58 protein-coding genes (1 of these 58 cut by a window edge) are annotated in these 54,548 nt (G+C 70.3%); 24 read left to right on the top strand and 34 right to left on the bottom strand.

Annotation, left to right across the window (positions count from 1 at the left end; all coding sequences use genetic code 11):
• Positions 1 to 383: 383 nt before the first annotated feature.
• Positions 384 to 1,025: a DNA-3-methyladenine glycosylase gene (locus tag IE226_RS24010; RefSeq protein ID WP_190083388.1), complete on the bottom strand. Its 642-nt coding sequence runs from the start codon at positions 1,023 to 1,025 to the stop codon at positions 384 to 386.
• 161 nt (positions 1,026 to 1,186) lie between these two features.
• Here IE226_RS24010 and IE226_RS24005 point away from each other — a divergent pair, with 161 nt between their 5' ends.
• From IE226_RS24005 to IE226_RS23995, 3 genes are all read left to right on the top strand, one after another.
• Positions 1,187 to 1,969 (top strand): sporulation protein, encoded by a 783-nt coding sequence (locus IE226_RS24005; protein ID WP_190083387.1) that lies wholly within the window; start codon positions 1,187 to 1,189, stop codon positions 1,967 to 1,969.
• Positions 1,970 to 2,029: 60 nt separating this feature from the next.
• Positions 2,030 to 2,569, top strand: a complete 540-nt coding sequence (locus IE226_RS24000; RefSeq protein WP_190083386.1) for a YbhB/YbcL family Raf kinase inhibitor-like protein — start codon at positions 2,030 to 2,032, stop codon at positions 2,567 to 2,569.
• A 147-nt stretch (positions 2,570 to 2,716) separates the two neighbouring features.
• Complete coding sequence (locus tag IE226_RS23995; protein WP_190083385.1) at positions 2,717 to 3,223, top strand: HNH endonuclease; 507 nt, start codon at positions 2,717 to 2,719, stop codon at positions 3,221 to 3,223.
• A gap of 61 nt (positions 3,224 to 3,284) precedes the next feature.
• Here the strand turns inward: IE226_RS23995 and IE226_RS23990 are convergent, their stop codons facing one another.
• The 3 genes from IE226_RS23990 to IE226_RS23980 form a co-directional block, all read right to left on the bottom strand.
• The gene (locus tag IE226_RS23990; protein WP_190083384.1) at positions 3,285 to 4,226 is read right to left on the bottom strand and encodes an SPFH domain-containing protein; all 942 of its coding nucleotides are present in this window, start codon (positions 4,224 to 4,226) and stop codon (positions 3,285 to 3,287) included.
• Between the two features lie 115 nt (positions 4,227 to 4,341).
• Complete coding sequence (locus IE226_RS23985; protein WP_190083383.1) at positions 4,342 to 4,770, bottom strand: NfeD family protein; 429 nt, start codon at positions 4,768 to 4,770, stop codon at positions 4,342 to 4,344.
• Positions 4,771 to 4,855: 85 nt separating this feature from the next.
• Positions 4,856 to 5,653 carry an ABC transporter ATP-binding protein gene (locus tag IE226_RS23980; protein ID WP_190083382.1) on the bottom strand — a complete coding sequence of 266 codons (798 nt, stop codon included), beginning with the start codon at positions 5,651 to 5,653 and terminating at the stop codon, positions 4,856 to 4,858.
• A gap of 123 nt (positions 5,654 to 5,776) precedes the next feature.
• On the opposite strand from IE226_RS23980, the gene IE226_RS23975 reads away from it, so the two are divergent.
• Positions 5,777 to 6,556 carry an Rv1486c family protein gene (locus IE226_RS23975; protein ID WP_190083381.1) on the top strand — a complete coding sequence of 260 codons (780 nt, stop codon included), beginning with the start codon at positions 5,777 to 5,779 and terminating at the stop codon, positions 6,554 to 6,556.
• A gap of 220 nt (positions 6,557 to 6,776) precedes the next feature.
• Here the strand turns inward: IE226_RS23975 and IE226_RS23970 are convergent, their stop codons facing one another.
• From IE226_RS23970 to IE226_RS23960, 3 genes are all read right to left on the bottom strand, one after another.
• Complete coding sequence (locus IE226_RS23970; protein ID WP_190083380.1) at positions 6,777 to 7,022, bottom strand: chaplin; 246 nt, start codon at positions 7,020 to 7,022, stop codon at positions 6,777 to 6,779.
• Positions 7,023 to 7,193: 171 nt separating this feature from the next.
• Positions 7,194 to 7,856 (bottom strand): response regulator, encoded by a 663-nt coding sequence (locus tag IE226_RS23965; protein ID WP_308429521.1) that lies wholly within the window; start codon positions 7,854 to 7,856, stop codon positions 7,194 to 7,196.
• Positions 7,849 to 8,994: a GAF domain-containing sensor histidine kinase gene (locus IE226_RS23960; protein WP_190083379.1), complete on the bottom strand. Its 1,146-nt coding sequence runs from the start codon at positions 8,992 to 8,994 to the stop codon at positions 7,849 to 7,851. Before IE226_RS23960 ends, IE226_RS23965 begins: the two co-directional genes overlap by 8 nt.
• Before the next feature lie 222 nt (positions 8,995 to 9,216).
• Here IE226_RS23960 and IE226_RS23955 point away from each other — a divergent pair, with 222 nt between their 5' ends.
• The 3 genes from IE226_RS23955 to IE226_RS23945 all read left to right on the top strand — a co-directional run bounded on the left by IE226_RS23955 (position 9,217) and on the right by IE226_RS23945 (position 12,025).
• Positions 9,217 to 9,939 carry an SDR family NAD(P)-dependent oxidoreductase gene (locus IE226_RS23955; protein WP_190083378.1) on the top strand — a complete coding sequence of 241 codons (723 nt, stop codon included), beginning with the start codon at positions 9,217 to 9,219 and terminating at the stop codon, positions 9,937 to 9,939.
• Positions 9,936 to 11,018, top strand: coding sequence for an S-adenosylmethionine:tRNA ribosyltransferase-isomerase (locus IE226_RS23950; RefSeq protein WP_190083377.1), 1,083 nt, complete (start codon positions 9,936 to 9,938; stop codon positions 11,016 to 11,018). The genes IE226_RS23955 and IE226_RS23950 overlap by 4 nt, the downstream gene beginning before the upstream one ends.
• Before the next feature lie 293 nt (positions 11,019 to 11,311).
• A complete protein-coding gene (locus tag IE226_RS23945) occupies positions 11,312 to 12,025 on the top strand; it encodes a transglycosylase SLT domain-containing protein (RefSeq protein ID WP_190083376.1) in 714 nt (237 codons plus the stop codon).
• A 115-nt stretch (positions 12,026 to 12,140) separates the two neighbouring features.
• Here IE226_RS23945 and IE226_RS23940 read toward each other — a convergent pair whose 3' ends face one another.
• Complete coding sequence (locus tag IE226_RS23940; protein ID WP_190083375.1) at positions 12,141 to 14,756, bottom strand: ABC transporter ATP-binding protein/permease; 2,616 nt, start codon at positions 14,754 to 14,756, stop codon at positions 12,141 to 12,143.
• Between the two features lie 264 nt (positions 14,757 to 15,020).
• On the opposite strand from IE226_RS23940, the gene IE226_RS23935 reads away from it, so the two are divergent.
• Positions 15,021 to 16,838, top strand: coding sequence for a streptophobe family protein (locus IE226_RS23935; RefSeq protein ID WP_190083374.1), 1,818 nt, complete (start codon positions 15,021 to 15,023; stop codon positions 16,836 to 16,838).
• 429 nt (positions 16,839 to 17,267) lie between these two features.
• Positions 17,268 to 18,482, top strand: a complete 1,215-nt coding sequence (gene serB / locus IE226_RS23930; protein ID WP_190083373.1) for a phosphoserine phosphatase SerB — start codon at positions 17,268 to 17,270, stop codon at positions 18,480 to 18,482.
• Between the two features lie 103 nt (positions 18,483 to 18,585).
• On the opposite strand, the gene IE226_RS23925 is transcribed toward serB, so the two are convergent.
• The 4 genes from IE226_RS23925 to IE226_RS23915 form a co-directional block, all read right to left on the bottom strand.
• Positions 18,586 to 19,104, bottom strand: a complete 519-nt coding sequence (locus IE226_RS23925; RefSeq protein WP_190083372.1) for a SixA phosphatase family protein — start codon at positions 19,102 to 19,104, stop codon at positions 18,586 to 18,588.
• 134 nt (positions 19,105 to 19,238) lie between these two features.
• Positions 19,239 to 19,463: a hypothetical protein gene (locus IE226_RS23920; RefSeq protein ID WP_190083371.1), complete on the bottom strand. Its 225-nt coding sequence runs from the start codon at positions 19,461 to 19,463 to the stop codon at positions 19,239 to 19,241.
• A gap of 179 nt (positions 19,464 to 19,642) precedes the next feature.
• The gene (locus IE226_RS44900; RefSeq protein ID WP_150166275.1) at positions 19,643 to 19,759 is read right to left on the bottom strand and encodes an SGM_5486 family transporter-associated protein; all 117 of its coding nucleotides are present in this window, start codon (positions 19,757 to 19,759) and stop codon (positions 19,643 to 19,645) included.
• 133 nt (positions 19,760 to 19,892) lie between these two features.
• A complete protein-coding gene (locus tag IE226_RS23915; RefSeq protein WP_190083370.1) occupies positions 19,893 to 21,200 on the bottom strand; it encodes a CynX/NimT family MFS transporter in 1,308 nt (435 codons plus the stop codon).
• Between the two features lie 90 nt (positions 21,201 to 21,290).
• Here IE226_RS23915 and IE226_RS23910 point away from each other — a divergent pair, with 90 nt between their 5' ends.
• On the top strand, positions 21,291 to 21,977 hold the full coding sequence (locus IE226_RS23910; RefSeq protein WP_190083369.1) for a FadR/GntR family transcriptional regulator: 687 nt from the start codon (positions 21,291 to 21,293) through the stop codon (positions 21,975 to 21,977).
• Between the two features lie 50 nt (positions 21,978 to 22,027).
• Here IE226_RS23910 and IE226_RS23905 read toward each other — a convergent pair whose 3' ends face one another.
• From IE226_RS23905 to fabG, 3 genes are all read right to left on the bottom strand, one after another.
• Positions 22,028 to 22,384, bottom strand: a complete 357-nt coding sequence (locus tag IE226_RS23905) for a hypothetical protein (RefSeq protein WP_229871498.1) — start codon at positions 22,382 to 22,384, stop codon at positions 22,028 to 22,030.
• Between the two features lie 115 nt (positions 22,385 to 22,499).
• Positions 22,500 to 23,261, bottom strand: coding sequence for an enoyl-ACP reductase FabI (fabI, locus tag IE226_RS23900; protein ID WP_190083368.1), 762 nt, complete (start codon positions 23,259 to 23,261; stop codon positions 22,500 to 22,502).
• A gap of 5 nt (positions 23,262 to 23,266) precedes the next feature.
• Positions 23,267 to 23,986 (bottom strand): 3-oxoacyl-[acyl-carrier-protein] reductase, encoded by a 720-nt coding sequence (gene fabG, locus IE226_RS23895; RefSeq protein WP_190083367.1) that lies wholly within the window; start codon positions 23,984 to 23,986, stop codon positions 23,267 to 23,269.
• A 185-nt stretch (positions 23,987 to 24,171) separates the two neighbouring features.
• Here fabG and IE226_RS23890 point away from each other — a divergent pair, with 185 nt between their 5' ends.
• The 3 genes from IE226_RS23890 (at position 24,172) to tyrS (ending at position 28,435) form a co-directional block, all read left to right on the top strand.
• The gene (locus IE226_RS23890) at positions 24,172 to 25,695 is read left to right on the top strand and encodes a TldD/PmbA family protein (protein WP_190083366.1); all 1,524 of its coding nucleotides are present in this window, start codon (positions 24,172 to 24,174) and stop codon (positions 25,693 to 25,695) included.
• Positions 25,692 to 27,083, top strand: coding sequence for a metallopeptidase TldD-related protein (locus IE226_RS23885; protein WP_190083365.1), 1,392 nt, complete (start codon positions 25,692 to 25,694; stop codon positions 27,081 to 27,083). Before IE226_RS23890 ends, IE226_RS23885 begins: the two co-directional genes overlap by 4 nt.
• 83 nt (positions 27,084 to 27,166) lie before the next feature.
• Positions 27,167 to 28,435: a tyrosine--tRNA ligase gene (gene tyrS / locus IE226_RS23880; protein WP_190083364.1), complete on the top strand. Its 1,269-nt coding sequence runs from the start codon at positions 27,167 to 27,169 to the stop codon at positions 28,433 to 28,435.
• A gap of 66 nt (positions 28,436 to 28,501) precedes the next feature.
• Here tyrS and IE226_RS23875 read toward each other — a convergent pair whose 3' ends face one another.
• Positions 28,502 to 28,777, bottom strand: coding sequence for a GlsB/YeaQ/YmgE family stress response membrane protein (locus tag IE226_RS23875; RefSeq protein WP_190083363.1), 276 nt, complete (start codon positions 28,775 to 28,777; stop codon positions 28,502 to 28,504).
• Between the two features lie 213 nt (positions 28,778 to 28,990).
• On the opposite strand from IE226_RS23875, the gene IE226_RS23870 reads away from it, so the two are divergent.
• Both IE226_RS23870 and IE226_RS23865 read left to right on the top strand, forming a co-directional pair.
• Positions 28,991 to 29,380, top strand: coding sequence for a DUF3099 domain-containing protein (locus IE226_RS23870; protein WP_190083362.1), 390 nt, complete (start codon positions 28,991 to 28,993; stop codon positions 29,378 to 29,380).
• 190 nt (positions 29,381 to 29,570) lie between these two features.
• A complete protein-coding gene (locus IE226_RS23865; protein WP_190083361.1) occupies positions 29,571 to 29,789 on the top strand; it encodes a hypothetical protein in 219 nt (72 codons plus the stop codon).
• Between the two features lie 6 nt (positions 29,790 to 29,795).
• Here IE226_RS23865 and moaA read toward each other — a convergent pair whose 3' ends face one another.
• The 3 genes from moaA to IE226_RS23850 form a co-directional block, all read right to left on the bottom strand.
• Positions 29,796 to 30,803 (bottom strand): GTP 3',8-cyclase MoaA, encoded by a 1,008-nt coding sequence (gene moaA, locus IE226_RS23860; protein ID WP_190083360.1) that lies wholly within the window; start codon positions 30,801 to 30,803, stop codon positions 29,796 to 29,798.
• A gap of 196 nt (positions 30,804 to 30,999) precedes the next feature.
• Positions 31,000 to 32,634, bottom strand: coding sequence for a monocarboxylic acid transporter (locus IE226_RS23855; protein ID WP_190083359.1), 1,635 nt, complete (start codon positions 32,632 to 32,634; stop codon positions 31,000 to 31,002).
• On the bottom strand, positions 32,631 to 32,999 hold the full coding sequence (locus tag IE226_RS23850; protein ID WP_229871497.1) for a DUF485 domain-containing protein: 369 nt from the start codon (positions 32,997 to 32,999) through the stop codon (positions 32,631 to 32,633). The genes IE226_RS23855 and IE226_RS23850 overlap by 4 nt, the downstream gene beginning before the upstream one ends.
• Before the next feature lie 342 nt (positions 33,000 to 33,341).
• Between IE226_RS23850 and IE226_RS23845 the strand changes: the two genes are divergently transcribed.
• From IE226_RS23845 to IE226_RS23835, 3 genes are all read left to right on the top strand, one after another.
• Entirely contained in the window at positions 33,342 to 34,883 is a 1,542-nt protein-coding gene (locus IE226_RS23845; protein ID WP_190083358.1) for a S8 family peptidase, read from the top strand.
• A gap of 14 nt (positions 34,884 to 34,897) precedes the next feature.
• Positions 34,898 to 36,484, top strand: coding sequence for a S8 family peptidase (locus tag IE226_RS23840; RefSeq protein WP_190083357.1), 1,587 nt, complete (start codon positions 34,898 to 34,900; stop codon positions 36,482 to 36,484).
• Positions 36,485 to 36,683: 199 nt separating this feature from the next.
• Positions 36,684 to 37,739, top strand: a complete 1,056-nt coding sequence (locus tag IE226_RS23835) for a CopD family protein (protein ID WP_229871496.1) — start codon at positions 36,684 to 36,686, stop codon at positions 37,737 to 37,739.
• Here the strand turns inward: IE226_RS23835 and IE226_RS23830 are convergent.
• The 6 genes from IE226_RS23830 to IE226_RS23805 all read right to left on the bottom strand — a co-directional run bounded on the left by IE226_RS23830 (position 37,708) and on the right by IE226_RS23805 (position 43,771).
• Positions 37,708 to 38,412, bottom strand: coding sequence for a lysoplasmalogenase (locus IE226_RS23830; protein WP_190083355.1), 705 nt, complete (start codon positions 38,410 to 38,412; stop codon positions 37,708 to 37,710). The two genes, IE226_RS23835 and IE226_RS23830, sit on opposite strands and share 32 nt — an antisense overlap.
• Positions 38,409 to 39,347: a sterol desaturase family protein gene (locus IE226_RS23825; protein ID WP_190083354.1), complete on the bottom strand. Its 939-nt coding sequence runs from the start codon at positions 39,345 to 39,347 to the stop codon at positions 38,409 to 38,411. The genes IE226_RS23830 and IE226_RS23825 overlap by 4 nt, the downstream gene beginning before the upstream one ends.
• A gap of 136 nt (positions 39,348 to 39,483) precedes the next feature.
• On the bottom strand, positions 39,484 to 40,776 hold the full coding sequence (locus IE226_RS23820) for an amidohydrolase family protein (protein ID WP_190083420.1): 1,293 nt from the start codon (positions 40,774 to 40,776) through the stop codon (positions 39,484 to 39,486).
• Between the two features lie 8 nt (positions 40,777 to 40,784).
• Positions 40,785 to 42,077 carry an amidohydrolase family protein gene (locus IE226_RS23815; RefSeq protein WP_190083353.1) on the bottom strand — a complete coding sequence of 431 codons (1,293 nt, stop codon included), beginning with the start codon at positions 42,075 to 42,077 and terminating at the stop codon, positions 40,785 to 40,787.
• A gap of 10 nt (positions 42,078 to 42,087) precedes the next feature.
• Positions 42,088 to 42,972 (bottom strand): SDR family NAD(P)-dependent oxidoreductase, encoded by an 885-nt coding sequence (locus tag IE226_RS23810; protein WP_190083352.1) that lies wholly within the window; start codon positions 42,970 to 42,972, stop codon positions 42,088 to 42,090.
• 1 nt (position 42,973) lies between these two features.
• Positions 42,974 to 43,771, bottom strand: coding sequence for an acetoacetate decarboxylase family protein (locus IE226_RS23805; protein ID WP_190083351.1), 798 nt, complete (start codon positions 43,769 to 43,771; stop codon positions 42,974 to 42,976).
• Between the two features lie 82 nt (positions 43,772 to 43,853).
• Here IE226_RS23805 and IE226_RS23800 point away from each other — a divergent pair, with 82 nt between their 5' ends.
• The 5 genes from IE226_RS23800 (at position 43,854) to IE226_RS23780 (ending at position 47,631) form a co-directional block, all read left to right on the top strand.
• A complete protein-coding gene (locus IE226_RS23800; RefSeq protein ID WP_229871494.1) occupies positions 43,854 to 44,537 on the top strand; it encodes a TetR/AcrR family transcriptional regulator in 684 nt (227 codons plus the stop codon).
• Between the two features lie 60 nt (positions 44,538 to 44,597).
• Complete coding sequence (locus IE226_RS23795; RefSeq protein WP_190083349.1) at positions 44,598 to 45,602, top strand: DEDDh family exonuclease; 1,005 nt, start codon at positions 44,598 to 44,600, stop codon at positions 45,600 to 45,602.
• A 90-nt stretch (positions 45,603 to 45,692) separates the two neighbouring features.
• Entirely contained in the window at positions 45,693 to 45,926 is a 234-nt protein-coding gene (locus IE226_RS23790) for a metallothionein (protein ID WP_190083348.1), read from the top strand.
• Between the two features lie 84 nt (positions 45,927 to 46,010).
• Complete coding sequence (locus IE226_RS23785) at positions 46,011 to 46,802, top strand: SURF1 family cytochrome oxidase biogenesis protein (protein WP_190083419.1); 792 nt, start codon at positions 46,011 to 46,013, stop codon at positions 46,800 to 46,802.
• Positions 46,803 to 46,875: 73 nt separating this feature from the next.
• Positions 46,876 to 47,631: an SDR family oxidoreductase gene (locus IE226_RS23780; protein WP_190083347.1), complete on the top strand. Its 756-nt coding sequence runs from the start codon at positions 46,876 to 46,878 to the stop codon at positions 47,629 to 47,631.
• 220 nt (positions 47,632 to 47,851) lie between these two features.
• Here the strand turns inward: IE226_RS23780 and amaP are convergent, their stop codons facing one another.
• The 5 genes from amaP to IE226_RS23755 all read right to left on the bottom strand — a co-directional run bounded on the left by amaP (position 47,852) and on the right by IE226_RS23755 (position 50,261).
• Positions 47,852 to 48,430: an alkaline shock response membrane anchor protein AmaP gene (gene amaP, locus IE226_RS23775; RefSeq protein WP_190083346.1), complete on the bottom strand. Its 579-nt coding sequence runs from the start codon at positions 48,428 to 48,430 to the stop codon at positions 47,852 to 47,854.
• A gap of 5 nt (positions 48,431 to 48,435) precedes the next feature.
• Positions 48,436 to 49,158, bottom strand: a complete 723-nt coding sequence (locus tag IE226_RS23770; protein WP_373307019.1) for a DUF6286 domain-containing protein — start codon at positions 49,156 to 49,158, stop codon at positions 48,436 to 48,438.
• Complete coding sequence (locus tag IE226_RS23765) at positions 49,155 to 49,499, bottom strand: Asp23/Gls24 family envelope stress response protein (protein WP_190083345.1); 345 nt, start codon at positions 49,497 to 49,499, stop codon at positions 49,155 to 49,157. Before IE226_RS23765 ends, IE226_RS23770 begins: the two co-directional genes overlap by 4 nt.
• A 3-nt stretch (positions 49,500 to 49,502) precedes the next feature.
• Positions 49,503 to 49,691 (bottom strand): hypothetical protein, encoded by a 189-nt coding sequence (locus tag IE226_RS23760; RefSeq protein WP_190083344.1) that lies wholly within the window; start codon positions 49,689 to 49,691, stop codon positions 49,503 to 49,505.
• A 72-nt stretch (positions 49,692 to 49,763) separates the two neighbouring features.
• The gene (locus tag IE226_RS23755) at positions 49,764 to 50,261 is read right to left on the bottom strand and encodes an Asp23/Gls24 family envelope stress response protein (RefSeq protein ID WP_190083343.1); all 498 of its coding nucleotides are present in this window, start codon (positions 50,259 to 50,261) and stop codon (positions 49,764 to 49,766) included.
• 93 nt (positions 50,262 to 50,354) lie between these two features.
• Between IE226_RS23755 and IE226_RS23750 the strand changes: the two genes are divergently transcribed.
• On the top strand, positions 50,355 to 51,101 hold the full coding sequence (locus tag IE226_RS23750) for a nucleopolyhedrovirus P10 family protein (RefSeq protein ID WP_190083342.1): 747 nt from the start codon (positions 50,355 to 50,357) through the stop codon (positions 51,099 to 51,101).
• Positions 51,102 to 51,181: 80 nt separating this feature from the next.
• Here IE226_RS23750 and IE226_RS23745 read toward each other — a convergent pair whose 3' ends face one another.
• The 4 genes from IE226_RS23745 to IE226_RS23730 form a co-directional block, all read right to left on the bottom strand.
• On the bottom strand, positions 51,182 to 51,994 hold the full coding sequence (locus tag IE226_RS23745) for an enoyl-CoA hydratase/isomerase family protein (protein WP_190083341.1): 813 nt from the start codon (positions 51,992 to 51,994) through the stop codon (positions 51,182 to 51,184).
• 166 nt (positions 51,995 to 52,160) lie between these two features.
• On the bottom strand, positions 52,161 to 52,382 hold the full coding sequence (locus tag IE226_RS23740; protein WP_055550175.1) for a helix-turn-helix domain-containing protein: 222 nt from the start codon (positions 52,380 to 52,382) through the stop codon (positions 52,161 to 52,163).
• 394 nt (positions 52,383 to 52,776) lie between these two features.
• Complete coding sequence (locus IE226_RS23735) at positions 52,777 to 54,375, bottom strand: ABC-F family ATP-binding cassette domain-containing protein (protein WP_190083340.1); 1,599 nt, start codon at positions 54,373 to 54,375, stop codon at positions 52,777 to 52,779.
• Positions 54,376 to 54,466: 91 nt separating this feature from the next.
• A protein-coding gene (locus IE226_RS23730) for a PQQ-binding-like beta-propeller repeat protein (RefSeq protein ID WP_190083417.1) crosses the window boundary here: on the bottom strand, positions 54,467 to 54,548 show its end. It continues 695 nt past the right edge of the window; 82 of the gene's 777 nt are visible here — the last part of the coding sequence; the start codon falls outside the window, past its right edge; it ends in the stop codon at positions 54,467 to 54,469.

The following is a 54,548-nucleotide window of genomic DNA, read 5'->3' as shown; positions in this document are numbered from 1 at the left end:
TCAAGGAACGGACGCTTCCTTTGTACTCACCCTCTCGGGCTTTCCTCCGGGCGCTTCCCTTCGGTGTTTCATTTTGTCTTGCTGTTCTTGCTGTCTTGCGTTTCCAACTCTACCAGATCCGTTTTCCGTTCCGTTCCCGGTTCGGATTTCATTTCCGGTGGCCGTTGGAGGGCCTTTGCCTTTCGGCGTGTTCACTACGTTAGCGGATTCCCTCTGCAACTCATAATCGAGTTCCGCGAGTTCGAATTCCAGCATGCGAGCATGCGAAATGCGCCCCCGCTGAGGGGAAGTCGTAGGTAGTGGTTGGCCGCTTCCAGCTGCTGGCAGAACGCCGTCACCGGGTCAAGCGGCTCGGGCTACATTACGGTCCGCCCAAGGCCGCGTCAAGTTCGGCGGCGCCGCGGCGCATGGGCCCGATAGGGGCTGACCGTCGGGTCGTTGGGGATCCAGAAGCGCCAGGGGTGGACGGCGCCTTCACCGCCGACTCCCGTACGCGGGCCGCTGCTGAGCTGCTCGGGGTCGACGGGGGTCCCCGTAAGCAGGCTGAGGGGGGCGTCTTCTCCCGTACAGAGGTCTACGCCGTTCTGGCTGCGGTCCACGTCAAGGGCCGTGGCCAGGCGTGCGGGGCCTTTGGCCAGTTCCCTGTCGTTGCGGGCCGAGAGTCGGCGCTTGCGGGCGATCTCCGCGCCGGTCGTGATCTCCCCCGCCCTGAGCAGGACACCGCTCGCCTGGCCCTCAGGACCGCACACCACGTTGAGGCAGTGCCACATGCCGTAGGTGAAGTAGACGTACGCGTGGCCGGGCGGACCGAACATCACGCTGTTGCGGGCGGTCGGGCCGCGATAGGCGTGCGACCCCGGGTCGGCCTCGCCCGCGTAGGCCTCCACCTCTGTGAGGCGCAGCTCGATCGGACCCTCCGGTGAGCTGCGTACGAGGATGCGGCCCAGAAGATCCGGGGCGACTTCGAGGACGGGGCGAGCGAAGAAGTCGTGCGTGAGGGGCGTACGGTCAGGGGCCTTGATCATGCTGTCCGAGACTACTGGAGACGGTCCGGCCGGGCGGGTGGCCACAGGCCGGACGGGTTGCCAGGGTGAGGGCTCGGAACCGGACGCGGGTTGCTCGCGTTTGTATGGATCAAGGATTTAAGTCGAGTCGAACCACAGGCGGGGCCTGGGGGAGGAGAGTCATGGGGTTCAAGAAGCTGCTTGCGAGCCTGGGTGCCGGCGGTGCCTCGGTGGAGACGGTGCTGACCGAGGTCAACGTCGTACCCGGTGGTGTCGTCCAGGGTGAGGTGCGGATCCAGGGCGGTTCCGTCGACCAGGAGATCGAGGGTCTGTCCGTCGGTCTGCAGGCGCGGGTCGAGGTCGAGGGCCAGGACCAGGAGACGAAGCAGGACATCGAGTTCACCAAGCTGCGCCTCGGTGGGGCCTTCACGCTCCAGGCGGGCCAGGTGCACGCGGTGCCGTTCGGCCTGGAGATCCCCTGGGAGACGCCGATCACCTCCATCGACGGGCAGCAGCTGCGCGGGATGAACATCGGTGTGACCACCGAGTTGGAGATCGCGCGTGCGGTGGACTCCGGTGACCTCGACCCGATCAACGTGCACCCGCTGCCGGCGCAGCAGGCCATCCTGGACGCCTTCATTCAGCTGGGCTTCCGCTTCAAGAGCGCCGACATGGAGCGCGGTCACATCCGCGGTACGCGGCAGAAGCTGCCGTTCTACCAGGAGATCGAGTTCTTCCCGCCGCAGCAGTACCGCGGTCTGAACCAGGTCGAGCTGAGCTTCATCGCCGACGACCGCGAGATGGACGTCGTCCTGGAGATGGACAAGAAGCCGGGTCTCTTCAGCGAGAGCAGCGACTCGTTCCGCTCGTTCAAGGTCGGTCTGAACGACTTCCAGGGCACGGACTGGGCGGGGTACCTGAACGAGTGGCTGTCCCAGGTCGGCAGCAAGCGCAACTGGTTCTAGGCTCGGTACGGAAGAGCTGTAGAGCTGCCGCAGAGCAGGAATCAATCAGGAGGTGCCGACGTGACCGAGCTCAAGAGGCCGCCGCTTCCCCATGACTTCCATCCGCCCGTGCCGTCGTTCACGGTCGTGAGCGATGACGTCGAGCCGGGGGCGGTCCTTAAGGACGCTCAGGTTCATGCGGCCGGGAACACCTCGCCGCACCTGCGGTGGGAAGGCTTCCCGCCGGAGACCAAGAGTTTCGCCGTGACGTGCTTCGACCCGGACGCGCCCACGGGCAGCGGGTTCTGGCACTGGTCGGTCATCGACATCCCGGTGTCGGTGACGGAACTGCCCACCGGCGCGGGCAGCGGCAAGTTCGAGGGGCTGCCCGAGGGCGCGGTGCAGGTGCGCAACGACTACGGGACGAAGGAGTTCGGTGGCGCAGCGCCGCCGCCCGGCGACCCGGCGCACCGCTATGTGTTCACCGTGTACGCGGTGGACCAGGAGAAGCTCGGTCCCGATTCCGACACTCCGCCCGCCGCCGTCGGGTTCAACCTCCGGTTCCACACGATCGGGCGGGCGCAGTTGCTCGCCGAGTATGCGGCTCCCGCCGGTAGCTGAGCGTTCACTGAACGTTTGCCCGCCCCTGGTCATGGAAGTGATCAGGGGCGGGCATTTTTTATTGCGTTGTCCATCTCGGCGTGCCCGGCCAGAGTTGATCCCAGCCCGCCGGGGGGTGGGTCGGTGTGCATACGGGAGGTGGGCGAAATGCGGGACACGCTGGTGCTGAACGCGAGCTTCGAGCCGCTGTCGACGGTGACGCTGAACCGTGCCGTCGTACTGGTCCTCAGTGACAAGGCAGTCGTCGAGCAGGCCCACCCCGGACTCCGTGTGCGCGCGGCGGCGGTCGAGATACCGGTGCCGCGGGTGATCAGGCTCTGCAGGTATGTACGGGTGCCTTTCCGAAGACGGGCTCCGTGGTCGCGGCGCGGTGTTCTCGTACGGGACCAGCACAGGTGCGCGTACTGCGGGCGGCGGGCGACGACCGTGGACCACGTGGTGCCGCGGGCGCAGGGCGGCGGGGACACCTGGCTGAACACGGTTGCTTCGTGCGCCCTCGACAATCACCGCAAAGCGGACCGTACGCCGGAGGAGGCGGGGATGCCGTTGTTGCGGCAGCCCTTTGAGCCGACTCCCGCGGACGCCATGCTGCTGGCGCTTGGCCGGGACGAGTTGGCGGCGCTGCCGGAGTGGCTGGCAGCGCCTGCCGCGTAGCCGCCCGGCCTTGGCCGAGCGCGCAGTTCCCCGCGCCCCCTCGGGGCGCGGGTTTCTTGCGTCAGTCGATCGGCGGCTGTTCGCGGCGCTCCTTGCCCTGTGCGGGCACCGAACCGCCGCCGCCCCCCATGGGGCCGAAGTTGCCGAGTGCGCCGCCGAGGCCCTTGAGGGCGTCGCCGATCTCGCTGGGCACGATCCAGAGCTTGTTCGCGTCGCCCTCGGCGATCTTCGGGAGCATCTGGAGGTACTGGTACGAGAGGAGCTTCTGGTCCGCGTCTCCGGCGTGGATGGACTCGAAGACCGTACGGATGGCCTGGGCCTCGCCCTCTGCACGCAGCGCCGCGGCCTTGGCCTCACCCTCGGCGCGCAGGATCGCGGACTGCTTCTCGCCTTCGGCGCGCAGGATCTCCGACTGCCGTACACCTTCGGCCTGGAGGATCGCGGCGCGCTTGTCGCGGTCGGCGCGCATCTGCTTCTCCATCGAGTCCTGGATGGAGGTCGGCGGCTCGATCGCCTTGAGCTCGACGCGGTTGACGCGGATGCCCCACTTGCCGGTGGCCTCGTCGAGGACGCCTCGCAGCGCGGCGTTGATCTCCTCGCGGGAGGTCAGGGTCCGCTCCAGGTCCATGCCACCGATGATGTTGCGCAGCGTCGTGACGGTGAGCTGCTCGATCGCCTGGATGTAGCTGGCGACCTCGTACGTCGCGGCGCGGGCGTCGGTCACCTGGTAGTAGATGACGGTGTCGATGTTCACCACGAGGTTGTCCTGGGTGATCACCGGCTGGGGCGGGAACGGGACGACCTGTTCACGCAGGTCGATGCGGTTGCGGATCGAGTCGATGAACGGGACGACGATGTTCAGGCCCGCGTTCAGCGTTCGTGTGTAGCGGCCGAAGCGCTCGACGATCGCCGCACTGGCCTGCGGGATGACCTGGATCGTCTTGATCAGGGCGATGAATACCAGCACCACCAGAATGATCAGGACGATGATGATTGGTTGCATCGTTGCTCCCCGTACCCCTCTTGCCTCGGTGTTCCCGGAAGATCCGCAGAGCCACGATGCCCGCGAAGATCTTGCTGGTCGAGTCTGTCAGACCGCCGCTCACCCCGTGGTGCATTCACATGACGATGGCCGTCGCTCCGTCGATCTCCACGACATCCACCTCGTGTCCCGCCTCGTAGCTCTGGGCGGTGTCGAGTGCGCGTGCCGACCAGATCTCGCCGGCGAGCTTGATCCGGCCGCCGGAGCCGTCGACGCGCTCCACGACGACGGCTGTTCTGCCCTTCAGTGCCTCTACTCCCGTGGCCAGTCTGGGGCCTTGGGCGCGTTGTCGGGCCGCGACCGGGCGCACGACCGCGATGAGCGCGACCGACACCGCGGCGAATACGACGACTTGGAGCACCGTGTCGCCGCCGAGGCCGGCGGTCACGGCGCCCGCGACGGCGCCCACGGAGAGCATGCCGAGCTCCGGCATCGCGGTCAGTACGAGCGGGATTCCGAGCGCGACGGCGCCGATCAGCCACCACACCCATGCGTCGATGTCCACGTGTTCATGGTAGGACCGCGGGACCGTCCCGCACAGGGCACGTGATCTACCGGCCGGAGCGGGCACGGTAGTTCGCGCCGGAGTGTCAGCCGAGCGGGAGGCCCTGCGCGCTCCAGCGCTCGCCGCGCTCCTCGACCACCAGGGGCAGTCCGAAGCACATGGAGAGGTTGCGCGAGGTCAGTTCGAGTTCCAGCGGGCCCGCGGCCATGATCTTGCCCTGGCGGATCATGAGGACGTGGGTGAAGCCGGGGGCGATCTCCTCGACGTGGTGCGTGACCATGATCATCGAGGGGGCGATCGGGTCGCGGGCGAGGCGGCCGAGGCGTCGTACGAGGTCTTCGCGGCCGCCGAGGTCGAGGCCCGCGGCGGGCTCGTCGAGCAGGAGCAGCTCGGGGTCGGTCATCAGGGCGCGCGCGATCAGGGTGCGCTTGCGCTCTCCCTCGGAGAGGGTGCCGAACCTGCGGTCCAGGTACTCGGTCATGCCGAGGCGGTCGAGGAAGGCACGGGCGCGCTGCTCGTCGACGTCTTCGTAGTCCTCGTGCCAGCCGGCGGTCATGCCGTACGCGGCGGTGAGCACCGTCTGGAGCACGGTCTGGTTCTTGGGCAGCTTCTCGGCCATCGCGATGCCGGCCACGCCGATGCGCGGGCGGAGCTCGAAGACGTCCGTGCCGGGCTTGCCGAGGGTCTCGCCGAGGATGGTCGCGGTGCCGGTGCTCGGGTGGAGGTAGCTGGACGCGACGTTCAGGAGGGTGGTCTTGCCCGCGCCGTTCGGTCCGAGGATGACCCAGCGCTCACCCTCCTTGACCGACCACGAGACCTGGTCCACCAGAGCCCGGCCCTCGCGGACAACGGATACGTCCTCCAGCTCCAGTACATCGCTCATGAGCGCGTTGTCTCCCATTGCAGTCTCGGCTGTCGCTTGCGTCTGTGGACGCAGTCCCCTGGGAGAAAACCTACGCCACCGGTCGAGCGCTCCCGCCCTTAGCCCGGTCCTTAGGCTGTACGCATGCTCTCGGAACCACGCTCAGGACGCCTGGCCGCATGGGGAAATGCCCTTCTTGCCGGACTTGTCTCACCGGATGACGCGGTGCTCGCCATGGTCGGCGACGACGCCGTGCACCGGGTCGAAGGTCTCCCCGGCGAGTCGGGGCCCGTCGGTCTCTCCCTCGCCGTCGGAAGGCTGCGCACGCTCGGGGTGACCGGCCTGCGGGTCGCTCTGCCCGCGCCGGGGCATCCGCTGGGCCTGAGCGGGCCGCCCGCCTTCAACGCGCGGGCTCTGGACGCCGAGGAGGCGGTCGTCGCCTACGGCGCTCCGTACGGCCTGGTGCCCGAGGTGTCCGAGGCGGGGCCCGCCGGTGACGTGCACGTGGAGGTCCTCTGGCACTGCCTGCCCGTACGGGAGGCGCCGCCCGCCGACGTGCCCTCGCTCGGCGAGGCGGAGCGGGAGCTGGCGGAGGCGCTGCGGGACGCGACGGAGGTGCTCTCGCGGCTCGACGTCGCGGGGTCGGGGCCGGTGGCCGAGGCGGCGGTGGACGCCTACCGGGCGCGGGCCGAGCGGGGGCGTGAGGTGCTCGCGCCGGGATATCCGCCTCGTGCGGTACGGGTGTTGGAGCTGGCCCAGCGGGTCGGCCTGCTGATCTCACTGGCGTACGAGAACGGCCACGGCGGGGCCGTGAGCGCCTCGGAGATGGCCGCGCGGGGTGAGGCGCTGCGGCCGGTGGAGCGGACGGCTCGGCGGGCCCAGGTGGCCGCGTACAACGCCTATGTGGAGGAGCGGGAGAGGTAGCCCGGGGGACGCCTTGGGGGGCTGGTCTCGGGGTGCCCGGTGGCTGCCGCTGCGCGGTGGGCTTCGGTCGGGGGGCGGGGTGCTTCTTCTCTGACCGCGGGCCGTTCGTAGCTTGGCGCGCAGTTCCCCGCGCCCCTTCGGGGCGCCCCCTCGGGGCACAGCAGACCGGCCTCCCGGGGAGGGCCCGGGAGGCCGGTGGTCACTGCGGGGCCGCGTGACGTCAGACGTTCACGCCGTCGTTCCCGAAGGCCGGGTTGAGGGCGCCGATGACGGAGACGGTGTTGCCCACGGCGTTCACGGGGACGTGCACCGGCGCCTGGACGAGGTTCCCGGAGCCGACGCCCGGCGAGTTCACGGCCTTGCCGCCCGCGTGCGCGCCGTCCGTGGCGGAGGCGAGACCGGCACCGGCGACGACGAGGCCACCCGCCACCATCGTGACAGCGGCGGCCTTCTTCAGGTTCTTCACTTCTGGATCCTCCTAAGCGATCGCCGCGGCCAGCCGCCGCAGCACGCACTGGAGAACGGCCGGGCGGCCCGCAGGTTGCGCCGATCGGGGGACATCCACACGACGGTATGAATCTCAGACCGCGACGCATCCATCGGCACCGCCGGTTGACGGCGTGTGCAGAAACGCTAATCAGCCGGTCACACCATGTCGTACGGCCCACAGGGCGGCCTGGGTGCGGTCGGCGAGGTCCAGTTTCATCAGGATGTTCGAGACGTGGGTCTTGACGGTCTTCTCGGAGAGGACGAGCGCCCGCGCGATCTCGCGGTTCGAGCGGCCGTCGGCGATGAGCCCGAGGACCTCCCGCTCCCGCTCGGTGAGCGACCCGCCCCTCCCCTGCCCGGCGTTGCTCTCCTCCTGGGACAGCAGCGCCCCCGCCACTTCGGGCTGGAGGAGGACATGGCCCGCGTGCACCGATCGGATGGCGCCCGCCAGTGCCTCCGGGTCCACGTCCTTGTAGACATACCCGGCGGCGCCGGCGCGCAGGGCCGGGACGACCGTGCGTTTCTCGGTGAAGCTGGTGACGATGAGCACGCGCGCGGGGTTGGCCAGTTCGCGGAGCTTGCGCAGCGCCTCGACGCCGTCCATGCCCGGCATCTTGACGTCCATGAGGACGACGTCCGGTTTCAACTTCTCGGCCTGCTCGATCCCTTCGGCGCCGTCCGACGCCTCCCCCACGACCTCGATGTCGTCCTGGACCTCGAGGAACGTACGCAGACCGCGGCGGACCACCTGGTGGTCGTCGACCAGCAGCACCCGGATCCCTGTCCGCGGATGAAGCACAGCGTCAGCCACCGGGAACCTCCATCTCGATCGTCGTGCCCTTGCCGGGCTCCGATTCCACGGTCAGCCGTCCGCCGACCCCGCCGGCCCTGTCCCGCATGGAGACCAGGCCCAAGTGCCGCCCCTCGCGGCGGATCCGCCGCGGGTCGAAGCCGCCGCCGTCGTCCGTGACGCGCAGCACGGCTCCCGCGCCGCGCCGCACCAGGGTCACGCCGACGCGTTCGGCCCCCGAGTGGCGCAAGGCGTTGTGCAGCGCCTCCTGGGCGACGCGCAGCATCGCTTCCTCCTGGGCCGCGGGAAGGGCGCGAACCGCGCAGCTCTCGAAGGTGACTTCGGCGGAGTGGGCGCGGTCGAGGACCTGCGTGTGCGTGCGCAAGGTGGCCACCAGGCCGTCCTCGTCCAGGGCCGCGGGGCGCAACTCCACCACGGCGGAGCGCAGTTCGTCCGCGGCCTCGGCCGCGAGGACCGCCACCTGCTGGAGTTCGCCCTTGGCCCGCGAGGGATCGCGGTCCACCAGGGCGGCCGCGGCCTGGGCCGTCAGGCGCAGGGAGAACAGCTTCTGGCTGACGGCGTCGTGCAGTTCGTGGGCGAGGCGCGAGCGCTCCTCGGCGATGGTCAGCTCGCGGCTGCGCTCGTAGAGCCGGGCGTTCGTGAGGGCGATCGCGGCGTGCTGGGCGAGGATCGTCAGGAGTTCTTCGTCCTCGGCGGTGAAGCCGCAACCGCCCTGCGGCTTGGGACACTTCTTGTTCGCGAGGAAGAGCGCGCCGAGCGTTTCGTCGCCGGACCGGATCGGCAGGCCCAGGAAATCGGACATGTCCGGGTGGGCGGACGGCCAGCCCTCGAAACGCGGGTCCTCGCGGACGTCGGCGAGACGCTCGGGCTCGGCCCTGTGCAGCATCGAGGCGAGGATGCCGTGCTGGCGGGGCAGCGGGCCGATGGCGCGCCACTGCTCCTCGCTGACGCCGTCGACGACGAACTGGGCGAATCCGCCGTGGTCGTCCGGGACGCCGAGCGCCGCATACTCCGCGTCGAGCAGCTCGCGGGCGGAGGCGACGATCGTCTTGAGGACGTCGCGCACCTCGAGCTGCCTGCTCATGGCGAGAAGCGCGGAGCTCACCGCGTTCAGGCCGGACCGGTGTCCTTGACTCATGGCCTCACGGTACCGGCGGGGTGTGACAGTGCGTATCGGACCTGTGGCGGCCCATGCCTAGGCCGGGGGGCGTAGGCCCAAAGGCCCCGGGCCGCCGGGCGTAGACCCAAGGTCCCCGGGCCGTTGCGGCCCGCGCACGAGGCGTCGGCGGCGGGCCCGTTCCTAGCGTGGGGTCATCCGCCGCGGAAGCGGCTGTCAGGGCGACCCGAGGGGACGGATGTCATGCCGGTAGCGATCATCACGGGGGCTTCTAAAGGGCTGGGGCGCGCGCTGGCGGCCGCGCTCGCGGAGCGCGGCTGGGATCTGGTGCTCGACGCCAGAACGGCGTCCGCGCTGGAGGAGGCAGCGCGCGAGCCGGCGGCGCACGGCACGCGCGTAGAGGCCCTCGCGGGGGACGTCACGGATGCCGGGCACCGCGCGGATCTGGTGGCGGCGGCGCGCGGCCTAGGCGGTCTTGATCTCCTGGTGAACAACGCGAGCGCGCTGGGTGCGGAGCCTCTCGTACGCCTCGAAGAGCTCACGTCCGAGGGACTGCGGCAGGCGCTGGAGACCAATGTCGTGGCGGCGCTCGGGCTGGTCCAGGGGGCGCTGCCCCTGTTGCGGGCCTCGGGGGCGGGGGCGGTGGTGGACGTCAGTTCCGACGCGGCCGTCGAGGCGTACGAGACGTGGGGCGGGTACGGGGCGTCCAAGGCCGCCCTCGATCATCTGTCGGCGGTGCTCGCCGTGGAGGAGCCGGGGATCCGGGTGTGGGCGGTCGACCCCGGTGACATGCGGACCGACCTCTACGAAGCGGCCGTTCCGGGCGATGACGCCTCGGGGCGGCCGTCGCCGGGGACGGTGGTGCCGGCCTTCCTGCGGCTGCTCGACGAGCGTCCGCCGAGCGGGCGGTACTCCGCTCCTTCTCTGCTGGGCGTGGCCGGCTCTGTCTCCGTGGACGCCCGATGACGCTGGCCGTGCGGGTGCCGGAGGAGTTGTCGGCGCGGGTTCCCGTCGAGCAGCGGGGTCAGGGGCTCGGCAGGGACGCGGTGCGGCTGCTCGTGTCGCACGGGACGGAGGTCTCGCATCGGGCGTTCGCCGACCTGCCCTCGCTGCTGCGGGCCGGGGACCTGCTGATCGTGAACACCTCGCAGACGCTGCCCGCCGCGGTCGACGGCACCGCCGGGCACGCGCGCGTGGTGGTGCACTTCTCGACGCGGGGCGACGACGGACGGTGGGCCGTCGAGCTGCGCGATCCGGACGGGCGGGGCACCACGCGTGCACGTGCGGGCGGGCCCGCGGGTTGTGTCGTGCGGCTCCCCGGAGACGTACGACTCGTCCTGGAGGAACCGCTTGCGCCGGGGAGCGAGCGGCTGTGGTGGGCCGGAGTGCCGGCCGATGTGCCGTCACTGCTGCGGCGGCACGGGCGCCCCATCCGTTACTCCTATACAGAGAGGGACCAGCCGCTCGCCGCCCACCAGACGGTGTTCGCGCTCCCCTCGGCCGACGGGACGGGCAGTGCGGAGATGCCGAGCGCGGCCCGGCCGTTCACCGCGGACCTGGTGGCACGCCTGGTGAGCCGGGGTGTGCAGTTCGCGCCGGTCGTCCTGCATACGGGCGTGGCATCGCCGGAGGCGCACGAGCCGCCGTACCCGGAGCTCTTCGCGGTGCCGCAGACGTCGGCGCGCCTCGTCAATGCCGCGCGGGCGGGCGGAGGACGCGTCATCGCGGTCGGCACGACGGCCGTGCGCGCGGTCGAGTCCGCCGCGGGGCCCGACGGGGTGGTCCGGGCGGCGGCGGGACGCACGGAGCTCGTGGTGACACCCGAACGGGGCGTACGCGTGGTGGACGGGCTGCTCACGGGGCTGCACGAGCCGCAGGCCTCGCATCTGCTGATGTTGGAGGCGGTCGCGGGCCGGGCCGCCGTCGACCGGGGTTACGCGGAGGCGGTACGCCGTCTCTACCTCTGGCACGAGTTCGGCGACGTACACCTCCTCCTTCCGGAGGAGTTTGCTCACCCAGAGAGTTGCTGTGGCAACTCAAGGTGAGTTTGTTACGCGTCCGATGTGAGCCCGCGCATAGGGTGCATGTCACGTACGAAGTCCCCTAGTGGATGAGATATCCCTTTATGCGCATGGCGAGGAATGCAGTCAAAAGGTACGACGTACCCCCTGATCCACTACCCGGCTTCGTACGTCACTGCTTTGCCACAGAATTTTGCGGCCGCTAACAATTGCTCCCGTCGCTCGGCGCCGCGGTCTCGCACCGCGGCGTTTGTGCCGGAAGAAGCAATGTCCCCGCCGGCCGGAGCGACCTCCGCTATTCGAAGAGGTCCATCAGCATGTCCCAGCACACCACCCCTGGTCATAGTCGCCCCGAGCTGACCAAGACCCAGAAGTTCTCGATCGCCGGTGTCGCCACGCTCGGCGCCGCTGCCCTCGCGTTCTCCCTCGTGCCGGGCAGCGCCGATGCCGGAACCGGCGACGTCTCCGCCGCCCCCGTGGCCTTCACGCAGAACGCCGACGCCCAGCAGTCGGTGCACGCCGGCGTCGCCAAGCAGCAGACCAACGCCGACAAGCAGGCCAAGGACGCCGCTGCCGCGAAGGCGAAGGCCGAGGCCGACGCCGCCGCGAAGAAGCGGGCCGACGAGCAGGCCGCGGCCAAGAAGAAGGCCGAGGACGAGCGCAAGGCCAAGGAAGCCGCGAGCCGTGCCGCCGCGCGCAAGCCGGTCTACGCCAACAACCTCGACGGCTGGATCCGCCAGTCCCTGGACATCATGAAGGCCAAGGGCATCCCCGGTTCCTACGAGGGCCTGCACCGCAACATCATCCGCGAGTCCGCCGGTGACCCGAACGCCAAGAACGGCTGGGACATCAACGCCATCAACGGCACCCCGTCCGTCGGCCTGCTCCAGGTCATCCAGCCGACCTTCGACGCCTACCACGTCGAGGGCACGTCCACGAACATCTACGACCCGGTCGCCAACATCACGGCCGCGGCCAACTACGCCGCCGACCGCTACGGCTCGATGGACAACGTGAACAGCGCCTACTGAGCCTGGTCTCCCGGTACACGGGCGATCGACGGACCTCTTCACCGAGGCTCGACAGACGCCGAAGGGCGGCACCCCACGGGGGTGCCGCCCTTCTCGTCTGCTCGCGGACAGCCGCTTACTTGCGCATGACCTCCGGCTCGTGCCGGCGCAGCAGCCGTGCGACCGCGAAGCCGCAGGCGATGCCGATCAGGAGCAGGATGGTGATGTTGATGCCCCACTGGCTTGCCGAGTGCTCCCACAGCGGGTCGAGGTCGCCCGGCTTCTTCGGGTCCCACGGCGGCATGAGGTGCGCGAGGTCCAGCGTGGCGCCCGCACCCGCGATGGCCCAGCGCGACGGCATCAGCCAGGCGAACTGCTCCAGGCCGGGCGAGCCGTAGACCTGGAAGAGGACGCCGGTGAAGACGACCTGGACGATCGCGAACATCACCAGGAGCGGCATGGTCTTCTCGGAGGTCTTCACCAGCGAGGAGATGACCAGGCCGAACATCATCGAGGTGAAGCCCAGGGCGATGATGACCAGGCAGATCTCGACGGCCGGGGGCATGATCAGGCCCTCTTCCGGCATGTCGCGCGTGGCGAAGCCGATGCCGCAGATGATGACGCCCTGGAGGGCCGTGATCACGCCGAGGACGATGACCTTGGACATCAGGTACGCCGAGCGGGAGAGGCCGGTGGCCCGCTCCCGTTCGTAGATGACCCGTTCCTTGATCAGCTCACGTACGGAGTTGGCCGCGCCGGAGAAGCACATGCCGACCGCGAGGATCAGCATGATCGTGCCCGCGTCGCCGTTGAACTTGACCGGCGGCTTGGGCGGGGCGAGCCCGAAGTCGGCCGGGATGACGACGCTGACGATGCCCAGAACCGCGGGCAGGATCACCATCAGGCCCATGAAGCCCTTGTCGGAGGCGATCACCGAGGTGTAGCGGCGGATCAGTGTCCACAGCTGCGAGCCCCAGCCCTGTGGCTTGGGCGGCCTGATCGCCTGCGGTGGTGGCATGTGCACCGACTGTGCGGCCACGGCGTCGATGTCGGCGGCGTACATCTGGTAGTGCTGCGAGCCCTTCCAGCGGCCCGCCCAGTCGTAGTCGCGGTAGTTCTCGAACGCCGAGAAGACGTCGGCCCACGTCTGGTAGCCGAAGAAGTTGAGCGCTTCCTCCGGCGGACCGAAGTACGCGACCGAACCGCCGGGCGCCATCACCAGGAGCTTGTCGCAGATCGCGAGCTCGGCGACCGAGTGCGTGACGACCAGGACCGTACGGCCGTCGTCCGCGAGGCCGCGCAGGAGCTGCATGACGTCGCGGTCCATGCCCGGGTCGAGGCCGGAGGTCGGCTCGTCCAGGAAGATAAGGGACGGCTTGGTGAGGAGCTCCAGGGCCACCGACACGCGCTTGCGCTGGCCACCGGAGAGGGAGGTGACCTTCTTCTCCTTGTGGATGTCCAGCTTGAGCTCGCGCAGGACCTCGTCGATGCGCTGCTCGCGCTCCTGCTCGCTGGTGTCCGAGGGGAAGCGCAGCTTGGCGGCGTACTTGAGGGCCTTCTTGACGGTCAGTTCCTTGTGCAGGATGTCGTCCTGCGGGACCAGACCGATGCGCTGGCGCAGCTCGGCGAACTGCTTGTAGAGGTTCCGGTTGTCGTAGAGGACGTCACCCTTGTTGGCGGGCCGGTAGCCGGTGAGCGCCTTGAGCAGGGTGGACTTTCCGGAGCCCGAGGGGCCGATGACCGCGATGAGCGACTTCTCCGGAACGCCGAAGGAGACGTCCTTGAGGATGTCCTTGCCGCCGTCGACCGTCACCGTGAGGTGGCGGGCGGAGAAGGAGATCTCACCGGTGTCGACGAACTCCTCGAGCCGGTCGCCGACGAGCCGGAACGTCGAGTGGCCGACGCTGACGATGTCGTTCGGGCCGATGAGGGCCGTGCCCGACTTCGCGACCGGCTGACCGTTGATGTACGTGCCGTTGTGCGAGCCGAGGTCGTGGATCTCGAAACGGCCGTCCGGAGTGGCCGTGAACTCGGCGTGGTGCCGCGAGACCTGGAGGTCGGAGACGACCAGTTCGTTCTCCAGGGCGCGGCCGATGCGCATCTTGCGGCCGAGCGCGAGCTGGTGGAACGTCGTCGGGCTGCGGTCGCCGTAGACCGGCGGGGCCCCCGCGGCACCGCCGGAACCCGCGCCGGGACCCTGCTGCTGCGGGACCTGGGGCTGCTGGGGCTGCTGAGGCTGCTGGTGTTGAGCCTGCTGCTGGGGCTGCGGCCAGCCCTGCTGCTGGGGCATCTGCTGCTGCGCCTGGTACTGCGGCGCCTGCTGCTCAGGCGTCTGGGCGGCCCAGCCGGGACCGCCCTGCTGCTGCGCGTGGTGCTGCGGTGCCTGGTGTTGCGGCGCCTGATGGGCCGGTGCCTGCTGAGCGGCCTGCTGCGGTGCGGACACGGCGGCGGCGCCCGAGGCGCTGCCGGACACATTCAGCCGCGGACCGTCGGTCGCGTTGCCGAGGTTCACGGCCGAGCCGGGACCGATTTCCATCTGGTGGATCCGCTGGCCCTGCACAAAGGTGCCGTTGGTGCTGCCGTGGTCCTCGATGACCCAAGTGCGGCCGCTCCAGCTGATCGTGGCGTGACGCCAGGACACCCTGGCGTCGTCAAGCGCGAGATCTCCCTGCGGATCACGTCCGAGGGTGTACGACCTGGATGGATCGAGCGTCCAGGTCCTTCCATTCAATTCCAGTACGAGTTCCGGCACTCCAGCCCCACTGAGTTGTCCCCCGAGCTAGCCCCCGTCATGGGGAGTCTAGGGATGTCGAACATCGGGAGGAACTATTTCAGGCGGAGGCCTCTGACCGAAAGTCGGGCCTTGTGAAGACTGCGTACGAGCCCGGGCGACCGCCCCGTTGACGGGGCAGAAACCGCCCCGGAGAGTAGTAACCGCCCACGAGTGCATACGGATCATGCGCATTGCGCACATCTCGCATGAATAGGGCGCGGCGCTGCGAGTCGGGGGGTCCTGATGGAGACCGGCGGGAAAAGGGTCGAGAGCCGGCGTATGCGGTGGGGCGATGTGCTGCTGTCCGCGATTGCCGCCGTGAGCTGGGCTCTTGTCGGCATGGCGGGCACTGCGGCGCTCGGCCTGCATCTGCTCGGCGCGGACGCGGTGGCGTCACTGGGGCCGATGACGGCTGCCGTGGTGGCGCTCGGCGCGGGCGGCTCGGTGACCCCGTCCGGTGACGTGTCGGCCTTCGGCCTCGAAGGGGCGGAGGCGACCACCGCGATCGATGTCGCGCCGCTGGGCGTCGGGCTCGCGGGCGCGCTGTTCCTTGCGTATTTTTTCCTGCGTTCCCTGCGCGGGGCGGGAGTTGTGATCTCCGCCGGCGAACTGGCCGCGCGAGCCGGGGCGGTGGTCGTCCTCTTTCTGGCGATGCTCGGAGGGCTCGTCTGGGCGGGTCACGACATCATCACGATCAAGGGTGACCAGCTCGGGATCGACCAGGGCATCGACAAGGGCGTCGACCAGCTGCCGGACGACATCACGGACAAACTGCCGGACGGCCTCGGCGACATCGGGGGCGTGCTGCCCGACCGACTCGGCGATCTCGCGCAGGCGAAGGCGTCGGTCGGCTTCACCGTGGAGACGGGTCCGACGCTGCTCGGGGGCGCGGTGTGGGTGCTCGTCGTGCTGCTGATCGCGCTGCTCGCGTCGCGCCGTACGCCGCTGCCGCGAGGGTGGGACGTCGTGCACCGCGTGGTGCGGCCCGCGACGTCCGCGCTGGTCACGGTCATGCTCGTGGCGGTACTCGCCGGGCTCGCGGCGGCGCTGTACGCGATGATCGGCGACGACCATCCCAAGCGGATCGCGGGCGCCGCGCTGCTCGGGGCGCCGAACGGGGTGTGGCTCGGGGTGCCGATCGGGCTCTTCGTGCCGTGGGACGGCGAGGCGACGGGGCAGCTGGCGAAGCTCCTGCCGGATCCGGTGGACGACCTCCTGTCCGGGTCCGGCTCCTCGGCGAGCGAGGCGGTGACGCTGGGGCGGCTCGCGGAACTGGACAGCCGGGTGTGGCTCCTCGGCGTCGCGGCGGCCCTGATGATCCTGTTCGCGGGTGTGCTCACCGCCGTCCGTTCTCCTTACTCACGCGGCGAGACCGGCGCCCTGAGGTTCGCGGCGCAGTGTGCGGTGCGGCTCGGCGCGGTGACGGCGCTCGGGCTGCCGTTGCTGGTGTGGCTCACGGGTGTCTCCGCGGACGCCTCGCTCTCGGTACTGGGCTTCGACGCGTTCGGCGCGGGCATCGAACTGCACGGCCGGCTGGGAATGGCGTTCCTTTTGGGGGCGGCGTGGGGTGCGGGGGCGGGAGCTGTGGGGGCGTTGCTCGCTGTGGCCAGTGGGGCTGCGGGGGGCCGGGTTTCGTGGTTTGCCGGTGCGGGGGGCGAGGCGGGGGCGGGGGTGGCGCCGGGGGCGGGGGTTGCCGCGGGGGTGGGCGCTGCGGGGGCTGCTGGGTCCGCCGGGGGGTCTGGGGGTGCGGGGGCGTCCGGGGGCTCCGGGGTCTCCGGGACGGCTGGGGAGCCCGGGGCGGCGCGGCCTGCGGGGTCTGCCGGGCCGTACAGTCCCAGCGCGCCCTTCCGGCCCTCGAACCCTGACACCAACCCGTACCTTCGGCCGCCGCCGCGTGATGTCTCCGGGGCGCCGACGGTGGTGGGGCCGGTCACTCCGCCTCCCCCGCCGAAGCCGCGCCCCCGCTCCTCGGACGAGGGCGATTGGCCTCCACCTCCACCACCGCCTCCACCTCCACCGCCGGGACCGGGGTCGGGGCCTCGTGGAGGTCGGGGGCGGTAGTGCAGGTTCCCTGACGTCTGCATGCCGCAGAGTGACTATGCGGGGCGGTACGTCCCTGCTCTCGGGCGTCTTTGCCGGGTGCGGCGTCCCTGCCCCTGGGGCGACGGCGCCCTTGCCCTTGGGCGGCTCTGCCGGGTGCAGCGCCCCTCCCCCGCGCAACACCGCCAGGCGCAGCGCCCCTCCCCCGCCCCTTTGCGCCGGATGGTCACGCCCATCCACCCGATCACCGGCGCTAGGCAGGGGATGCCGATACCGCGGGGTAAACGGGTGGGCGGGTGGGTGGGTGGGAGAGATCTTCAGCGCGGGAGGCGGTGAGAGCGAGGCACCCCGGCCCGCGAGCGCGGGCGTTTCGCCGGCGGCAGCCGCAGGTGTCCGGCACGCGGACCACCCCGGCGGGGCGGAGACGCCGCCGGATACGGTGGGCTCACCATGAGCGCTCCTCATCTCCCGCAGCCCGCCGATGTCCCCACGCTCCTCGTCAAGATCTTCGGCAAGGACCGCCCCGGAATCACCGCAGGCCTCTTCGACACCCTCGCCGCCTACTCCGTCGACGTCGTCGACATCGAGCAGGTCGTTACCCGTGGCCGCATAGTGCTGTGCGCGCTCGTGACCGAGCCGCCGGCCGGTCTGGAGGGCGACCTGCGGTCCACCGTGCACAGCTGGGCCGAGTCCCTGAAGATGCAGGCCGAGATCATCTCGGGCATCGGCGACAACCGCCCGCGCGGCCTCGGCCGCTCCCACATCACCGTGCTCGGCCACCCCCTGACCGCCGAGTCGACGGCGTCCATCGCCGCCAGCATCACCGCGACCGGCGGCAACATCGACCGTATCTTCCGGCTCGCCAAGTACCCGGTCACCGCAGTGGAGTTCGCCGTCTCCGGCACCGAGACCGAGCCGCTGCGGACCGCCCTCGCCCTGGAGGCGGCGAAGCTCGGCGTGGACGTCGCCGTCGTCGCGGCGGGCCTGCACCGCCGTGCCCAGCGGCTCGTCGTGATGGACGTCGACTCGACCCTCATCCAGGACGAGGTGATCGAGCTCTTCGCCGCGCACGCCGGCTGCGAGGACAAGGTCGCCGAGGTGACCGCGGCCGCCATGCGCGGTGACCTGGACTTCGAGCAGTCGCTGCACGCCCGTGTGGAACTCCTCGCCGGGCTCGACGCCTCAGTCGTCGACAAGGTCCGCTCCGAGGTCCGTCTCACCCCCGGCGCCCGCACCCTCATCCGCACGCTCAAGCGCCTCGGCTACCAAGTGGGCGTCGTCTCGGGCGGGTTCACCCAGGTGACCGACGATCTGCAGGAACGTCTCGGCCTCGACTTCGCCCAGGCCAACACCCTGGAGATCATCGACGGCAAGCTCACCGGCAAGGTGACCGGCGAGATCGTGGACCGCGCGGGCAAGGCCCGTCTGCTGCGCCGCTTCGCCGCGGAGGCCGGGGTCCCGCTGGAGCAGACCGTCGCCATCGGCGACGGCGCCAACGACCTGGACATGCTGAACGCGGCCGGTCTCGGTGTCGCCTTCAACGCCAAGCCCGTCGTCCGCCAGGCCGCGCACACCGCGGTGAACGTCCCCTTCCTCGACACCGTCCTCTATCTTCTCGGCATCACCCGTGAAGAGGTCGAGGCCGCGGACACGCACACCGACTGACGCAAGCGCTGGCGCACGTACGGCGATGGGCCCCGGAACCGCTGCGGTTCCGGGGCCCATCGCCGTACGTGCGTCGGGTCTGCTCGGGATCTACTCGGAAGATCTACTCGGAAGGCGCCCAGTAGTCGACCAGGGTGCCGACCCCGGGTTCCAGGGCCTTCCACGAGCCGGAGTAGGTCAGGACGGCGAAGGCGGCCGTGGGGAAACCGCGGCGTTCCATCCGCGTACGGGCGTCGCCCTCGGCGGCTCCGGAGAGAATGTCCGCGAGCCCCTGCACTCCGGGGTTGTGACCGATCAGTACGACGTTCCGCACGTCGTCCGGGGTTTCGTTGAGCACGGCGATCAGTTCGCCCGGAGAGGCCTCGTACAGCCGATCCTCGTAGACGGTCTTGGGCCGGTCCGGCAGCTCATGGACGGCGAGCTTCCATGTCTCGCGGGTCCGGGCGGCGGTCGAGCAGAGGGCCAGGTCGAGAGGAATGCCGCTGTCTGCCAGCTTGCGCCCGGCGACGGGCGCGTCCTTGCGGCCTCGCTCCGCGAGCGGACGCTCGTGGTCGGACACCTGCGGCCAGTCGGCCTTCGCATGCCGGAAAATGACGATCCTGCGGGGTTCTGCGACGCTCATGCGTCCCAGCTTCGCATGAAACCCGCCGGTGGGCGCAGGGAGTTGGCCTGCTCCCCCGACACGGGTGACGGTGTCCGCACGAGGCGGGTGACGGTGTCCGTACGAAGCAGGTCACGGTGTCCGCGCGAGGCGGGTCACGCGGTGGTACGGAAGACCGTCTCCTGGATGCGTTCGATCAGATGGGTGACCACCGGCTCGCCCGCCGTGGCGTGGGCGTCGGCGGGGTTCAGTATCAGCAGGAGCAGGGCCGCGAAGGCTATGGCGGGGAGGGCGATCGCCCACCACGGAAGCTGGATCTCGACGCTCGCGGAGTCCTTGGTGGCTCCCGGGTCGCGCCTGGTGTGCGAACGGGCCGACATGCCGCCTCCGTGGTCCTCGAGTCTTCCGCGCCGCGTCTTCGCGGCCACATCTCGAAGGTACGGATCGAGCGACCCTCAGCACATCCGGTGATCCACCCACTTGACCCTGACACTGACCCCCTAGGGGATGGTGGTGCTAGCCCCACCATCGGCCCCGCCGGGGTCAGTTCAGGGGCGGGTCACGGCGAGGCGATGGAGGCGATGATCCCGATGATCACGGTGATGGCCAGCATCGAGCCAAGCACGATGAGCAGCTTCTTCTGGCCGTTCTGGGGGTTCGGGTCGAGCACTGGCATGGCAAGAGTCTCGCACCCTTTGTCCGGGACGGCTCGGCCGGGGTAGGGCAGTACTCCCCCGGGGAAGCAAGGCAGCACTCCCCCGGCGAGCGGGGCAGTGCTACCCGGGGAGCAGAGCAGCACTCCCCCGGAGTCAGCCGGCCGCCGCGATCTCGTCCTCGACCGTGCGGTTGCGGCCCGCCAGGATGCCCACCACGATCTGCGGCACCATCAGGCCCGCCATGAGCGCGATCGGCAGGCCCCAGCCGCCGCTGTGCTGGTAGAGCACGCCCACCAGGAGCGGCCCCGGAATCGAGATCAGATAGCCCGTGCTCTGCGCGAAGGCGGAGAGCTTGGCGACGCCCACGCTGCTCTTGGCCCGCATGCCGACCATGGTGAGGGCCAGCGGGAAGGCGCAGTTGGAGACGCCGAGCAGCAGCGCCCACACCCAGGCGCCGCCCGCCGGAGCGAGGTAGAGACCCGCGTATCCGGCGAGACCGCAGACGCCGAGCACGACCACCACGGGCCCCTGGTTCGGCAGCCGGGTGGCGACCCGCGGAATGACGAAGGCCAGCGGTACGCCCATCGCCATGATGACGGCGAGCAGCACACCGGCCTCCCCCGCCGGGACACCCGCGTCACGGAAGATCTGCGGCATCCAGCCCATCGTGATGTACGCGGCGGTGGCCTGGAGCCCGAAGAAGCAGGCGAGCGCCCACGCCGTACGGCTGCGCGTGATGCGCAGCTGCGCGTCCTCCCGGCGCACCTCGGAGCTGACGTGCTCCGGGGCGGCGGAGGCGGCGCTCCGGTCGCGCACCAGCGGCAGCCACGGCACGACGGCGACGACGGCGAGCGCCGCCCACACCGCGAGCCCGGTCTGCCAACTGCCGCCCAGGGCGTCGGTCATGGGCACCGTGATGGCCGCCGCCAGCGAGGTGCCGAGCGCGAGCGCCATCGAGTAGAGCCCGGTCATCGAGCCGACCCGGTCGGGGAACCAGCGCTTGACGATCACCGGCATCAGGACGTTGCTGACCGCGATGCCCATGAGGGCGAGCGCGCTCGCGGCGAGGAAGCCGACGGTGCCGCCCAGGAAGGGACGGATCGCCAGACCCGCGGCGATCGCGACCATGCCGGCGCAGACCACCGCGCTGGGGCCGAACCGGCGGGCGAGTCGGGGAGCCATCACCCCGAAGATCGCGAAGCAGAGCGGCGGGACGGAGGTGAGCAGACCGGCGAGCGTGCCGCTCATGCCGAGCCCGTCGCGTACCTCTTCGAGGAGCGAGCCGAGGCTGGTGATGCCCGGCCGGAGGTTGAGGGCGGCCAGGACGATGCCGACCATGACGAGACGCGTCGCCCACGCGCGCGTGGCGGGCTGTTTCTCCGCTGCCCCGCTCACCGCGTCGGTACTGGTCGCTGTCTTCGCCGTTGTCGGTGTCATCGTCCTGGTTTCCTCACTAGCCATAGGCCCATCATAGAATCATGGGATGATTGGCTGTCCAATCCGTTGTCTGCTTTCCGACCGTCCCCGTCACATCGCGCACGAAGGAATGTCATGCCGCTGACCACCCCTCACCGATCTGCGCTCTCCGAGCAGGTCATCGCCGAGCTGCGCAATCAGATCTCGTCGGGAGAATGGCCGGTCGGCTCCCGTATCCCCACCGAGCCCGAGCTGGTCGAGCAGCTGGGGGTGGCGCGCAACACCGTCCGGGAGGCGGTCCGTGCCCTCGCGCACAACGGCCTCCTCGACATCCGCCAGGGGTCGGGGACGTACGTGGTCGCGACGAGCGAACTGGCCGGTGTGATGCAGCGCAGGTTCGCCGACGCCGAGCCGCGGCACATCGCGGAGCTGCGCAGCACGCTGGAGTCGAGCGCGGCGAAGCTGGCCGCGCAACGGCGCACGGAACGCGACCTCAAGCAGCTCGACGCCCTTCTGGAGCGCCGCGAGCAGGCCTGGGCGTCGGGCGACGCGGAGGCTTTCGTGACGGCGGACGCGACCTTCCACCTGGCTGTCGTGGCCGCGTCCCACAACGACGTGATGACGGCGATGTACGCGGACCTCGGCGAGGTCATGCGGGACTGGCTGCGCGAGGACGTCGGCGAGAAGCTGACCCCCGAGAGCCACATGGACCACGCCCGGCTCGTCGACGCGATCCGGGAGAGCGACGCGGAGGCGGCGGCGAAGGAGGCGGCGGGCTACCCCTTCATGTGCCGCCCGGAGCTCTTCGACGCGCGGCCGTGACCCGAAACCGACCCGAGACTCCGCGATGAAAAGCACCGCCCCCGTGGCCGTCACTTCTCGTGGCTGACCCAGACCGTCCGGATCTCTTTCCAGCAGCGCCCGGTGAGCCGCACGGTCGAGGCGGGCCCCGCCTCGACCGGCACGCCGTCGCTGTCGATGTCCCACCACTGCTCGCACTCCACGTGCAAGCGCACCCGGTCGGGCTCGGGGTAGGGGTTGTGGCAGTACGCGACCGCCTCCGAGCCCTCGACGCTGGTGCGGCACTCCGCGCCGAAGGGCCGGGGTTCGGCGGCCTCCACGCGCGCGTGCGGTGTCGTCGTCCCGGTGACGGCGTGTGACGGGGCGCCGTACGGCAGGGCGATCAGCACAGTGAGAGCGGCGAGCACCGCGGGAGATGACGGGCGCACACCTAAGGGTGCGCGGCTGTGCCCCGACCTCGCCCGGCCGGTGGGCCGAACGGGTGACGCCCCGCCTCCCGCGCGGTGCGGGGGACGAGGCGTCGGATACGTACGTAATGCCTGCTCAGGCACCCATCATGTGCACGCCGCCGTCGACGTGGATGATCTCGCCGGTCGTCTTCGGGAAGAAGTCCGAGAGCAGCGCGACGATGCCGCGGCCCGCGGGCTCCGGGTCGGCCATGTCCCAGTTCAGCGGCGAACGGGTGTTCCAGACGTCCGCGAGCTCGCCGAAGCCCGGGATGGACTTGGCGGCCATGGAGCCGAGCGGACCCGCCGAGATGAGGTTGCAGCGGACGTCCTCCTTGCCCAGGTCGCGGGCGAGGTAGCGGCTCGTGGCCTCCAGGGCGGCCTTGGCCGGGCCCATCCAGTCGTACTTGGGCCAGGCGAACTGCGCGTCGAAGGTGAGGCCGACGACCGAGGCCCCGTCCTCGAACAGCGGGCGGCAGGCCATGGTGAGCGACTTCAGGGAGAACGCCGAGACGTGCATCGCCGTCGCGACGTCCTCGAAGGACGCCTCAAGGAAGTTGAAGGCACCCTGCGGGGCGAAGCCGATGGAGTGCACGATGCCGTCGAGACCGCCGAGCTCGTCCTTCACCACACCCGCGAGGCGGTCCAGGTGCTCCTGGTTGGTGACGTCGAGCTCGATGACCTTGGCAGGCTTCGGGAGCTTCTTGGCGATGCGCTCGGTGAGCGTGGGCCGCGGGAAGGCGGTCAGGATGACCTCGGCGCCCTGCTCCTGAGCGACCTTGGCCGCGTGGAAGGCGATGGACGCCTCCGTCAGCACACCGGTGACGAGGATCTTCTTGCCGTCGAGAATTCCGCTCATGGTGATCAGTGACCCATGCCCAATCCGCCGTCAACGGGGATGACGGCTCCAGTGATGTACGACGCGTCGTCCGAGGCGAGGAACTTCACCGCGGCGGCGATCTCCTCGGGGTTCGCGTAACGGCCGAGCGGCACCTGCGCCACGATGTTCGACCGCTGCTCGTCGGTGAGCACCTTGGTCATGTCGGTGTCGACAAAACCCGGCGCGACGACGTTGAAGGTGAGGTTGCGCGACCCGAGCTCACGGGCGAGCGAGCGCGCGAAGCCGACCAGGCCGGCCTTGGAGGCGGCGTAGTTCGCCTGCCCCGGTCCGCCCATCAGGCCGACGACCGAGGAGATGAGGACGACGCGGCCCTTCCTGGCGCGCAGCATGCCGCGGTTGGCGCGCTTGACGACACGGAAGGTGCCGGTGAGGTTGGTGTCGAGGACGGACGTGAAGTCCTCCTCGGACATCCGCATGAGGAGCTGGTCCTTGGTGATCCCGGCGTTGGCCACCAGGACCTCCACGGGCCCGTGCTTCTCCTCGATCTCCTTGTAGGCCTGCTCCACCTGCTCGGCGTCGGTGATGTCGCACTTGACGGCGAGGACTCCGAGCTCGGTGAGGGCCCGGGGTGGTTCACCCGAGCGGTAAGTGATCGCGACCTTGTCGCCCGCGTCGGCGAAGACGCGGGCGATGGCGAGGCCGATGCCCCGGTTTCCTCCGGTGACGAGAACCGAGCGGCTCAACGGATCACCCTTTCGATAGCGGTCTGGTACCTCGAAAACCTATCGGTACGGTGCTCCATACGGAGAATCGACGACCGACAGTGGCGTACCGGACTCCCTGTCGGGTCCCTACAGAAAACTCTGGCCGCCGGACCTCCACGCGCGACATGATCTGACCGACCGGTGCCGACAGCAGGGAGACATCCGTGCCCCATTCCATCGACGAAGCCTTTACGGCGCTGCCCCTGCGGGCTCTCGCCGACGCGGCGCTCGCACGCGCGCGTGCCCTGGGCGCAGACCACGCGGACTTCCGCTTGGAGCGGGTGCGCAGCGCGTCCTGGCGGCTGCGGGACGCCAAACCGTCCGGCACCTCGGACACCACGGACCTCGGCTACGCGGTCCGTGTCGTGCACGGCGGAACCTGGGGCTTCGCCTCGGGCGTGGACCTGACGATGGACGCGGCGGCGAAGGTCGCGTCCCAAGCCGTGGCGATGGCGAAGCTTTCGGCCAAGGTCATCAAGGCGGCGGGCTCCGACGAGCGCGTGGAGCTCGCGGACGAGCCGGTGCACGCCGAGAAGACGTGGGTGTCGGCGTACGAGATCGATCCCTTCTCCGTGCCGGAGGAGGAGAAGAGCGGGCTGCTCGCCGAGTGGAGCTCCCGCCTCCTGGCCGCCGACGGCGTCTCGCACGTCGACGCCTCGCTGCTCACCGTGCACGAGAACAAGTTCTACGCGGACACGGCGGGGACGGTGACCACGCAGCAGCGGGTCCGCCTGCACCCGCAGCTCACCGCGGTCGCGGTCGACGAGTCGAGCGGTGAGTTCGACTCGATGCGGACCATCGCGCCGCCGGCCGGGCGCGGCTGGGAGTACCTCACGGGGACGGGCTGGGACTGGGACGCCGAGCTGGAGCGCATCCCCGGTCACCTCGCCGAGAAGATGCGGGCGCCGAGCGTGGAGGCCGGTTCGTACGACCTGGTCGTCGATCCGTCGAACCTCTGGCTGACCATCCACGAGTCCATCGGCCACGCCACCGAGCTGGACCGCGCGCTCGGCTACGAAGCCGCGTACGCGGGAACCTCGTTCGCCACCTTCGACCAGCTCGGCAAGCTGGCGTACGGCTCGTCGATCATGAATGTGACGGGCGACAGGACGGCCGAGCACGGCCTCGCCACCATCGGGTACGACGACGAGGGCGTGGCCGCGCAGTCCTGGGACCTGGTCAAGGACGGCACCCTGGTCGGCTACCAGCTGGACCGGCGCATCGCGAAACTCACCGGCTTCGAGCGCTCGAACGGATGCGCGTACGCCGACTCCCCCGGCCATGTGCCGGTGCAGCGCATGGCGAACGTGTCGCTCCAACCGGATCCGGGCGGGCTGTCGACGGAGGATCTGATCGCGGGCGTCGATCGCGGCATTTACGTAGTTGGCGACCGTTCATGGTCAATTGACATGCAAAGGTACAATTTCCAGTTCACGGGGCAGCGCTTCTACCGCATCGAGAACGGCCGCATCACCGGTCAGCTCCGTGATGTCGCGTACCAGGCGACCACCACCGACTTCTGGGGTTCGATGGCCGCGGTCGGCGGCCCGCAGACATATGTGCTCGGCGGTGCCTTCAACTGCGGCAAGGCCCAGCCGGGCCAGGTCGCGGCGGTCTCGCACGGCTGCCCCTCGGCCCTGTTCCGGGGCGTGAACATCCTCAACACCACGCAGGAGGCCGGTCGATGAGCCGCAGCAGCAAGCCGTACGAGATCGTCGAGCGCGCCCTCGAACTGTCCACCGCCGACGGCTGCGTCGTCATCGCCGACGAGCACTCGACCGCGAACCTGCGCTGGGCGGGCAACGCCCTGACCACGAACGGCGTCACCCGCGGCCGCACGCTCACCGTCATAGCGACCGTCGACGGCAAGGAGGGCACCGCGTCCGGCGTCGTGTCGCGATCGGCCGTCACCGCCGCCGATCTGGAGCCCCTGGTCCGCGCCGCCGAGCACGCCGCACGCGGGGCGGGCCCCGCCGAGGACGCGCAGCCGCTGGTGGCCGGGGCCGAGGAGTCCGCGGACTTCAGGGACGCACCCGGCGAGACGTCGTCGGCGGTCTTCGCGGACTTCGCCCCCGCGCTCGGCGAGGCATTCGCCACGGCGCGGGCGGGGGGACGCGAGCTGTACGGCTTCGCGAACCACGAGCTCGTGTCGAGTTACCTGGGGACATCGACGGGCCTGCGTCTGCGGCACGATCAGCCCAACGGCACCCTCGAACTGAACGCGAAGTCCCCCGACCGCACGAAGTCTGCCTGGGCGGGGCGTGCCACGCGGGACTTCAAGGACGTCGACCCCGCGGCGCTGGACGCGGAGCTCGCCAAACGCCTGGGCTGGGCCCAGCGACGCGTCGAGCTGCCCGCGGGGCGGTACGAGACGCTGCTGCCGCCCACCGCCGTCGCCGATCTGCTGATCTACCAGCTGTGGTCGGCCTCCGCGCGGGACGCGGCCGAGGGCCGGACGGTGTTCTCCAGGCCGGGCGGCGGCACCCGCGTCGGCGACCGCCTCGCCGAGCTGCCCCTGACGCTGCGCAGCGACCCGTACGAGCCGGGCCTGGAGTCCGCGCCGTTCGTGCTCGCGCACGCCTCGGGCGGCGACTCGTCCGTCTTCGACAACGGGCTCCCGCTGACCGCCACCGACTGGGTACGCGCGGGCGAGCTCGCGCATCTGACCAGCACCCGGCACAGCGCGGGCCTGACCGGCCTTCCGGTGGCGCCCGCCATCGACAACCTCATCCTCGACGGCGGCACCGACCGCTCCCTGGAGGAGATGGTCGCCGGCACCGAGCGCGGGCTGCTCCTGACCTGCCTCTGGTACATCCGCGAGGTCGACCCGGCCACCCTGCTGCTCACCGGGCTGACCAGGGACGGCGTCTACCTCGTGGAGAACGGCGAGGTCGTGGGCGAGGTGAACAACTTCCGTTTCAACGAGTCACCGGTGGACCTGCTCTCGCGGGCCGCCGAGGCCGGGCGGACGGAAAAGACGCTGCCCAGGGAGTGGGGCGACTGGTTCACTAGGGCGGCGATGCCCGCCCTGCGCATCCCCGACTTCAACATGAGCTCGGTCAGCCAAGGCGTGTGACGCCCATAGACTGGCCGGTGCCAGCCGGTACCGGCCAGAAAGCCCTTCGACCGGCCAGAAACCTTTCAAGGAGACACAAGACCGTGACGGACATCGTCGACGAGCTGAAGTGGCGGGGTCTTTTCGCCCTGTCCACTGACGAAGATGCACTGCGCAAGGCGCTCGCGGACGGCCCCGTCACGTTCTATTGCGGCTTCGACCCGACCGCGGCCAGCCTGCACGTCGGGCACCTGGTGCAGGTCCTCACCGTCCGCAGGCTCCAGCAGGCGGGGCACCGGCCGCTCGCCCTGGTGGGCGGCGCCACGGGTCAGATCGGTGACCCGCGGCCGACCGCCGAGCGCACCCTGAACGACCCGGAGACGGTCGCGAACTGGGTGGCCAGGCTGCGCTCGCAGATCGAGCCGTTCCTGTCCTTCGAGGGCGAGAACGCCGCGCTGATGGTCAACAACCTGGACTGGACAGCGGGCATGTCCGCGATCGAGTTCCTGCGGGACATCGGCAAGCACTTCCGCGTGAACAAGATGCTGACCAAGGACTCCGTGGCCCGCCGCCTGGAGTCGCAGGAGGGCATCTCGTACACGGAGTTCAGCTACCAGCTCCTGCAGGGCATGGACTTCCTGGAGCTCTACCGGCGCTACGGCTGCACGCTGCAGACCGGCGGCAGCGACCAGTGGGGCAACCTCACGGCGGGCATCGACCTGATCCACCGCCTGGAGCCGGACGCCACGGTGCACGCCGTCGGCACGCCGCTGATGGTCAAGGCGGACGGCACCAAGTTCGGCAAGTCCGAGAGCGGCGCCGTCTGGCTCGACCCCGAGATGACCACGCCGTACGCGTTCTACCAGTTCTGGCTGAACGTCGACGACCGTGACGTCTCGACGTACATGCGCATCCTCAGCTTCAAGTCCCGCGAGGAGCTCGAGGAGATCGAGAAGCTCACCGAGGAGCGTCCGCAGGCCCGCACGGCCCAGCGCGCGCTCGCCGAGGAGCTGACGACGCTGGTGCACGGGGCCGACCAGTGCGCCGCGGTGATCGCCGCGTCCAAGGCGCTGTTCGGCCAGGGCGAGCTCGGCGACCTCGACGAGGCCACGCTGAGCGCGGCCCTCTCCGAGCTGCCGCGCGTCCAGGTCACGGAGCTCGGCCCGGTGGTGGACCTCCTCGCGGAGGTCGGCCTGGTGGCGAGCAAGTCCGCGGCCCGGCGCACGGTGAAGGAGGGCGGTGCCTACGTGAACAACGCGAAGGTCGCCTCCGAGGACGCCGTCCCGTCCCGCGAAGAGCTTCTGCACGGGCGCTGGCTGGTGCTGCGCCGGGGCAAGAAGAACCTGGCGGCGGTCGAGGTCACCGCGGGCTGAGAGATCACTTGCGAAGGGGGCCGGTCCGTTCGGACCGGCCCCCTTCGCATGCCGCGCACCCGCAGGTCAGGCCCGCTGCTTGTTGCCTCTGATCATCTTGTACAGCATGTCTCCGACGCCCACGACGACGAGTGCCGCCACGAGCTGCAGGGCGTGCCGACCCCAGTCGATTCCCTTGGTGTCATCGATGCCGAACCCAGAGGCAAGCGAGTTGCCGATGATCGCGCCGATGATGCCGAAGATCGTGGTCAGCCAGAGCGGACTGTGCTGCTTGCCGGGCAGGATCGCCTTGGCGATCAACCCCAGCACAAATCCGACGATGATGGCCCACAACCAGCTCATAGCTGCCTCCTCGTCCGGCTCAACTTGAGCATTACGGTCAGTGTCGACCGATCCTCCATACGGCGCATGTCGGGTGACTCCATACGTGGCACGGCGCAGGCAGGACACCGAGAAGGAACCCGCCCCCGGTCTCGAAGGCTGCGCAGCCCCGGCGTAACGTGGAGCGGGTCCGGGCCGGGGAGCGCCCGGCTTCTGAGCAGGCGGTGGAATGTGATGCGGAAGCAGAGCGACGCCCCGGTATTCCGGATCACAGGGGCGCGGCAGAGTCTCGCGGACGATGTGCGGGGCAGGCAGCGCCGGTATGTGATCTCGATGTCGGTCCGCACTCTTTCGGTCGTCGCCGCGGCGGTGCTGTGGAACATCGAGCGGCACGTCGCCCTCGTCGCTCTGGTGCTCGGCATCCTCCTGCCGTACATCTCCGTCGTGATCGCCAACGCGGGCCGGGAGAACGCGCCCTCGTTGCCGTCGACCTTCGTACCGGCACCATCCCGGCCAATTCTGCCGCCGGCGCTGGCGCGCGCAGAGTCCCCGGAACCCGTCCCGGAAGGCGGCGCGGGCCCCGCGCCGGGCGGCTCCGGCACTCCGTACGGCCACGAGAACTGACCGTCGACGTTGCGCCAAGCTCAAGAAAAGCTCAGATCAATCATGTAGTTCCGGTGCCGGGTACCGGGTCCCCCGTGACATACTTCGTACGCGCTCCGCATCCCCCGTCGGAGCGACAGACCGACGCCGGGCAGCTCCCCCCGTGGCTGCTCGGCGTCGCCTTGTTTTGAACGCACTTGGACGTTTACCTGTGAGCGACGAGACACCGATCTGTTCCGCCAAGGGCTGCCGCGCCGCCGCCGTGTGGGTGCTCGCCTGGAACAACCCGAAGATCCACACTCCGGAGCGCCGCAAGACGTGGCTCGCGTGCGAGGAACACCGCGAGCATCTCTCCCAGTTCCTGGGCGTACGCAGCATGTTGAAGGATGTCGTGCCCCTTGCGGAGTGGGAAGCCCCGGAGGGCGGCTGACGCGATTCAGCCGCCGATCGCCGACATCGGGCGGTCGGGCTGGAGGAACGTCGGGTCGTCGAGGCCCGAGCCCGCCTTCTTGCCCCACATCGCGAGCTTCCATATGCGCGCGATCGCCTCGTCGGAGCCGTCCTGGCTGTCCTCGGCGTTCGCTCGCAGTGCTGCCCGCAGGTCGGTCTCCTCGGTGGCGAACAGGCAGGTGCGGACCTGGCCGTCGGCCGTCAGGCGGGTGCGGTCGCAGGCCGAGCAGAACGGGCGGGTGACGGAGGCGATGACGCCGACGCGATGCGGTCCGCCGTCCACGATCCAGCGCTCGGCCGGCGCGGAGCCGCGCTCGCCGGAACCCTCTTCGGTGAGCTCGAAGCGCGTACGCAGCGATTGCAGGATGTCACCGGCGGTGATCATTCCGTCGCGCTTCCAGCCGTGCTGGGCGTCCAGGGGCATCTGCTCGATGAAGCGCAGTTCGTAGTCGTTCTCGACGGCCCAGGCGAGCAGGTCGGGGGCCTCGTCGTCGTTCAGGCCGGGCATCAGGACCGTGTTGACCTTGACGGGGGTCAGGCCCGCGTCACGGGCCGCCTCTAGCCCTTCGAGGACGTCCTTGTGGCGGTCGCGGCGGGTGAGGGTCTTGAAGACGTCCGGGCGCAGGGTGTCCAGGGAGACGTTCACCCGGTCGAGGCCCGCGGCCTTGAGGGCGGCGGCGGTGCGCTTGAGTCCGATGCCGTTCGTCGTCAGGGACATCTTGGGGCGCGGCTCCAGTTGGGCGCAGCGCTCGACGATGCCGACGAGGCCGGGGCGCAGGAGCGGCTCGCCGCCGGTGAAGCGGATCTCGGTGATGCCCAGCTGCGTCACGGCGATCCGGATGAGGCGGACGATCTCGTCGTCGCTGAGGAGCTCGGACTTGGACAGCCACTGCAGGCCCTCTTCGGGCATGCAGTACGTGCACCGGAGATTGCACTTGTCGGTCAGTGAAACTCGCAGATCGGTGGCCACTCGGCCGTAGGTGTCGATGAGCACGTGGGCCCCCTCCCTGATCCTGGTTCAGCCGGTCCGGTCCAGATACTCACGAGCCTACGTGACGGGACCGACATCGACGGGGGCCCGATCCCACGAGGAGCGGCGCGGCCGCGTCGTAGAGATCTACCAACGATCTACGACGCGGCCGCTGACGTGCGGGTTTCAGGTGAAACCAGAGAATCGGGAAACCGCCGGATCAGTGGGCACCGGTTCCCGTGAGGGAGCGCACCTCCAGCTCCGCGTACTTCCCCTTGTCCGGCTCCTCCTTGGAGAGCATGGTGCCGAGCCAGCCGAGCAGGAAGCCCAGCGGGATGGAGATCAGGCCCGGGTTCTCCAGCGGGAAGAAGTCGAAGTTCGCGTCGGGGAACATCGAGGTGGGCTTGCCCGAGACGACCGGCGAGAACAGCACGAGGCCGACCGCGGCCACGAGTCCGCCGTAGATGGACCAGAGCGCGCCCTGTGTGGTGAACCGCTTCCAGAAGAGGCTGTAGAGGATCGTCGGCAGGTTCGCGGAGGCCGCGACGGCGAAGGCCAGGGCGACCAGGCCCGCCACGTTGAGATCACGGGCCAGGGCGCCCAGCGCGATGGAGACGATGCCGATGAAGACGGTCGACCAGCGGGCGGCCCTCATCTCCTCCTTCTCGGTGGCCTTGCCCTTCTTGATGACGTTGGCGTAGATGTCGTGCGCGAACGAGGACGACGAGGCCAGGGTGAGACCCGCGACGACCGCGAGGATCGTGGCGAAGGCGACCGCGGAGATCACGGCGAGCAGGATCGCGCCGCCGGCGGAGTCGCCGCCGCCGCCGATCTCCAGGGCGGCGAGCGGTGCCGCGGTGTTGCCCGCCTTGTTCGAGGCGATGATGTCGCCGGGCTTGAGCAGGGCGGCGGCGCCGAAGCCGAGGACGATCGTCATCAGGTAGAAGGCGCCGATGATGCCGATCGCCCAGTTCACGGACTTACGCGCGGCCTTGGATGTCGGCACCGTGTAGAAGCGGATCAGGATGTGCGGCAGGCCGGCGGTGCCGAGGACCAGGGCGATGCCGAGCGAGATGAAGTCCAGCTTCGAGGTGTCGCTCACGCCGTACTTGAGACCGGGCTCCAGGAAGGCCGAGCCCTTGCCGCTGTTGGAGGCGGCGGTGCCGAGCAGGTCGGAGACGTTGAAGTTGAACTTGAGGAGGATCAGGAAGGTGATGAGGATGGTGCCGGTGATGAGCAGGACGGCCTTGACCATCTGCACCCAGGTGGTGCCCTTCATGCCGCCGATGGTGACGTAGACGATCATCAGGACGCCGACGAGGGCGACGATGAGGATCTTGCCCGCGTCACTGGTGATGCCGAGCAGCAGCGAGACCAGGACGCCCGCGCCCGCCATCTGCGCGAGCAGGTAGAAGATCGAGACGACGATCGTGGAGGTGCCCGCGGCGGTGCGGACCGGGCGCTGGCGCATGCGGTAGGCGAGGACGTCGCCCATCGTGTAGCGGCCGGAGTTGCGCAGCGGCTCGGCGACCAGGAGGAGCGCCACGAGCCAGGCGACCAGGAAGCCGATGGAGTAGAGGAAGCCGTCGTACCCGAAGAGGGCGATGGCGCCCGCGATGCCGAGGAAGGACGCGGCGGACATGTAGTCGCCGGAGATCGCCAGCCCGTTCTGGAAGCCGGTGAACTGGCGTCCGCCCGCGTAGAAGTCGGCGGCGCTCTTGGTCTGGCGTCCCGCCCAGACGGTGATGAACAGGGTCGCGATGACGAAGGCCGCGAAGAGGCTGATGATCAGCGCCCGGTGCTCCGAGGCGTCGGACGTCGCCGCGAGGACGGTGGTGTTCAGCGCGGGGCTCATGCGCCGGCCTCCAGACGGGACTTGATCGCCTCGGCCTTGGGGTCGAGCTTGGCATTGGCGTGGCGCGAGTAGAACCAGGCGATGAGGAACGTGGTCAGGAACTGCCCGAGTCCGAGGACCAGGGCGACGTTGATGTTGCCGAACAGCTTGGTGCCCATGAAGCCGCCCGCGTAGTTCGACAGCAGGACGTATGCCAGGTACCAGACGATGAAGGCGACGGTCAGCGGGAAGGCGAACGAGCGGTGCGCCTTGCGCAGTTCACCGAACTCGGGACTCGCTTGCTCCTGGAGGAACTCTTCCGTGGACGGCGCGTGCGGAGCGGGGGCTTCTCCGTCCTTGGACGGTGGGGATGCATCGGGGGCCACGGAGTCTTCTCCTCGTGGTGCGGGTGCGGTGGGGACGGACAGCTGATCCATTGACTCTCTCTGCATGACTTTTCCTGATCCGGCAGTGATACGGATCACGTAAGCCACGGATGGCGATGCTAAGGCCACGGGACGTGATCCGACAGGGGTCGATGTTGGTTCCGTTACCTGTTCAACGTCTCGACGGCGCGTCCGGCGCGGTGCCACGGATCGTTTTCTTCCGGAATCCATTGCTGGCCTGGGAGTTCGGGGGATAGCTTCACCCTGCACAGCCCGTCATGTACCTGCCCGATCACTAGATGTGTTCGGGCAGTTCACGTATCCGGATGATGTGGAGATCCCATGGCTCATCTGCGTTCCAGACGTCGCATCGCGCTCAGCGTGCCCCTCGGCATCGCGCTGGCGGCGTCGGTCGGCTTCGCTCCGGGCGTCGCGACCGCGGCCCCCGACGCTCCCGCCACCGCGTCGGCCGAGGCCGAGGCCCCCAAGCTGGCGTACGTCGTCAACACCCGCACGGACTCCAAGACGATCGCGTACGTCAAGAAGGCGATAGCCAAGGCGAACGGCACCGTCGTCGTGGCGTACCCGAAGATCGGCGTCATCGTCGCGCATTCGGCCAACCCCGACTTCGGCAAGCAGCTGCGCAAGGTCAAGGGGGTCCAGTCCGCGGGCGCGACCCGCACCTCGCCCCTGACGGCGGCGGGCACGACGGAGGAGGGCGCCCCGACCCTCCTGTCGAAGTCCGAGGCCAAGGCGCTCAAGGCGCAGGCGGGTCAGGCCGGTCCGGCCGCCGAGCCCCTCGAGGCCGACCAGTGGGATCTGCGTGCGATAGGCGCCGACAAGGCGGCGAAGATAAACCCGGGCAGCAAGAAGGTCACCGTCGGCGTCATCGACACCGGAGTCGACGACACCCACCCCGACCTCGCGCCCAACTTCTCGTCCTCGCAGTCGGCGAGCTGCGTCGGCGGCAAGGCGGACACCTCGCCCGGCGCCTGGCGTCCGGAGAAGCCGGAGCACTACCACGGCACGCATGTGGCCGGCGAGATAGCCGCCGCCCGCAACGACGTGGGCGTCGCGGGTGTCGCGCCCGGCGTGCAGGTCGCGGGCATCAAGGTGGCCGACCCGGTCAGCGAGCTGTTCTTCCCGGAGAGCGTCGTCTGTGCCTTCGTGTTCGCCGCCGACAAGGGCATCGAGATCACGAACAACAGCTACTACGTGGACCCGTGGCTCTACAACTGCATGGACGACCCGGACCAGCGGGCCATCGTCGACGCGGTCAACCGCGCCCAGCTGTACGCCCAGAAGAAGGGCACCCTGAACCTGGCGTCCGCGGGCAACTCCAACCACGACCTCGCGTCCGACGAGATCCTGGACGACTCCAGCCCGGACGACTCGACGCCGGTGCCGCGCACCATCGACCCCTCCGAGTGCTTCGACCTGCCGACGCAGCTTCCGGGCGTCGTCACGGTCAGCGCGACGGGCGTGCAGAACCTCAAGTCGTACTACTCCACGTACGGCAAGGGCGTCATCGACGTCGCGGCCCCCGGCGGGGACAGGTACCAGATCCCGGCCGACACCCCGTCGAAGAACGGCCGCATCCTCTCCACGATGCCGGGCAACCAGTACGGCTGGCTGCAGGGCACCTCGATGGCGTCGCCGCACGCCTCGGGCGTGGCCGCGCTCCTGAAGTCGACGCACCCCAAGGCGAGCCCCGCCGAGCTCCAGCGGCTGCTCAAGAAGCAGGCCGACAACCCGGGCTGCCCGACGACCCCGTACGACCCGGACGGTGACGGCAAGGTCGACGCGGTCTGCGAGGGCGGCAAGAACAAGAACGGCTTCTACGGCAGCGGGATCGTCGACGCGCTCGACGCCGTGAAGAAGTGAGGGGCACGCGCACCATGACCGCACCTTTCACGCGTTCCCGGCGCGTGCTCGCACTCCCGCTCGGCATGGCGGTGGCCTCGGCCGTCGCCTTCCTGCCGGGCACGGCGTCGGCGCAGCCCGATGCCGCCTCCCGGCAGGACGGCCCCGTGTCGTCCGTCGTGTCCGCGCTCGGCGCCTCCCTCACGGACGGCGCGTCGATGAGCTATGTCGTCAACGTCCGTGCCGGGCACGGCGGTTCGCCGTCCGCCAAGACAACGGCGTACGTGAAGAAGGCCATCGCCAGGGCCGGCGGCAAGGTCGTCATCGTGTACGACCGGATCGGCGTGATCGTCGTCCACGCGTCGGACGCGGACTTCGCCGAGAAGATCCGCAAGGCGAAGGGCGTCCAGTCCGCGGGAGCCACCCGCACGGCGCCGCTGTCCGCGCAGTCCGACGACGCCCTCGAAGCCGACCGGCCGCTGACCGCCGCCGAGGCCGAGAAGGCCGCCGGGCGGGCGGGTGCGGGCCAGGACGAGCTGGAGCCGCTCCAGTGGGACCTGCCCGCCATCAAGGCGGACAAGGCCCACAAGGAGTCGCTCGGCAGCTCGAAGGTCACCGTCGGTGTCCTGGACTCCGGCGTCGACGACACGCACCCGGACATCGCGCCGAACTTCGACGCGAAGGCGTCCGCGAGCTGTCTGGGCGGCGTGCCCGTGCAGAAGGACAGCGCGTGGCGTCCGGTGAGCGGCGAGAGCGACCACGGCATGCACGTGGCGGGCACGATCGCCGCCGCGAAGAACGGCACCGGCGTCACCGGCGTCGCTCCGGGCGTCAAGGTGGCGAGCCTGAAGGTGGCCGAGCCCGCGACCGGCATGTACTACACCGAGGCCGTGGTCTGCGGCTTCATGTGGGCGGCCGATCACGGCGTCGACGTCACCAACTCCAGCTACTACACCGACCCGTGGCTGTTCAACTGCAAGACGGACGCCGACCAGAAGGCCTTGGTCGACGCCGTCGGGCGGGCCACCCGGTACGCGGAGCGCAAGGGCGCGGTGAACGTCGCGGCGGCCGGGAACGCCGAGACGGACCTGGCGCAGGACGAGATCGTGGACGACTCCAGCCCGGACGACACGACGCCCACGGAGCGGGTCATCAAGACCGCGGACTGCCTCGACCTTCCGTCGCAGCTTCCGGGTGTGGTGACCGTCTCGGCCACGGGCGCGAAGGACATCAAGTCCTCGTACTCGAACTATGGCCAGGGCGTCGTCGACATCGCGGCGCCGGGCGGCGACTCCACGAGGTTTCAGACGCCGGACGCCCCGGCCACGGACGGCCGCATCCTGTCGACCCTGCCGGGCGGCAAGTTCGGCTACAAGGCGGGTACGTCGATGGCGTCACCGCATGCCGCGGGGGTCGCCGCACTCATCAAGTCGGCGCACCCGCACGCGTCGTCGGCGAAGGTGAAGGCGCTGCTCTACGGCGAGGCCGACGCTATGAAGTGCACCGATCCGTACGACATCGACGGTGACGGCAAGGTCGACGCGGTCTGCGCGGGCGGCAAGAACAGGAACGGCTTCTACGGCGTGGGCATGATCGACGCCCTGGACGCCGTGCGGAAGTAACCCTCCCGCGCGAGGAGTCGGGCCGGGCGGTCACGGACCGCCCGGCCCTTCGCGCGAGGATCTCGTTCCAGGCTGGGGGCCTCCCGGGGCGGGGCGGACGCGAGCCCTGTGGAGTAAGTGGTCTGTCGGGCGGAATGGGAATCCGCCAGTTGTTTGCCAGGACTTGCCCGTTTAGGGGATGCCTGGTGAAGATCATGTAGTGAGCTCCATACAACCGTCCGCCGACCCCGGTGGCGAGGTCCCGGCCGACACGGCAGCCGCCGCGTCACGCGCCTCGCACCGCGCACCGCGCCGCCCCGCGACGGGTCATGCCGTCGCCGTGCTGATCCTGGTGGCCGTCGCCGCCCTCGTCCCGCTGCTCGGCCCCTCGGCGGCGCTGGACGGCACCGGAGAGGCGGAGGCGCCGGGCACCGCCGGGATCACTTTCCTGCGGACGGTTCTGTTCGCCGCGCTCTGCGTGCAGTTGGGCGAGGTGTACGCGACACGGCTCGCCCGTCGGGTGCCGGGGGCGCCGCTCGATCGTGTGCCGCGGAGCTGGGCGGCGTACGCGGCGGGCGCGGGCATCGTGGCCGCGCTCGGCCTCGCTTCGGTGGTGGCCACCGGCAACCTGGTGCCGCACCGGCTCTCCGACATGGACATCGGCGGTCTCTACGCGTCGCGGGACGGCAGGCTGGCGCTCCTCGAGGTCAACGCCTTCATCGCGGCGCTGCTGTGCGCGCGCTCGCGCCGGCCGTCCGCCGCCGCCCTTCCGCTGGCCGCGGTGATCGTGGCGGAGGCGCTGCGGGCCCACCCTCCCGTCGAGGACACGCCGCTCATCGGCACCGGTCTGACACTGGTGCATCTGACCTGCGGGGTGCTGTGGGCGGGCGGCCTGCTCCAGGTCCTTCGCATGCTGCGCCTGTGGCGTACGTCGGCTCCCGGGGCGGGCGCGGCGGTGCTGGGGCTCTACGCGCGCGTGGCGGCCGTTCTGTTCGCCGCGATCACCGTGACGGGAGTGTGCAGCACGCTGCGCAGGATGCCGGCGAGCACGGTCCTCGACCAGCTGACGGAGACGGCCTACGGGCGCACGCTGCTCGCCAAGGTGCTCCTCGTGGTGGCCGTGGCCGTCCTCGCGCTGCTCGCACGCCTGCGGTTGCGCGGGGCCGCCGATCCGACCACCGCGTACTCCCCCGCCCGTTGGGAGGTCATCGCCCTCGGGGCGGTCGTGGCGGTGTCGGCGCTGCTTACGGCGTTGCCGCTGCCGATTCGCTGGTGAGGCGCGCGGCCTGCGGGGGCCGGGCCGCCAGTACGCCGGCGGCCAGCAGGAACTGCGCGGCGATGTAGGTGAGCATGATCCAGAAGTCGGGGCGCGGCGCCTGCGGCCACTCGGCGATGCCGGTCGCGATGAGGGTGTCCGACAGGAGGAACAGCGCGCCGCCCGCGCCCGCGACGGGGCCCAGCCTCGTGGCGGCGAACGCCATCGCGGTGAGCAGGAGGCTGTAGCCCGCCACCGGGCCGCGCATGTCCGCGGGGAGGTCCGGCCAGAGCAGTACGACCGTGCCGGTCAACGCGGCTGCGTACGCGGCCACCAGCCACCCTTCACGCGCGCGTGCCGTTTCCTGGTGTACGTGGTGTCCGTGGCGTCCGTGGCGCTTGAAGAGGACGAGGTAGCAGACGTGGCCCGCGGCGAAGGAGCCCATCCCGGCGAGGAACGCGGGGTCCGCGTCCGCCAGGAGCAGGACGTCGCCTCCCCAGCCGAAGAGGAGGGCGGCGGTCAGCAGGCGCGGGCCTTTGACCACGACCACGTAGCCCGCCAGAAGCGGCATGAGGAGGGGCTTGAAGACGGCGTGGGCGGTGTCCGAGCCCGCCAGGAGTGCTGCCAGGTCGCCCGTGGCCGCCAGGGCGAACGCGGCCAGGAGCAGCTTCGCCCCGGCGGACGTCTCCGTCACGCCGCGCTCTCCGTCGCCGGCTCCGGTGTGTGCTCCGTCGCCGGCTCCGGTGCCGGTTGTGGTGCCGGTTGTGGTGCCGGTTGTGGTGCCGCGGGTGCCTGCGGTTGCCAGCCCGGGCCGCGGAACAGCCGCCCGCCCCGTTCGCGCCAAGTCGTCGCCCGCCTGATGTCCTTGGCGATCGCCACGTACTCGTGTGTGGCCACCCGCAGCGGGTTGTACGTGGTGATGTTCTTCGTGAGGCCGTAGACCGGGCGGTCCGTCTCCGCCACCCAGGAGCCGAACACGCGGTCCCAGATGATCAGGATGCCGCCGAAGTTCCGGTCCAGGTAGCCGCCCTGCGACGCGTGGTGGACGCGGTGGTGTGAGGGGGTGTTGAAGACGAACTCGAAGGGGCGCGGCAGCTTGCCGATGCGCTCGGTGTGGATCCAGAACTGGTAGACGAGGTTCGCCGACGAGCAGAACGCGAGCGCCGCGGGATGCACGCCGAGTGCGATCAGCGGGACGTAGAACGGCCAGACGGTCAGGCTCGTCCAGGGCTGGCGCAGCGCCGTCGTGAGGTTGAACTTGCGGCTGGAGTGATGCACGACGTGGCAGGCCCACAGGATGCGGATGACGTGGTGCCCGCGGTGCGACCAGTAGTAGAAGAAGTCCTGCGCGAGCAGCATCAGCGGGATCGTCCACCACAGGACGGGGATGTGCAGCGGCGTCAGCGCGTAGACCGCCGTGTAGATCGCGACGATGGGGATCTTCCACAGGAGGTCGAAGACGAGACTGCCGAGCCCCATGGTGATGGAGGTGGCGGCGTCCTTCGCCTCGTACCCGGCTTCGGCCCCGTCGGCGGCAGGATGGATCCGCACGCTCACGATCTCCACGACGGTGAGCAGCACGAATGCAGGTATGGACCACAGCACGACATCGGGCAGGTTCGGCGGCATGCGTGCACCGTAAGGGCCCGTCGTCGGCCGCCGCTAGACGTAGTTACCGACAAGTATTACCGGTGGTAAAGAAGCGGATGTTGGCGATCTCCGCCAAAAGCGGAGATCGCCATGCGGTTCGGCGCCGCGCGCGACTTCACCAGACGCGCGCCGACCCTCCGGGAGCGAACACCGGGCTCGTCGCGCCGGCCGGGGTCTCCTTGAGGGGCTCCTCCAGCTCCCGGACCGTCGGTCCCACGCGCGCGGCGACCTCCCCGAGCCGCTCCAGGTCGAAGCCGTAGACACGGGCCGCGTTGCCGCCGACCATGGCCGCGATCTCGTCCTTCGGGAGGCCCGCGTAGGCGATGCGGAGTCCTTCGCGCGAGTACGGGTGCGTGCCTTCGTCGTGCGGGTAGTCGCTGCCCCACATGATCTTGTCGATGCCGATCCGGTCCCTCATCCGCGCCTCGTGCGGGCGCATGAAACTCGCGCCGACGAAGCAGTTGTCGCGCCAGACCTCGGAGGGACCCTTGCCCATCGCGTCGGCGAGCCCCGCACCGAACTTCGACTCCGCCGTACCGCCCGCCCCCGTCTTCGAGGCCGCCGCGACAAGCCGCCCGTGGTAGTAGTCCAGCATGTCGAGCACGCCGGGGATCCAGCCCGAGCCCTGCTCCGTGAGCACGAGCCGCAGCTCGGGGTGGCGGCGGAAGGCGCCGCCGAACACCAGGTGCCACAGGGCCCGGTGCGAGAACCACGTCGTCTCCACCATGAAGACGGCCCGCGCGGCCGGTTCCTCCCCGAGCGGCGGCGAGGCCGATCCCGCATGGTGGTTGACCGGTACGCCGCGCTCGGCGCAGGCCGCCCAGATCGGGTCGTACGTGGCCGAGTAGAGCTCAGCGAGTCCGCTGCCCGGCGGTGTGCCGGGCAGCAGAAGGCCGCCGTTCAGGCCCGCGTCGGCGGCCCGGTGGATCTCCTTGACGGCCTCGTCCACGTCGTTCAGGAGGATCTGGAAGACGCCCGCCCTGCGCCCCGGAGCCGCCGCGCAGAAGTCGGCGAGCCAGCGGTTGTGGGCGCGCAGGCCCGCCCAGCGCTGCTCGAACTCCGCACGCGTCGGCGCCGGTGCCATCAGGGAGGCGCTCGGGAAGAAGGGCGGGATGGTGTTCGGGAAGACGACCTCGCCGACGATGCCGTCCCGCTCCAGATCGGCCAATCGGCGGTCCGAGTTCCAATTGCGGTCGGCGGTGTCGGCGAGCAGGTCCTCGTACGGATTGACGTAGGTGGCCGCCCACGCGTCGAACGCGTCGTGGTGGGCGGAGGCCAAGTAGGGCTTGTAGTCGAGGAGATCGGCGCCCGCGTGGCAGTCCGCGGAGATGACGGTGTAGCGCTCCTCTGCCGTGCCCTCTGCCGCGCCCTCTGCCGTGCCGGGCTCCTCTGCCGCGCCCTCTGTCATGTCTTCGGTCATGTCTGTGCCCCCAGTACCGGGAAGTCGTGGTCGGTCAGCCAGTGGCGTCCGACCTCGCGCGAGCGCGCCCAGGACGCCTCTACGGCCGCCTGGCCCGCGGCGTCGGCCTCCTGCCCGAGGTCGGCGGGCGTGGGGCCGATACGGCGGGCCAGCGGCACCAGCTTCGCGGTGTCGAAGCCGAAGACGTCGGCCGCCGCGAGACCCAGCATCCGGCGGGTCTCCCCCACCGGGATGTCGTGGAAGGTTTTCTTCAGCCACGCGCGCGTGTCGGGCCAGGTGCCTTCGGGGTGCGGGAAGTCGCTGCCCCAGAGGATGTTGTCGACGCCGATCTCGTAGCGCTGGGCGAGTTCGCGGCGCTTGGTGTTGGTGGCGCAGACGAAGATCTGCCGGTCCAGGTACTCGTGCGGGGGCCGCTTGAGCTCGGCGAACGGGGAGAGCTTCTTGCCGCCGTGCGCGCCCAGGTAGAGGCGGTCCATGAACCACAGGAGATTCGGCAGCCACCAGCAACCGGACTCCGCGACGCCGAACTTCAGCCCCGGATGACGCTCGAAGACGCCCGACCAGAGCATGAACCACAGCGGCCGCGCGGGCCACCAGGTCACTTCGGAGACGTAGATCCCCAGATGGTCGCCGTACTCATGGCGGGGCGCCGCCCCGGAGTGGGTCATCACCGGCATCGCGCACTCGGCCGCCGCCGCCCACACGGGGTCGTAACGCCGGTCGTGGTAGGGCGCCTTGTCGACCCACATGGAGGGGATCATCAGCGCGCCGAGCCCGGACTCCTTGGCCCGGTGGACCTCGGCGACGACCCGGTCGACCTCGCCCGTGACGGGCAACAGCGCGACCCCGCAGTGCCGTTCGGGGTGCTCGGACACGAACTCGGCCAGCCAGCGGTTGTGCGCCTGCGCGCCCGCCATGCCGAGCTCCGGGTCCTGGTCACCGGAGAGCCCGAGGCCCACCCCGAAGGGCGCCGCCGTCTGGCTGTCGACGGCGTCCGCGTCGGGGAAGACGACCTCGGCGGCCACCCCGTCGCCGTCGAGCTCCTTGAGGCGCTGCGCGGTCTCCCAGCCGCCGCGCAGGCCCTCCTCGTTGTCCTCGAACCACTTGGCGGCGAACGCGTCGTTGCGGATACCGAGCCGCGTCGCCTCCTCGCGGCGGGCGTCGCGCTCCCCCAGGAACTGGTCGAAGTCCCGGTGGAAGCGGCTGTCGAGATAGGGCCGGTACTCCTCGGTGGGGAGCCCGGCGTGGCAGTCGGAGGAGATGATCAGGTAGGGATCCTGGTCGGTCATCACGTGCCCTTCAGTCCAGAATGAAGCTCTCCAGATACGCCGGGTCCGCGCGGTCCAGCATCGACCGCGACCTGGCCTTGATCTGCCGGTCGCTGTGCTCGCTCTCCGGGAGCAGCCAGAAGCGGTCGGCCGCTATCCCCTCCGCCACGAAGTCCGCCACCTGCTCGACGGGCGTGAACTCCACCTCGCGGCCCGCGTCCTTCATCGCGGCTTCCCACTGGTCGAGGCTGCGGTAAGGGGTCTTGCGGGGGCGGGACTTGGCATAGCGGTCGGGGCGGTTGCGGTGCGACTCCCACAGGCCCGTGCGCAGCATGTGCGGCCCCGGGAAGAGCACGGAGGCGCCCACGCGCGCGTGCTCCGCCTTCAGATGCGCGTACAGGGACTCCGTCATCGTCACGACGGCCGCCTTGGTGACCGCGTACACGGACGCCGTCGGCAGCGGTGCGATGCCGCCGTCGCCGGAGGACGTGTTGACGACATGGCCGGGCTCGCCGCCCTCGATCATCCGGGGCACGAACGCCTGGATGCCGTGGAAGACGCCCCACACATTGACCTCGAACGCCCACTTCCAGTCGTTCGGCTCGTGCTCCCACATGCGGCCCTCTGCGCCGGAGCCGACACCCGCGTTGTTGCACAGCACATGGACGGCGCCGAACTTCTCGTACGCCGCTTCGGCGAGGGCGAAGACCTGCTCGCGCGAGCCGACGTCGACCACGCGCGCGTGCACGCTCGCCCCGTCCTCGCGCAGCCCGGCCGCCGCCTTCTCCAGGGCGCCCTCTTCGACGTCCGCGAGGACCACCTTCAGGCCGTCCGCCGCGAACCGCCGCGCCATCGCGAGGCCGATTCCGCTCGCCGCGCCCGTGACGACGGCGACCTGCCCTTCCCGCAACTCCATCTCAGACGCTCCCCTCGGGCGGCCCGTCGAGGATCTGCTGCGGGTCGTCGTAGCGCTGGTGGATGTACGGCAGGAGCGCCTGCGCGCTGACGCGCTCGGCCACCCGGCCCCGCTGGTCGGTGGTCTTCTCGCCGACGGTGATCTCGACGACCGCGTGTACGGGGAGGTCGGCGACGGGGTCGTACATCGACTCGCGCAGCACGACGTCCCCGGTGATGCCCTCCAGCTTGCGCACCTTCTCGTTGCGCACGCAGTGCACGAGCACCGGATCCGCGTCGAAGCCCGAACCGTCCACCGCGGGCAGGAACTTGAAGTAGAAGTCCGTCTTCCGGACCGGCTCCGGAATCGGCAGGGCTCCGTTGACGGCGCCGCGCACCTCCACGAAGGCGATGCCGTGCCGGGCCAGCCAGGCCCGGACGACCAGGCCGTCGCGCTCCACCTCGACCTCGCCCAGCTTCTTCGGCTCCCCGAAGACCTCGCGCCCGCCGATCAGCGCCCGCTCGTGGGTCATCGGCATGACAAGGGGATACCAGCCCCGCACCCCCTGGTGCTCGGCGGCGACGGCCACCGAACCCGCGCCGAGCGGATAGCCGGGCAGGTCGACCTTGCTGATGTTGGCCCGCACCAGCGGCCGGCTGCCGGGCTTCAGCGGAGGTGGCAGGACGGCCGCCACCGCATCCGGGTCGCTCTCCCAGACGGCCACCACACCGGTGGACCAGATGTCGGGCAGCTTCGAACTCGCGGCGCGCGCCGCGGCGATCTCCGCCTCGGTGCGCGCTCCATACCGTACGCGTGCCATGCCGTACCACCCTTCGTCAGGACTCCGACAGGACTACAAGAGGTCTTGCGGGCGGTTCTGTAACACAGTTACAACAGGAGTCGTGAAGAGTGAAGAGACGCGTACGCATCCGGACCGGGAACGCGGGCATCTCGACCGGGAGCAGGTCCTCGCCGCCGCCACGGCCCTCGTGAAGCAGCACGGCCCCGGGGCCCTGACGATGCGCAGGCTCGCCGCCGAACTCGGCACCGCCGTCACCTCGATCTACTGGCACGTCGGCAACCGCGAGTCGCTCCTCGACGCCCTCGTAGAGCGCACCCTGGCCGACCTCGGCGCCATCCGGCCCGCCGGCCGCACCCCCGAGCGACGCATCGTCTCCGTGGCGCGCGCCCTGCGCCGGCAGCTGCGCGGCCACCCGCACCTCGTCGCGATGGTGCACGAACGCGGCCTCACCGAGCGGATGTTCCTGCCCGCCCAGCAGGTCCTCGTCCACGAGGTGCACGCGGCGGGCCTGCGCGGCACCCGCGCCGCCGACGCCGTACGCGCCGTACAGGTCCACGTCGTCGGCCACCTCCTGGTCGAGCGGTACCGCGAACGCGCGCCCGTACAGCGGCCCGGCGAGGAGGAGCTGTGGGGCGGGCAGACGGCCGAGCAGGATCCGGCACTCGCCCGCGCCCTCGCCCGGCCCGCCGACCCCGAGACACTGTTCACCGTGTCGGTGACCGCACTGGTGTCCGGACTTCTCACCCCGGGGCCCCCGCCTCCGGCGACCGAACCGGCCAAGTGACCGACCCGCGCACAGGACCGGGGAGCTGACTGTCAGTCGCGGCCCGTATCCTCATGGACCATGCTCGAAGACCAGACGACCGCAGCGTCCGCAGCCACCTGGCCGGCCGCGTACCCAACGGGGTACGCGGTCGTCGACGTCGAGACCACGGGCCTCGCCCGCGACGACCGCATAGTGTCGGCTGCCGTCTACCGCCTGGACGCCCGGGGCGAGGTGGAGGACCACTGGTACACGCTGGTCAACCCCCAGCGCGATCCCGGCCCCGTATGGATCCACGGCCTCACCACCGAGCTCCTCGCGGACGCGCCCCTCTTCAAGGACATCGCCGACGAGTTCGCCGCGCGTCTCGCCGACCGCGTCCTGGTCGCCCACAACGCCGTATTCGACTGGTCGATGATCGCCAGGGAGTACGCACGCGCGGAGCTCACCGCGCCCGTGCGCCAGCGCCTGTGCACCATCGCGCTCTCCAAGGAGCTGCGGCTCCCGCTGCCCAACCACAAGCTGGAGTCGCTCGCCGCGCACTTCGGCGTCGAGCAGCGCCAGGCGCACAACGCCCTCGACGACGCGCGCGTGCTCGCCGAGGCGTTCCGCCCCAGCCTCAAGGCCGCGGCCGGCGGCGGGGTGCGGCTGCCGCTCCTGGAGTGCCTCCCGCTCACCGAGTGGTCCGACGGCGCGCCCCGGATCGTCCGCCAGCCCGGGCCGGGCTCCTCGTACTCGTCGTACTCGTCGTCCGGTCCGGGAAGTTGGCGCCCCTCGCGCAAGCGGCCCGCCTGCCCGTACCCCAACCCGGGTCGGTACGAACCGGGCAAACCACTCCAACAGGGCATGCGTGTCGCGTTCTCCGGCGACACCTCCGTCGAGCGCGAGCTCCTGGAGGACCGGGCGGTCGAGGCCGGTCTGCACATCGCGACCAGCCTGTCCCGGCTGACCAGCCTGCTCGTCACGAACGACCCGGATTCGGGCACCTCCAAGACCGTGAAGGCGCGCTCCTTCGGCACGCCCGTCATAGACGAGGCCGCGTTCGGCCAGCTTCTCCAGGACGTCGCTCCGGCGGCGGAGGGCTGAGCCGCCCGGCGGGCGTCAGACGGGTGATTGTCGGCCCGGCTACCGCCTGCTTGCTCGCATGCGGGCGCCTCGCGTCCCACCCTGTGGCGCATGGCACGTTGCGAGGTCTGCGGAAACGACTACGGCATGTCCTTCGAGGTGCACGCGCAAGGCGCCGTGCACGTCTTCGACTGCTTCTCCTGCGCCATTCACCGGATGGCGCCCATCTGTGAGCACTGCCGGTGCCGGATCATCGGACAGGGCGTGGAGGTGGAGGGGAAGTGGTACTGCGGTGCGCACTGCTCGCGCGCGGAGGGGCAGGTGGGCATCGTCGACAGGGTGTGACCCGGACTCCGGCGCACGGCCCCTGACCACCGCCCGAAGCACCCCACTCCTGTGCACCCCATGGCCGAGTTGTACCGTCATGGGGTGTACCGCTTCCTGTTGACCCGGCAGTGGGTGATCCTTACCCTCATCGGCCTCGTTCTCATCCCCACGATGATCGAGCTGGGCTTCTGGCAGTTGCACCGCCACGAGCACCGCGTGGCGCAGAACGCGGAGATCTCGAAGGCGCTGGACGCTGATCCGGTCCCGGCCGAGCGGCTGACCTCGCCCGGCCACTCCGTGGCGGACTCCGAGCGCTACCGCAGGGTGAGCGCGCACGGCACGTACGACACCAAGGACGAGGTCGTCGTGCGGCGCCGCACGAACTCCGACGAGGAGATCGGCTTCCACGTCCTGACCCCGTTCGTCCTCGACAACGGCAAGGTCCTGCTCGTCAACCGGGGCTGGATCCCGGCGAACGGACCGCAGACCGAGTTCCCGAAGGTTCCCGCGCCGCCCAAGGGCAAGATCACCGTCACCGGCCGTCTGATGGCCGACGAGACGTCCGCGCAGAGCGGCATCAAGGACGTCCGGGGACTGCCGGACCGTCAGATCATGCTGATCAGCAGCGGGCAGCAGGCGCACAGCCTCGGCAAGGAGGTTCTCGGCGGCTACGTCGAGCTGACCTCGCCGGAGCCCGCCGGGGACTCCCCCCAGCTGATCGGCGAGCCCGAGCACGGCGACATCGGCCCGCACATGGCGTACGCCGTCCAGTGGTGGCTGTTCTGCACGGGTGTCCCCATCGGCTGGGTGGTCCTGGTGCGCAGGGAGCTGAAGGACCGCCGCGCGGCCGCCGCGGAGGCGCCGGCGCCGGAGGCCACGCCGGCTTCGGTGTAGCGCCGCCGTCGTCGCGTTCCGTCGTCGCGTTCGGGCCTCGCGTTCCGCCCTTGCGAGGCGGCAGGATAGGGCCATGGATCTTGGACTGAAGGACCGCGTCTACGTCATCACCGGTGCCACCCGCGGCCTGGGCAACGCCGCCGCGCGTGCGCTGGTCGCGGACGGCGCGAAGGTACTGATCACCGGCCGGGACGAGAAGACGGTCGCCGAGGCGGCGGGCGAACTCGGCGAGAACGCCCGCGGTATCGCGGCGGACAACGCCGATCCGGCCGTCGCCGACCGGCTCATCGCCGCCGCTCGCGAACATTTCGGGCGTTTCGACGGTGTGCTGATCAGTGTCGGCGGGCCCGCGCCGGGCTTTGTCGCCGACAACACGGACGAGCAGTGGGAGTCGGCCTTCGAGTCGGTCTTCCTCGGGGCGGTCCGCCTTGCCCGCGGCGCGGCGGCGGAACTCGGCGAGGGAGGCGTCATCGGCTTCGTCCTCTCCGCCTCCGTGCACGAGCCGATTCCGGGCCTGACGATCTCCAACGGGCTGCGGCCGGGGCTCGCGGGCTTCGCGAAGTCCCTCGCCGACGAGGTCGGGCCGCGGGGCATCCGCGTCGTCGGGCTGCTCCCGTCCCGTATCGACACGGACCGGGTACGACAGTTGGACGGCCTCTCCGCGGACCCCGAGGCCACCCGTGCGGGCCACGAGTCGCGTATCCCGCTGCGGCGGTACGGCACTCCGGAGGAGTTCGGCCGAACGGCGGCGTTCTTCCTCTCACCCGCGGCGTCGTACCTGACGGGCGTCATGCTGCCGGTGGACGGCGGGGCACGGCACGGGTTCTGAGCCCCGGGCGTCCGGGATCGCCGGACGGGCTGCGGGCTCAGCGACGCGGCCTGTCCGGCGGCGAGGGCGGACGAACTCTTCGACTCACGCGCCCGGCGACCCTCGGGCGGACTCGTCAACGCGCCCGCCCGACCAAGCGGCACGGACTCGCCACCCCAGCCGCTCGACGAACCCGGCCGAACCCATCACCCCGCCCGGTCGGCGAACCCGGACGAACCCGTCAGCTCACCCGTTCGGCCCGGTGCTTCACGCCCCGCAGTTGCACCACCGCGGGCAGGTGGTCGAGGCCCGCCGAGTCTCTTGCGTGCGCCAGCGCCTCCACGGAGAGTCGGTGCAGCGCCTCCCCCGGCGTGGCATGGGGTTCCAAGTGCAGGGACACCCTCGCCTCCGGAGCGTTGCGGCGGCCCGTCAGGGAGACTGCGGCACGCTGCACGCCCTCCAGCGACTCCGCCTCCCCCACCAGCACGTTCTCCAGGGCCCGCCCCCGCAGCAGAGCCCCCTCGCCGTCGCCGGTCTCCACGAGCACCTCGGCCAGCCTCCGCCGCCGGAACTGCGCCACCAGCCACCACAGTGCGAGCAGCAGGCACACCGCCAGTACGGCGATCACCGCGGGCCAGAACCAGCTCTCGTCCCGCCACCGCTCCCGGTCCGCGTCGCTCAGCAGGACGTCACGCTTCCCGTCGTGGACCCACCAGGAGGGTGGCGGCGCCCCGAGCCCGACGGCGAGCACCGAGCCGCCCCCGAGCACCAGCAGCAGGCCGATCAGGCCGAGCACCACACGATTGACCGTCTTCAGCATCGCGCTCAGCCTTTCCTGCCGGGCCGCGCCACCCGCACCGAGAGCGCGGGGCCGCGACCGAGACCCAGGTCCCTGATGCCGTCGGCCAGCGTGTTGTCCAGGTCGCCGCGTACGTCGTCGAGTTCGCGGAAGTGCGAGACGGCGCGGACGTCCACCTTGGAGCGCTTCATACGGACCCGCACCGACTGCACGCCCGCCACGTCCATAGCCCGGTCCCGCAGCACCATCGCGGCGGCGCCCCGATGCAGGCCCGCCCGGATGTCCGGGTCCTCGCGCCGCATCGCGAGGACCGCCCGGAGGCCGGGGGTCGCGGCGAGCACGATCAGCCACACCCCGGCGGCCGCGGCCACCCCGGCGCCGACGAGGACCCACGTGTCCTTCAGGGGCCGCTCGGCGAGTTCGCGCGCGAGGTCACCGCGCCACCCCATGGCGGAGTGCCCGGCCCGCACCGCCGCGATGTCGTACAGCAGGAGCCCCGCGCCGCCGAGGAGCAGCAGCGCGACGACGGCGGCGGGCACGCGTCGCGGTGACCAGAAGCGGGACGGCTTCGCGTTGTCGGGCAGGGTGGGCGGCGTGGGCGACGGATCGTACGACGCCGCGGACGCCGACTGGTCGAGTTCGCTGCCGGTCCGTTCGACGACGGGTACCGGCTGTGTGCCGCCCATGCCGCCCGCACTGCCCGCACCACCTGCGCCGCCCGCCGCATGAGACCCCTGAGACTCGCTCATCGCGTCCTCCCCTGTGCCGCGCCGCGCACGTGTGCCGAGTGCAGCCGCTCGACCTGGACCGCGACCTCCGGCACTTCCATTCCCGCCAACGCCTTTACCCGTTCGGTGACTTGGCGACGCACCGCACCGCACTGCCCGCCGATGTCCGAGGGGTAGTCGAGATCGACGCTCACGCGCACATGGGCGACGTCATGGCGCACGGTGACGGTCGCGTGCGGCGGCGAGCCGTTCGCGGGCACCCGCGTCAGCGCCTCGCGTGCCGCCTGTGCGGCGATCTTCGCTACGACCCGGTCGGCGATCCTGGTCGCACCGCGCTCCCCGGGCGCGACCTGTGCCGCCACGGCTCACCGCCGCCGGTCGTCGCCACGGGTACGGAAGAAGTCGCCGAGCTCCAGGTCCCCCTCGAGGAACCGGCCCGCGACAAACCCTATGGCGCCCAATGCGGCCACCAGCAAAAACGCCCCGAACCCGCCGAAGTACCCGGCGAAGCCGAGTGCCATTCCGGCCACCATGCCGATCACGGCCCTGCTCATCGTGCACTCCTTGAGTTCGCGCTCCCGGCGACAGCGTTACTGAAGGCGGCCTTGTTGCGGAAGGCGGCGCCGTTACTGAAGGCGGCCTTGCGGCTCATCGTCTTCCTCGTCCGGGAGCTTTACGTCGCTCACCGCGATGTTGACCTCGACGACTTCGAGCCCGGTCATCCGCTCGACCGCGGAGATGACGTTCTCCCGCACGGCGCGCGTGACGTCCGCGATCGAGACGCCGTACTCGACGACGATCTCCAGGTCGAGCGCCGTCTGTACCTCGCCGACCTCCGCCTTCACGCCGCGCGATACGGACTTGGCGCCCGAGCCGCCGGGCACCCGGTCGCGCACGGCGCCGAATGTCCTTGCGAGGCCGCCGCCCATGGCGTGCACGCCGACGACATCGCGGGCCGCGAGCCCGGCGATCTTCTCGACGACGCCGTCCGCGATGGTGGTGCGCCCGCGGGTCGCGGGATCTCCGCCGCCCCTCCTGGTCGAGCCGCTCTTCCCCGTCGCCTCGTCGGGGGACTCCTTCGCGAGGGTCTCCTGGGGCCGGTTCCGCTGTCCGGTGTCACTCATCGCCGTCTGTCCCTTTCGAAAGGGGATCTGCTCCTTCGCCCACACTAAGTGCGGTTACGTCCTCGCGCGCCAGGGATGCGGCAGGCTGGGGCAATGACCGGTGACGGATGGACCGATGCGGTACGGCGACAGCTCGGCCTGGGGCGCGTTCTTCCCCTGGGCGGACCCGGTGACGGCGCCTGGCTGACCGAGGCGTGCGCGGGCGGAGTACTGCGCCATGCGGCGGAACAGGTGAGCGGCGTTCGTCTCGGCGGCCTGCGCCTCGCGCTCGCCGATCCCACTACGGCAGAGGCCTCCTCCGTACCGCCACCGCCGAGTGCGCTGCCGCCGGGTCCGCTGCGGATCACCGCGGAATTCGCGGCCGAGCCGACCGAGCCGCTTCCCGTGGCCGCGGCCCGGCTCCGGACGGCTCTGTTCGCGGCGGCCGACGAGCGGCTCGGCCTGGTGGTCGCGGAGGTGGATCTCAACGTGACGACGCTGCTCGACGCGGGCGAGTCGACCCCCGTCGGCGTACCGCCGGACACGGCGTCCGCGAGGACCCCGCCGGACGGAGCGCAGCCGACCGCCAAGGACGGGGACGAGGCCACCGCGGCCGGCGCCGCGCTCGCCGTGCCGGGCGTGCGGCGGCTGACCGGCGCGCTCGGCGGACTCGGCCGCGCCGTCCACATCGAAGAGTTGCCGACGACGCGGGCCGCGCTGCCACGCCGCCACGCGCGCGTGGAACTGGCAACAGCCCGCGACCACCGCTCCCTGGACGTGGCACTCGCGGTCCGCACGGCAATCGGCCAAGCCCTGAAGGACCACCCATCGGTGGCCGTCCTGGTCACCGCGGTGGAGTGAGGAACTGACCACCGGGATGGCATGAGGGCCGGCCGCCACGGCGCCGGGAAAGGCTGACCACCCCGACCCCGCGGAAGGTGTCAGTCGCCGAGGCCCGCCAGGTCCCGGAGGCGGCGGCCCTGGGCGGCGCGCTCCGCCGTGCGCTGGTCCTCGTAGGTCCGTGCGGACGCGCCCTGCAAGAGGGTCTTGGTCTCGATGACGGCGTCCCGCGGCGCGGCCAGCAGCGCTGCCGCCAGATCGGCCACGGAGGCGTCGAGCTGGTCGGCCAGTACGACGAGGTTGGCCAGGCCCACACGTTCCGCCTCGGGCGCCTGGACGAACCGACCGGTGGCGCAGATCTCGAGCGCGCGGGCGTAGCCGACAAGCCCCACGAGGGGGTGCGTGCCGGTGAGGTCGGGCACCAGGCCCAGGCTGGTCTCGCGCATGGCGAACTGCACGTCGTCGGCGACGATACGCAGGTCACAGGCGAGCGCGAGCTGGAAGCCCGCACCGATGGCGTGCCCCTGCACGGCGGCGATGGACACGATGTCACTGCGCCGCCACCAGGTGAACGCCTCCTGGTACTCCGCGATCGTCGCGTCGAGGACATCGTCCTCACCGCGTGCGAGATCGATGAATGACGGCTCACCGTCGAAGCCCTCGGGCGTGAACGCCTGGCGGTCGAGGCCCGCGGAGAAGGACTTGCCCTCACCGCGGAGCACGACGACACGGACACTGCCCGGCAACAACCGGCCTGCCTCGGCCAACGCCCTCCACAGCGCGGGAGATTGGGCGTTGCGCTTGGCCGGGTTGGCCAGCGTCACCGTGGCGACGGCCTCGTCGACAGTCAGGCGTACGCCGTCCTTGTCGAGTACCGGTGCGGATCCGCCGAGTTCACTGCCGGGCGAAACCATGGGGGCCTCCGATGGTGGTGTGCGGTCGGTCCGGACGCACGTACGCGCCCGTAAGTGACTGCACAGTAACCACCCGGCCGATGCGGTACTCCCCCAGGTCCCGTTAAGGGCTGGGGAACGATCGACCGGGTGGCCACCGTCGGAGCCGGTGAACCGCCCGCAGCCGTCAGCCGGCTGCGGCCTTCTTGCCTCGCGTAGCCCCGCCGCGTCCCCGCAGCGTGACTCCGGACTCGCTGAGCATGCGGTGCACAAAACCGTACGAACGGCCGGTCTCCTCGGCCAACGCCCGGATGCTCGCACCGCCGTCGTACTTCTTCTTCAGGTCTGCCGCGAGCTTGTCGCGCGCGGCGCCGGTTACCCGGCTGCCCTTCTTCAGAGTCTCGGCCACCCGTGCCTCCTCATGGGAAGTGCGCTCTGGACTTCTCATGATCACCCCTCTTGGGCTTCCTGGCCACCCATTCGGCAAGGTCCGTACGACGAGGTTTCCCGCAAGGGAAGACGACACCACGAGCGGAATTACTGATTCCGTGTGCTGAATTCCAGGCGGCGGATTCGGTTGCCGACAGAAGTGCCAGGTCAGCGCGGTGGCGGAGGAAAAACCCCGCCACGCCCACGACCTCCAAGAAAATCCGTGTATCCCACACCTCGGTACGAGGAGACCTCACACAGATGAAGGATCACGGATCGGCCGAATGATCCATACGCAGTGGATCAGTTATTCGATCAACCAATGTGGACGCCTCGCCTGACCTGTGCGGCCCCGGCGGCCGGGGCCGCGCGGGTCAGGCGAGGGCGACCAGATCGGCGTAGTCCTGGCCCCACAGGTCCTCGACCCCGTCGGGCAGCAGGATGATCCGCTCCGGCTGGAGTGCCTCCACGGCGCCCTCGTCGTGCGTGACGAGGACGACCGCGCCCTTGTAGGTGCGAAGGGCGCCCAGGATCTCCTCGCGGCTGGCCGGGTCGAGGTTGTTCGTGGGCTCGTCGAGGAGCAGCACGTTGGCGGAGGAGACGACCAGGGTGGCGAGCGCCAGACGGGTCTTCTCGCCGCCGGACAGGACGCCCGCGGGCTTGTCGACGTCGTCGCCGGAGAAGAGGAACGAACCGAGCGTCTTGCGCACCGCCACGAGGTCGAGGTCGGGAGCGGCCGAGCGCATGTTCTCCAGGACCGTGCGGTCCGGGTCGAGGGTCTCGTGCTCCTGGGCGTAGTAGCCGAGCTTGAGGCCGTGGCCCTCGATGACCTGTCCGGTGTCGGGCTTCTCGGCGCCGCCGAGCAGCCGCAGGAGCGTGGTCTTGCCCGCGCCGTTGAGGCCGAGGATGACCACGCGCGAGCCCTTGTCGATGGCGAGGTCGACGTCGGTGAAGATCTCCAGGGAGCCGTACGACTTGGAGAGCCCCTCCGCCATCAGCGGGGTCTTGCCGCAGGGTGCGGGGTCCGGGAAGCGCAGCTTGGCGACCTTGTCGCTCTGGCGCACCTCCTCCAGACCGGCGAGGAGCTTGTCGGCGCGCTTGGCCATGTTCTGGGCGGCGACGGTCTTGGTGGCCTTGGCGCGCATCTTGTCGGCCTGCGAATGGAGCGTCGCGGCCTTCTTCTCGGCGTTCTGGCGCTCGCGCTTGCGGCGCTTCTCGTCGGACTCGCGCTGCTGCTGGTAGAGCTTCCAGCCCATGTTGTAGACGTCGATCTGGGCGCGGTTGGCGTCCAGATAGAAGACCTTGTTGACGACCGTCTCGACCAGTTCGACGTCGTGGGAGATCACGATGAAGCCGCCGCGGTAGGACTTGAGGTAGTCCCTGAGCCAGACGATGGAGTCGGCGTCGAGGTGGTTCGTCGGCTCGTCGAGGAGCAGGGTGTCGGCGTCCGAGAAGAGGATGCGGGCCAGCTCGACTCGGCGGCGCTGGCCTCCGGAGAGCGTGTGCAGGGGCTGGCCGAGCACGCGGTCGGGGAGGCTGAGCGCGGCGGCGATGGTGGCGGCCTCGGCCTCGGCGGCGTACCCGCCCTTGGTGAGGAACTCCGTCTCCTGGCGCTCGTACTGCCTCATCGCCTTGTCGCGGGTGGCGCCCGAGCCGTTGGCGATGCGCTGTTCGTTCTCGCGCATCTTGCGGATCAGGGTGTCGAGGCCGCGGGCGGAGAGGATGCGGTCGCGGGCAAGGACGTCCAGGTCGCCGGTGCGCGGGTCCTGCGGGAGGTAGCCGACCTCGCCGGAGCGGCTGATGGTGCCGCCGGCCGGGACGCCCTCACCCGCGAGGCACTTGGTGAGCGTGGTCTTGCCCGCTCCGTTGCGTCCCACCAGGCCGATGCGGTCGCCCTTGGCGATACGGAAGGTGGCGTTCTCGATGAGGATGCGGGCGCCGGCGCGCAGCTCGATGCCGGATGCGGTGATCACGGACAGACTCCAGGACAGGGGGATGGACGGCGGAAGTTTGCGAGGCGATCACGCCGTCTAGTGCACGAGGAGAATGGCCATGAGGCCAATTCTAACGGGGCGGTGCAAGCTCTTTTCCTGCCCGGGTTCGTACGTCGCCGGGGGCACCGTCCGGCAGCTCGTTGCCCAGGGGG

Source organism: Streptomyces longisporoflavus, from assembly GCF_014649775.1.
In the GTDB taxonomy this organism is placed as follows: Bacteria; Actinomycetota; Actinomycetes; order Streptomycetales; family Streptomycetaceae; genus Streptomyces; species Streptomyces longisporoflavus.
The sequence above is the reverse complement of the archived record's forward strand: the minus strand, read 5'-3'. Positions and strand labels throughout refer to the sequence as shown.

What these genes read in the sequence shown, in the direction of transcription:
- IE226_RS24010 (WP_190083388.1), bottom strand. Translation starts at nt 1,025, where the DNA reads ATGATCAAGGCCCCTGACCGTACGCCCCTCACGCACGACTTCTTCGCT.
- IE226_RS24005 (WP_190083387.1), top strand. Translation starts at nt 1,187, where the DNA reads ATGGGGTTCAAGAAGCTGCTTGCGAGCCTGGGTGCCGGCGGTGCCTCG.
- IE226_RS23995 (WP_190083385.1), top strand. Translation starts at nt 2,717, where the DNA reads ATGCGGGACACGCTGGTGCTGAACGCGAGCTTCGAGCCGCTGTCGACG.
- IE226_RS23990 (WP_190083384.1), bottom strand. Translation starts at nt 4,226, where the DNA reads ATGCAACCAATCATCATCGTCCTGATCATTCTGGTGGTGCTGGTATTC.
- IE226_RS23980 (WP_190083382.1), bottom strand. Translation starts at nt 5,653, where the DNA reads ATGAGCGATGTACTGGAGCTGGAGGACGTATCCGTTGTCCGCGAGGGC.
- IE226_RS23975 (WP_190083381.1), top strand. Translation starts at nt 5,777, where the DNA reads ATGCTCTCGGAACCACGCTCAGGACGCCTGGCCGCATGGGGAAATGCC.
- IE226_RS23960 (WP_190083379.1), bottom strand. Translation starts at nt 8,994, where the DNA reads ATGAGTCAAGGACACCGGTCCGGCCTGAACGCGGTGAGCTCCGCGCTT.
- IE226_RS23955 (WP_190083378.1), top strand. Translation starts at nt 9,217, where the DNA reads ATGCCGGTAGCGATCATCACGGGGGCTTCTAAAGGGCTGGGGCGCGCG.
- IE226_RS23950 (WP_190083377.1), top strand. Translation starts at nt 9,936, where the DNA reads ATGACGCTGGCCGTGCGGGTGCCGGAGGAGTTGTCGGCGCGGGTTCCC.
- IE226_RS23945 (WP_190083376.1), top strand. Translation starts at nt 11,312, where the DNA reads ATGTCCCAGCACACCACCCCTGGTCATAGTCGCCCCGAGCTGACCAAG.
- IE226_RS23935 (WP_190083374.1), top strand. Translation starts at nt 15,021, where the DNA reads ATGGAGACCGGCGGGAAAAGGGTCGAGAGCCGGCGTATGCGGTGGGGC.
- serB (WP_190083373.1), top strand. Translation starts at nt 17,268, where the DNA reads ATGAGCGCTCCTCATCTCCCGCAGCCCGCCGATGTCCCCACGCTCCTC.
- IE226_RS23925 (WP_190083372.1), bottom strand. Translation starts at nt 19,104, where the DNA reads ATGAGCGTCGCAGAACCCCGCAGGATCGTCATTTTCCGGCATGCGAAG.
- IE226_RS23920 (WP_190083371.1), bottom strand. Translation starts at nt 19,463, where the DNA reads ATGTCGGCCCGTTCGCACACCAGGCGCGACCCGGGAGCCACCAAGGAC.
- IE226_RS44900 (WP_150166275.1), bottom strand. Translation starts at nt 19,759, where the DNA reads ATGCCAGTGCTCGACCCGAACCCCCAGAACGGCCAGAAGAAGCTGCTC.
- IE226_RS23915 (WP_190083370.1), bottom strand. Translation starts at nt 21,200, where the DNA reads ATGGCTAGTGAGGAAACCAGGACGATGACACCGACAACGGCGAAGACA.
- IE226_RS23910 (WP_190083369.1), top strand. Translation starts at nt 21,291, where the DNA reads ATGCCGCTGACCACCCCTCACCGATCTGCGCTCTCCGAGCAGGTCATC.
- fabI (WP_190083368.1), bottom strand. Translation starts at nt 23,261, where the DNA reads ATGAGCGGAATTCTCGACGGCAAGAAGATCCTCGTCACCGGTGTGCTG.
- IE226_RS23885 (WP_190083365.1), top strand. Translation starts at nt 25,692, where the DNA reads ATGAGCCGCAGCAGCAAGCCGTACGAGATCGTCGAGCGCGCCCTCGAA.
- IE226_RS23875 (WP_190083363.1), bottom strand. Translation starts at nt 28,777, where the DNA reads ATGAGCTGGTTGTGGGCCATCATCGTCGGATTTGTGCTGGGGTTGATC.
- IE226_RS23870 (WP_190083362.1), top strand. Translation starts at nt 28,991, where the DNA reads ATGCGGAAGCAGAGCGACGCCCCGGTATTCCGGATCACAGGGGCGCGG.
- IE226_RS23855 (WP_190083359.1), bottom strand. Translation starts at nt 32,634, where the DNA reads ATGAGCCCCGCGCTGAACACCACCGTCCTCGCGGCGACGTCCGACGCC.
- IE226_RS23845 (WP_190083358.1), top strand. Translation starts at nt 33,342, where the DNA reads ATGGCTCATCTGCGTTCCAGACGTCGCATCGCGCTCAGCGTGCCCCTC.
- IE226_RS23840 (WP_190083357.1), top strand. Translation starts at nt 34,898, where the DNA reads ATGACCGCACCTTTCACGCGTTCCCGGCGCGTGCTCGCACTCCCGCTC.
- IE226_RS23825 (WP_190083354.1), bottom strand. Translation starts at nt 39,347, where the DNA reads ATGCCGCCGAACCTGCCCGATGTCGTGCTGTGGTCCATACCTGCATTC.
- IE226_RS23820 (WP_190083420.1), bottom strand. Translation starts at nt 40,776, where the DNA reads ATGACAGAGGGCGCGGCAGAGGAGCCCGGCACGGCAGAGGGCGCGGCA.
- IE226_RS23815 (WP_190083353.1), bottom strand. Translation starts at nt 42,077, where the DNA reads ATGACCGACCAGGATCCCTACCTGATCATCTCCTCCGACTGCCACGCC.
- IE226_RS23810 (WP_190083352.1), bottom strand. Translation starts at nt 42,972, where the DNA reads ATGGAGTTGCGGGAAGGGCAGGTCGCCGTCGTCACGGGCGCGGCGAGC.
- IE226_RS23805 (WP_190083351.1), bottom strand. Translation starts at nt 43,771, where the DNA reads ATGGCACGCGTACGGTATGGAGCGCGCACCGAGGCGGAGATCGCCGCG.
- IE226_RS23795 (WP_190083349.1), top strand. Translation starts at nt 44,598, where the DNA reads ATGCTCGAAGACCAGACGACCGCAGCGTCCGCAGCCACCTGGCCGGCC.
- IE226_RS23790 (WP_190083348.1), top strand. Translation starts at nt 45,693, where the DNA reads ATGGCACGTTGCGAGGTCTGCGGAAACGACTACGGCATGTCCTTCGAG.
- IE226_RS23780 (WP_190083347.1), top strand. Translation starts at nt 46,876, where the DNA reads ATGGATCTTGGACTGAAGGACCGCGTCTACGTCATCACCGGTGCCACC.
- amaP (WP_190083346.1), bottom strand. Translation starts at nt 48,430, where the DNA reads ATGCTGAAGACGGTCAATCGTGTGGTGCTCGGCCTGATCGGCCTGCTG.
- IE226_RS23770 (WP_373307019.1), bottom strand. Translation starts at nt 49,158, where the DNA reads ATGAGCGAGTCTCAGGGGTCTCATGCGGCGGGCGGCGCAGGTGGTGCG.
- IE226_RS23760 (WP_190083344.1), bottom strand. Translation starts at nt 49,691, where the DNA reads ATGAGCAGGGCCGTGATCGGCATGGTGGCCGGAATGGCACTCGGCTTC.
- IE226_RS23755 (WP_190083343.1), bottom strand. Translation starts at nt 50,261, where the DNA reads ATGAGTGACACCGGACAGCGGAACCGGCCCCAGGAGACCCTCGCGAAG.
- IE226_RS23750 (WP_190083342.1), top strand. Translation starts at nt 50,355, where the DNA reads ATGACCGGTGACGGATGGACCGATGCGGTACGGCGACAGCTCGGCCTG.
- IE226_RS23745 (WP_190083341.1), bottom strand. Translation starts at nt 51,994, where the DNA reads ATGGTTTCGCCCGGCAGTGAACTCGGCGGATCCGCACCGGTACTCGAC.